Origin of the sequence: Dictyoglomus sp. (assembly GCF_049968615.1) — a bacterium.
Taxonomy (GTDB): domain Bacteria; phylum Dictyoglomota; class Dictyoglomia; order Dictyoglomales; family Dictyoglomaceae; genus Dictyoglomus; species Dictyoglomus turgidum.
On sequence record NZ_JBMFQK010000012.1, the window covers coordinates 1 to 56654 of the forward strand.

The following is a 56654-nucleotide window of genomic DNA, read 5'->3' on the forward strand; positions in this document are numbered from 1 at the left end:
CATCGGGCGCTTTAAATTCTACCACATCCCCCTCTAACTTTGCAAGAGGGTATTGGGATCTTTTTTTAATATAAATACAAATTTTTAAAACCCAGATTCTTAGCTATGCTAATAGCTTCTTGATATTCTTTATAATTTATAGTTCTGTTTATCTCAGGATATTTATAAGCCATATATAGAGGACGATATTGCTCCATTATGTTAATAAAAACTTCAGTAGATAATTCTTTTTTAATAAAAATCAACCATTCCCTTAACTCTGATATATGATTGGGCATTAAAAGATGTCTTATAATTAAACCCTTTAAGGCTATGTTTTCTTCGTTGAGAATTAAATTTCCAACTTGTCTATACATTTCCTTCAAAGCACTCTTAGTTACTTCAGGATAATCTTCTGCATTTGCAAATTTTTTAGCAGTCTCAGGATAATAAAACTTGATGTCTGGCATGTAAATATCAACTATTCCATCAAGTAATTTAAGCGTCTCTAAGCTCTCATAACCACTTGTATTGTACACAATAGGAATTTTCAAACCAAATTCAATAGCTTTTAATAAGGCTTCTATTATTTGAGAAATAAAATGGGTGGGAGTAACTAAATTGATATTATGACATCCAAGATTTTGGAGATATATCATTATGTAAGCAAGGTCTTCTGTTGACATTTCCTCTCCCACTCCTAAATGACTTATAGTGTAATTCTGACAAAAAACACATCCTAAATTACAAAAGGTAAAAAATATGGTTCCAGAACCATTTTTACCCACCAAGATCTTTTCCTCACCAAAATGAGGAAAATAACTAGATATAACCGGTTTATAAGGTGCTTTGCAATATCCAAGTTCCCCCCTCTCTCTGTTTACCATACACTTTCTAGGACAAAGAGTACAATTTTTTAGTATTTCCTTTAGAAAGTTTACTCTTTTTTTGAGTTCTCCAGATTTGTAAAGAGTAATATATGAAGGTAACATACTTACAATGATTTTACAAATTCTCTTACTTTAAACTTCACTCCCAAATCTTTAGCTATTTTTTCGCACCTTTCAATGTCAACCGTAGGTAAGTTAACTACCGAAGCTGCTACATCTTTTATGTATATCTTTGAAAGCTTAATGAATTCAATTACTGCATTGTAAGCATCACTGAAAACAGGTCGGGATATTTTATCATACTTCTCTTTATCTTCTGCATTTAGACTTATGGAGATAGCATCTATGTAAGGGGCAATTTCAGGTAGAATATTTCTCTGATTAAAAACATTACCATGTCCATTCGTATCTATTCTTATAGGGAGATGAGGGAACATATCTTTTATAAACCTTGACACACTTTTTACAACCTCTACCCTAATAAGAGGTTCTCCAAACCCACAAAACACAACTTCTTTATAAGTCCTCAAATCTATCTTATTGAGGGATCCTATTATCTCTTTTGAAGACGGTTCTCTATCAAGTACTAACCTTTTGTTTCCAACCTGATCTGTAAAATTTTTGATACAAAATACGCATCGATTAGTACATCTATTTGTTATGTTTAGGTATAAGCTACTCCCTAAACAGTAGACAATTTCACTCATATTTCTTTCCCAAATAAATTTTTTAAATTTTCTCTAAACTTAATAGATAAATCTTCCAAGCTTACATTTTTCAATTCAGAAATTTTTTCAGCAATTTCAGGTAAATAAGCTGGTTCATTCATTTTTCCTCTACAAGACTGAGGCGGTAAATATGGAGCATCAGTCTCTATAACAATGTATTCAAGGGGAATTTTTTTCAAAACCTCTCTCAAATTTTTAGCGTTAGGATAGGTTATAGGACCAGAAAAACTAAATAAGAAATTCCATTCAGAAACGAGCTTAAAAGTTTCATAACTTCCACTATAGCTGTGCATTATTCCCCCTACTTCCCATACCTTCTCAGCTTTCATTATGTCAATAAGATCTTTCCAAGCATCTCTACAGTGAATTACAATTGGTCTATTAACTTCTTTAGCAAATTGAATAAACCTCGAAAAAACTTCTTTTTGTTTTTCCTTTGGAGAATGAAGCCTATAGTAATCAAGTCCTATTTCTCCTATAGCAAGAGTTTTTTCGGTCACCAAACTTTTCCAATCTAATTCATCTACATATGGGCTTGATGATTCGTGAGGATGAACACCGATAATCGAATAAATTCCTTCAAAAATACTTAAGTGATTAGCTCTCAAACTAGACTCCCAATCATATCCTACTACAAAGAATGAAACAACTCCATTTTTCTTTGCTCTCTCTACGTATTCTCTCCATTGGGGATAAATACGCTCATCATTTAAATGTACGTGCGTATCTGTCCACATATCTTCAATCGGAGCCCAGGGCTATGCCTCCACCGTCGATATGGCCCTACGGGTAGAAAGAGATAGGTAAGCTCCAGTCAGGTACACTGCGGCACCTAAGAGCCACCTCTTACCGTTGCTTCCTTTCGGACCTGGCGGGGTTCGAGGCACCCTTAGTGCACAGTTCCTAACCTTCATAGCTTCCTTTTCTCCTCCTATTCCCACAAGACCATACCTCGGGTGGCCTTTCGGTCCTGCTATAGCGGATTGCAGGTACAGGGCACCGCTAGCTCCCCACCTAAGCATAGCCCTGGGATTCATTCTTGAATTCTTAAAAGTATAAATAAAGAACTCAAAAGAACCCAAATAAAAGACGTAATAAAGAAAAACAATATTACTTTGCCAATAAAAGCTCCTATACTTTTTTCATTTTTAAAAATTTTCGAAAAATCTACTTCTTTGATCACTGCATATGCAGCTAAAAAGCCTACAATAAAACTTATAACCACACTTGAAGTACTCAACAATTCCCTAATACTACTCATAACTCACCTTTATAAAAATATGGCGGAGAGGGTGGGATTCGAACCCACGAGACCGCTTTCGCGGTCTACTCGCTCTCCAGGCGAGCGCCTTCGTCCACTCAGCCACCTCTCCATTCCCTATTATTTTATCATAAAAATTCATGAACGTGAACTCCGCATATCTTTAAAAAACTCCTTTAGCAAAGACTCGCATACATCCTTTTTAATTCCAGAAATTATCTCTATGTCTTTCCATTTTTTATAATCCCTAATATTTACAAATTGTGTAAAGCCCTCTTCTCTGTTTTCAGTTCCATAAACTAACCTACTTATACGTGAATTCAGAATAGCACCAAAACACATTATACAAGGTTCCAAAGTCACATATAAAGTACAATTGCAAAGTCTCCAACCTTTTAGTTTTTTAGCTGCTTTCTCTATAGCAATCATTTCTGCATGTGAAATCGGATTCTTTTTGCTCTCTTTTAAATTATACCCTCTTCCTACTATCTGTCCGTTATAAACTATAACTGCTCCCACAGGAACTTCTCCTTTCCTTAGCGCTTTTTTTGCTTCTTTAATTGCTTCGTGCATAAAATATTCATCTATTGAAGAGAACTTTTTATCCATTCTAAATATTCAGGTAAACCATAGTTTATTGGAATCCCTATTATTTCAGGCAACTTGTAAGGATGTAATTCTCTTATCCTTTTAACAAGTTCTGAGAACTTACTCTTTTCAGTCTTTATCAACATGATTACTTCCATTTCAACTTTTTTTTCTCCCTGCCAAATATAAATTGATTTTGCTTCAGGAATTATGTTTACACAAGCACAAAGTTTTTCGTCCAAAAGTACATTTGCTATCTTTTCTGCATTCTCTAAACTATTAATGGTAACTACAGTAAGTATCATTGACCAATTACCTCCTTTCAAAATTAAGCACCTGTTGTATTATATAGTGAACAGACTCAGAAGGAGAAGCATCAATAACATAGTCTGCAATCTTCTTTAATCTTTCAGAAGCATTTTTCAAAGTTATGCCTAAACCTGAAAGCTTGAGCATCTCTTCATCATTATCGTAATCCCCAAGAGCTATAACTTCCTCTAATTTTATATCCAAATTTTTAAGCAGTTTTTTCAGTGCCTTTCCTTTTGAAGCCCCTTTAGGTAGAATTTCTAAGTATTTATAAGAGGAAAAAACTACATTTAAATAAATTTTTTCTAATCTATTTTTCAATTCTTTAAGAAGTTCTTTCTCTCCCTCTATAAAAATCTTGATTATTCCATTTTTATTGTCTTTCAGAAATTCTAAAGCCTCACTATCTTCATATAGTTTATCATCGTGGTAAATTCCTAATTTAACAAAACTTAAATAATAGTGTATAACCTTTAAAGCTCCAATCACCTCTTCCTTCGAAAGGTGCTGCAAATATAAAAAAGATTTTCTTAATGGATCATAAATTCCAGCCCCATTGTAAAGTATAACAGGAAGAGTTAAACTCAAAGGTTCCACAATTTTGGAGATAGATGACCATCTTCTTCCTGTTGCAATAGTTATTTCAATATTATTTTCTCTTAATATTTTTATAGCCTTAAGATTCTTAGTAGAAATAACTTCTGACCCATCTATTATACTTCCATCAAGATCTGTTATAAAAAGCTTATACATTTAATATCACTTCTCTTATTTGTTTTATTAATACGGGCTTTATATAAAAAAGCTCAAGAAATTCCTCCCCTCGAAGTATGGTGTTTTCTAATTTAATAGTTTTTAATTTAATCAAAAATATATTATCTCTTAAATTCTGATACGAAATTTCTTTAATATAGTCAAAGGGTTTTATTTCTTTAATACTATTTCCTCTCCTTGCTAATATTTTTCTATGCTCTAAAGAATCTAAATTTTTAAACTCAAGAAGAAAAGGATCCTTTAAATGAGTAAAAATATATAATTCGTAGTCAATGCCATAAGTATCCTCTATAAGAGATGATTTTTTAATTTTGTAGGCTTCATAAAATCTTATATCATTAGGAATTTGATCATTGAGCTTTTTTATCAGTTCTTTTTCCTCCATATCTTCTTGCAGAGTTAAATCAATGTATTCTCTTCTGCTTTCTACTCCTACAGGACAAGGAAAACCTAAAGATATAAGAGGTCTTGGATTATATCCTTCGGAATATTTTACAGGGATATTCGCTCTTCTTAGAGCACGTCCCAAAAAATTAAGAAAATCATTAGCTCCTACATACTTTAAAAGATTCAACTTAAAAAAAGCTAATCGATAGACTACTCTATTCTCCATGTTTTACTCCACAAAAGTCACACAAGACTTTCCACTCACATGCTCCACTTTCTAAGCCTTTATGTGCTTTTTCCCTTTCTTTTATTAAGTAATTTTTAGAGACAACAAAAATGTGATCCCATGGAAGCTTCTCATTTATGTCTATTTCTCTTGTATAAGTTGTAGGATCAATATTATTTTCACTAAAGGCTTCTTTCCAAAGAGTTAAATTTAAATACTCTTTCCATCCTTCCAACCTGCTACCTTTACTCCATGAATCAAAAATTACTTTAGCTAATCTTCTATCCCCTCGAGAAAACACTGCTTCAAGAAAACTCATATTGTAGTCATGGATATCTATGACAATATTTTTCTTTTTATTTAAATGCTTAAAAAGAACTTGTTTTCTTGCTTCTATTATACCTTTATCTTCAAATCTTTCCCATTGAAAAGGTGTATGAGGTTTAGGTATAAACACAGAAAAACTAAGATGTAGTTTTACCTTTTTATTTAACTTGAGTATCTTATAAACTAAATCTATAGTTTGGTAAATATCATCATTAGTTTCGGTGGGAAGACCAAGCATAAAGTACAGTTTTATATTATTCCAACCTTTTTGAAAAGCAATTTCAAGAGTTTTTAAAAAGTCTTCTTCTCTTAACCCTTTATTAATTACTTTCCTTAATCTTTCACTTCCAGATTCTATAGCAAAAGTAAGTCCTGATTTTCTTACTTTTGAAATTTTCTCAGCAAGAGATAAGGAAAAATTATCAGCCCTTAAAGAGGGTAAAGAAAAACTTACTAATTCTTTAGAAAATTCTTCAGTAAGCAAATTAACAAGCCTTTCTATCTCTGGATAATCACTACTACTTAAAGAGAGAAGACTTATTTCCTCATAACCAGTATTTTTAATTATTTCCCGTACATAATTTATAATCTTTTCCACACTCCTATACCTCTTAGGTCTGTATATATAACCTGCAAAACAAAATCGACAATTTCGTTGACATCCCCTCATAATTTCTACAAAACCCCTATCGTGAACTACCTGTTGAAGAGGAACAAGAGGTTTCGTTGGAAAAAATGTATTATCAAGATCATAAACAATCCTTCTTTTAATTACTTTTGGAGTCCAATCATATTTGGGGGTCAAATTAAAAAATTTACCATTTTTATATTCTACTTCATATAGAGATGGTATATATACCCCTTCAACTTTAGAAAGAGCCTTAAAAAGTTCTTCTTTAGACCTCTTTGTTTCTTCTTTCCACTTAATATAAATATCCACTATTTCATCGAGGGCTTCCTCAGCTTCCCCAATAAAAATAATGTCAAAGAAATCTGCTATAGGTTCAGGATTTAAAACTGTAGGGCCTCCTGCCACTATTAGAGGGTGACTCTCAGCTCTTTCTTTAGAAAAAACAGGAACATTAGCTAAATCAAGTATGGTAATAATTCCTGAGTATGTTAGTTCATAGGCAAGACTGAAAGCTATCCAATCAAATTCATTAATAGGTCTTTTTGTCTCTAAAGTAAATAAAGGTATTCTCTCATCTCTAAGTTTTCTTTCAAGATCAATTCCAGGAACAAATACCCTCTCACAAAGAACGTCCTCTCTTCTATTTAAAAGATAATATATTATTTGGAAACCCAAATGAGACATGCCGATTTCATACAAATCTGGAAAAGCAAGAGCAACTTTCAGTTTAATATCGCTCCAAGTTTTTATCACAATATTATGCTCGTTTCCTATGTACCTTGAAGGTTTTTCTACATCTGAAAGTAACCTGTCTACATCTATCATATTAGTTGCCTTTCTCCTCTTACATAAATGTTTACTATTAGGCCTAACATAGCATAGTTAGTGATAAGTGAAGTTCTTGCAAAACTTATAAAAGGCAAAGGGATACCCACTACAGGTGATATTCCTGAAACCATACACAAGTTTATAAAAGTTTGGAAAAACCAGCAAAAAAGTATGCCTCCTACTATATATTTGCCAAACTTATCTTTTAAACTCCCCCAAATCTCCCAAGTATATCTGAAAAGTAAATAGTAGAGGAAAACCACAAAAAGGCTTCCTATAAAACCAAATTCTTCTCCTATAGCTGAGAAGATAAAATCAGTGTGTTGTTCTGGTATTAAGTTCAAGTGAGTTTGGGTTCCTTGAAACCATCCTTTACCCCAAATACCCCCAGAACCAATAGCAATTAGCGATTGTATTACTTGATATCCACTTCCAAGAGGATCTTTCATTGGGTCTAAAAAAGTAATTATTCTTTGCTGCTGATAGGGTTTTAATATTAACCAAAAAAAAGGAAGTAATAATAAACCAAGTAGAATCAATCTCAAGAAATATTTAACAGAAATTTCTGATAAGAATATCATAAAAATCCCTGTCGCAAAAATGACAATTGCAGTACCTAAATCAGGTTGGATCATTACAACAATAAAAGGAATAATAACTAATACGAGAGTAAGAATAAATTCTCTCAAACCAAGAGTTTTCTTCTCATAATCTAAGTTAGTTAAAAATCCAGAAAGGGATATTACAAGTAGAAGTTTAGAAAGTTCGGATGGTTGAAAAGAAAAACCAAATATAGAGAACCACCTTTGTGCCCCTAAGCTTTCTTTTCCAAAAAAGATCACCATAACCAAAAGAAACAGATTGATTACATATACGTACTTCCACACCCTTTCCCATAATCGATAATAGGTAGTGGCAAAGAATGCAAAAAAAACTAAGCCTATTAAAAAAGCTATTACTTGTCTCTGTAGAAAAACATATGGGGAAAGTTCTTTTGCTATAAGACGAGTAGCAGTAGTATCATATATAAAGAGAAATCCTATAAAAGTCAACAAAACTACAACTAATATTAGTTTTATTTCTCTTCTTTTCATTTAGATCAACCATTCATTTTCCACAAAATTAATCCAGAAACAGGTTTTGGATAAAAATAAGTAGACTTTTGAGGAAGACGTTCTCTATTAATAGCAAGAGTATATACCATTTCAATAGGTATGGAAGGTAATACAAAGGCCGATCTATAGGTACCGCTATATAGTAAACTCTTAACCTCTTTTACATCATGAGAAAATCTTACTAATCCTCTCTCCTGTAATTCATTTTCCGTTTTTCCAAGAGTTCCTTCCCATATACCTTTATGTAAAAGAGTAGTAGGTAAAACCCACCAAAGTTCTGAATGCTCTTTATTTTCTTTCATGTAGTTAATCTTAGGTACTAATCTAAAAATCTTATTATTTACCACATAATATATATAGGGATTATTGGGTCTAAAAAGCAAATCCAAATTTTCAATCTTATTATCCTCTAAATATAGATCAAAATATCTTCTAAGATCATTAATTTCAATTTCTATATCTTTTAAAATCCTATGAGTTGGAAGAAGCTTAATTCCAGGATCATATAAGTCAGTCATCAAAATCATGATATATTTAGCATTAGGATCTTTAACTTCACTATAATAAAGCCATGAAGCCTCATATCTATGATGACCATCAGCAATTAGAATTTTTTTATCTACGAAAAAGTTCATAATTAGGTTAACATGCTCCGCCTTTTCTATTTTCCATATAAGATGATTCCTATTATCCCAACTGTGAGCTTTAATCATAGGTTCTTCTTTCTCAATTTCTATCCAAATACTTCGCAACATACTACTTTTGTCCTCATATATACCCCAAATTGGTTCTAAATTAGCTCTTAAATTTCTTAAAAGTTCAAGCCTATCAAGTTTAGGGCCAGAAAAAGTATGTTCATGGGGCAGTATATTCTCACCCAGAGGTTCCAATTCCAACAAAACAATTATACTGTAATTATACTCATCTCTATCTCCCCACTGAAATTCCTGTTTGTATAAATAAAAACCAGGACTCTCGCTAACTAATATATGAGAATCAATCCATTTTAAAAAAAGATTTTTTATCTCCCTATAGTCAATGGGAGATGAATCTCCCAAAGTTAAATGAGTTATGTTATATCGATGTTTCTTCAAATATTTCTCCCTATCTTCCTTAGGAATAACATCATAAGGGGGAGAGATTAGATCATTGATAGGAAGTTCTGAATTGAACCTAAATGCTGTGAAGGGATAGACATTAACCATTTTCTATTCCTTCCTTTCTTTTAGGGATTATAATCTCAAACTTTGTTCCTTTATTAACTTTGCTTTCTACTCTAATAGTCCACCCATGCCTTTCAATTAATTTTTTTACTATAGAAAGTCCCAAGCCTGTACTAAATCCATCTTCATTAGTCCTTGACTTACTAACTCTATAAAACCTGTCAAAAATTCTATTTAAGTCTTTTTCAGGTATTCCAATACCAGTATCTCTAATCCAGAGAATTACATTGTCCTCATTTTCATTGACCCCTATTTCTATTAACCCCCCTTGAGGAGTATATTTTACTGCATTCTCAACAATGTTAAAAACTATAGTATCAAGGTGTTGAGGATCAGCATTTATAACGAGCTTCTCAGGAATTTTCAAATTTACTTCTAAATTTTTCTTAGAAATATGTGGAGTTAATCTATCTATAACCTCCATTACTATTTCCGTAAGATTTACCTCTTTAAGCTGTAAGTCTATCACTCCTGCTTCAAGTCTAGACAGATTTAATAAATTACTCACAAGTTTTGACATCCTTTCCACTTCTTTTCTCAAATGTGGAAAAAACTCATTGTATATTTCATCTAGAGTAATCTTTTTTTCAGAAAACAAATCAATTAATATTTGGATCGACGTTAAAGGAGTCCTTAACTCATGAGAGGCATTTCCAAGAAACTCTTTAAAATTCTCTTCCATTCTATGAAGAGGGGTATAATCATTAATAATCAATAAAACCTCTTGATTTCCACTTAGATAAAAAGCCTCAACCTCAAGATATTTCTTTTCCTTTCCCCAAAAATTTAAACTGGTTTTATTATATGTTTTACTTTCAAGAGTTTTTTTGTAAAGATCATCAATTTCATAGTCAGGTATTAACTCTATAAGTTTTCTATTATTCTTACTATTATTTTGAATATCAAATAGCTCTTTTATCTTATTGTTGGCAAAAACTACAACACCATCCTTATCCACAATAAGGATACCAAGTTGAACATTCTCAGTAAGTACTTTCCATCTTTCTTCAACCTTGCTTATTTTCATTCCCCTCCTGGAATTTGTATCCTAAGTTCCTAACAGTAATAATATATTTAGGATGACTTGGATCATCTTCTACCTTTTCTCTCAACCATCTTATATATACATCTACTGCTCTGGGTTCACCCCAAAAGTTCTCACCCCATATGTGTTTTATTATCATATCTCTAGTCCACACTCTCCCTGGAGAAGAAAGAAGAAGCTTCAAAATCTCAAACTCTCTATAGGACAAATTAACTTCTTTTCCTTTTACTTTTACTGTCCTTTTCACAAGGTCCATCTCAAAGGGAGGGGCCACAATTTTTTGACTTTTTGATAAATCTGATTGATACCTTCTAAGTACTGCTTCTATCCTTGCCAAAAGTTCTTTTGCACCAAAAGGTTTAGTAATATAGTCATCAGCTCCCATCTTTAATCCTAATACTTTATCCACTTCTTCGTCTTTCGCGGTTAGCATAATGATAGGAACATTACTTATTTTTCTTATCTCCTTACATACCTCCCAGCCATCCTTTTCAGGCAACATAATATCTAAAAGCACAAGATCTGGATTGAATAGTTTAAATTTGTTTAAAGCCTCTACCCCATCATATGCAACTTCTACCTCGTATCCCTCTTTGTTAAGTAAGAGAGTCAAAGAATTTACAATCCCTTTATCATCTTCTACTAAAAGAATCTTTTTCATCTTCTCACCTCAAAATCTTTTTGAAATATTATTCTACCTAATCTCAAAAGATTAGATCCTTCTTCTATAGCTATTTCAAAATCCTCAGACATACCCATAGAGAGATAAGGGAGATCTAACTTTGTTAATTCTATAAGTTTTTTCCATATATTATATAGTTTTCTAAAGACCTCTCTAATTGCATCTTTGTCTTGTGTAAGCGGTCCTATAGTCATAAGTCCCTTTATGTTTAAATTTTTAAGCGCAAAGATTTTCTCATATGTTCTCCAAAACTCTTCTTCCTTAAAACCATGTTTGGTAGGTTCTTTGGAAAGATTTAATTGTAAAAGAATGTCTACTTTTTTTCCTTCCTTTCCTGCATGTTTGTTAATTTCTTCTGCAAGATCAAGAGAGTCTACAGAGTGTATCAGAAAAAACATTTTTACCGCTTTTTTCACTTTATTTCTTTGAAGATGTCCCACCATATGCCACTCGCAGGGAAGATCTGAAAGTAAAGAGATCTTTTTCTCTGCCTCTTGAACTCTATTCTCTCCTATTTTATTTATACCTATCTTAACTGCCTCTCTTATATATTCAGGAGGATATCCTTTAGCAACAGCAACTACTGAAATCTCAGAAGGATCTCTTCCACACTCTTCAGCTTTCTTTATTATCCTCTCTTGAACTCTTTTCCAGTTTTCTGCTATGAAGGAAAGATCATTCATACTAAAGAACCTTTAACACCCTTCCTTTAATTATTCTCTCTTTTAATATTATATTGTCAATCTCAATTGGTAAAGTATTTATTTTGTAAAAATTTTTTAAAACTTCTACTTCTAAAATCTTTACCTTGATTATAATCCTATCATTACAATTAATTATTAGATATTTATTTCTTTCAAAAGGGGCTTTAGAGAAAAGGACTAAATACTTAGGAGGAAAATCTCTAATAACTCCAATTATTTCACCTTTTTTTACCTTCCGGTTTAAATAATACGAATATCTTGCTTTTTTTAAATCCTCCCAAGCCAGAGTCTTCCACTTTAAGTCATTTTTAACAAGGTTATCTATATGAAAAATTGCATAGCCAGATTTTTCTGAGATAATTAAATTTTCATATTTCTTCTTAAGTTTTTGAAGTTCCTCATAAATTGTGTCTAGCTTGATGATGTACTCCTTCCTCAAAAAGGATAACCTTTTTATGTTTTCTACAATCTCATTGTACCTACTAAAATCTCCTAAAAAAGCCTCAATCCTTAGTTCATCTATAGAAAGATTTATTTTTTCTCCTATTTCATCTAAGGTTTTTAATGTGTCTTTATATTTATCTCCTAAAATGTCTTCCTCAGGAGAAGTTCTTTTATTTGTATCTTCAATATATCCAACTACCTGTCCTACTCTTACTTTTTCCATTTCTCTAACATTAGTCCTAAGAATCCCATCTAAGGGAGCTCTAAGAACTTGCTCATCAAAAACAAATATACCTATAATCTCATAGTTCTCTTTCCATCTCGTGATAAGAAAAATAACTAAAGCAAAAGTTACCAATGTTATTAATAAAATCAAAAATCTTTTAGGTCTAAATAGTCTTTTATTTTTTTGAATTTTGTAAAAATCTTCTCTATATAAGGTCATTTTAAAAAGATGTATCCTAAATTTCTATTTGAGTTTCTATCTCTACGAAAAGAGTAAAAATTTTTGTCACAAAAAGTGCATATATGAGAAATTTCTATATTTGAATCTGGAATATTCTCTTTTTTGAATTGATAGTTTACCAGCTCTACGAGGTCATAGAAAGTTTTGTGATTTCTTGTTATTATGAACTTTTTATATTCCTTAGGAAGTTGACTTATAAAGTCTTCTTTTACTTCAAAACAACAAGAATGAATACTTGGACCTACACTTATTAAAATCTCTTTAGAATCTATACTATAACTTTCTTTTATATGCTTAATAACCTTCAAAGGAAAGTCTCTTATGGTGCCTCTCCAGCCTGAATGTACTAACCCCACAAGTTTAATTTTGGGAACATATATATAAATGGGCATACAGTCAGCAAAAAACATGATTAATGGTCTTTTTCTTTCCAAACTAAGAAGGGCATCGGTTTTATACGCAATCTTAGGAAAAATTTTGTTTACCTCTTTTTTGACTAAGTATATTTTATCACCATGTACCTGATCTGCGAAAATCCAATTCCCAGAAGGCACTTTAATTAGAAAAAAGAACCTGAGATAATTATACAGGTAACGAAAACCAAATTTAAAGGGAAAAGAAAAAGGATAAGAAACAAACCCATGAGAAATTTCAGAAAACTCACTCAAAAGCTTAGATCTCCAGATCATGTGCATACTCCACAAGCATTACAATTTTTTCTACATGCCATAGTTAGCTTTCCTTCATATGCTTTTTCCCTTTCCCTCCATAAATAGTCCTTTCTCACCCCTGTATCTACCACATCCCATGGCAAAACATCATTTTTGTCTTTTTTATTAAGATAGTTCAAAAAAAGATCCTCATTATTCCTCATAAACTTTTTAAGAATTGAAACAGAAATCTCCTTGTTCTCATATATCTCTTTCCAAAGCTTATTTAAATTCCGGTCTCCTCTACTAAAAACTCCTTGCCAAAAACTCCAAAAATAATCTTCCATCTCTATTCTTACCCTTTTAATTTCCCTCAACTTCTCGGATAAAACTTTCTGCGTAGAAACAATATACTCTTCATTTTCCATTTTCTCCCATTGAAAAGGTGTGTGAGGCTTAGGTATAAAAGTAGAGAAACTAACACTTATTTCTACTTTGGGATTTAATTTTCTTATCTCTCTTACTAAGGAATAAATACCTTCTATATCTTCACTTTTTTCTGTAGGAAGTCCAAGCATAAAATATAATTTCAAGGTTTTGATCTTGTAATTTTTCAATTTATTCACAAAATTTAATATATCTTCATTGGAAAAGCCCTTATTCAAGACTATTCTCAATCTGTCTGTTCCTGTCTCAGGAGCTATGGTCACAGTTTTTTGTCCTGATTTCTCAATTAAACTAAGCAAATCTTCATTAATATCTTCAAGCCTTAAGGAAGAAAAAGAAAGGAGTACTTCCCCATTACAGAACATATTTTCAATTTCTCTCAAGTTTAAGTTAGGATCAATAGCAGGGACAATTAATCCAATTTTAGGCGAAAAATCATAAAACTCTTTTAACTTTTTATTTATCACTTCTATAGTAGAGGATCGATAGGGTCTATAAAAATAACCAGCAAGACAAAATCTGCATTGATATTTACACCCTCTAACCAATTCGCACAAGGCCATATTTGAAAATACGGCATTTTCAGATATTATAGGAGAGACCATGGGATCATTTTCAAAGTTTAAATATATTCTTCGTTTGATAGGTAATTTCTGTTCCACAGAAGGAATATAAATACCTTCGACATTCTTCAGGATTTCAAAAAATTCTTTTTTGTTTAGTTTTTTTTCTTTTTTAAAAATTAAATATTCTGAAAATTCCTTTACCAGCTCTTCTCCTTCTCCTATAAATAGGATGTCTAAAATATCTGCAAGAGGTTCAGGATTAGCACTTAAAGCTATACCTCCACCTACAATTAATGGATAAGAGTCATCCCTTTCGTAAGAGAAAAGAGGAATATTTTCTCTGCTTAGGATGTAGACAATATTAAGGAAGTCTAATTCAAAACTTACAGAAAAAGCTAAAGCGTCAAATTCAGATAAAGATTTAAAACTTTCTATAGAATAAAGTCTAAAGTCAGTTCTTTTCCTCCAATCATTAGGTATATAAGCTCTTTCACAAAGAATCCCCTGACACTTGTTAAAGATTTCATAAATACCTACATATCCTAAGTTGTTAATGCTAACAGAGTAAGCATTTGGATATATTAGTAGTATACTTACATCTCCACCCCTTTTTGTTAACTTAAATCCTTTTTCTTTTTCTCTAAGATTGATTATCTCCTTTTTTATGTTCCAGTTCAATTAATCTTTTTCTCCTTAGAATTGCTGGTATGTCTAAGTCCTCTTCAGAAATACTAGTATAATCTTTTCTTTTAGTACTATCTTCCTGACTCACTACCTCTTCTTGATGATCAAAACCAGTAGCAATTAAGGTGACTTTTATTGTATCCTTCATATTCTCATCTATAACTGCACCAAATTTTATGTTTGCCTCAGGATCTACTTTTGGGGTTATTACTTCTGCTATTTCTTCTACTTCATGAATAGAGAGATCTAAGCCTCCAGTTACATTAAATATAACACCTTTAGCTCCATTTATAGAAAAATCTAAAAGAGGACTATGAAGAGCATTTTGTGCCGCCTCCTTAGCCCTATTTTCTCCCTTTCCAATACCTATACCCATATAGGCAGTACCCGCTCTTGACATTATAGATTGAATATCTGCAAAATCTAAATTAATAAGTCCTGGAACAGTAATAAGCTCAGTAATACCTTGTACCGCTTGTTTCAGAACCTCATCTGCTTTCTTAAAAGACTCTAATATTGGAGTATTTTTATCACCAATCTTTAATAACTTATCATTAGGAATAATAAGTAAAGTATCAACCTTATTTCTTAGCTTTTCAATACCTTCCATAGCATTTACTCTTCTTTTTCTTCCTTCAAAACTAAAAGGTAAAGTGACTACTGCGATTACAAGTTTAGCTATTTCTTTGGCTATCTCAGCAATAACTGGAGAGGCACCTGTACCTGTACCCCCTCCCATTCCAGCAGTAATGAAAATCATGTCAGCATCTTGAAGAATATCTTTAATTATATCTCTACTCTCAATGGCAGCCTTCTCTCCAATCTTAGGGTCGCCACCTGCTCCAAGTCCTTGGGTAACTTGCTCTCCAATCTGAACCTTATGAGGAGCCTTATTTAAGGCAAGAACCTGAACATCAGTATTTATCGCAATAAACTCAACTCCTTGAATTCCAGCCTCAATCATCCTATTAACAGCATTTCCTCCTCCCCCACCAACACCAATAACTTTAATTTTTGCTCTCATCTCATCAAATTTATCTAAATTGTCTGACAACAGTGAGAACAATATAATACACCACCTTCCCCTATATTTACTCCTTAAAAGGACTAAATATATTTTTAAATATTTCCTTTAAATAGTCAAGGAAATTTTTACTACTTTCATCTGTAGAAACTGTCCTTGTAATCCTTTCCAAAGCGCCTACAGCTGAAGAATAAAAAACAGCATCTTTTTCTTCAAAAATATTATAAACCCGAAGACTACGACTAACCCTCACAGGTACTTTCAAATACTCCTGAGCAAACTCTTCTAATCCATCCAAAAGTGCAGTACCACCCGTAATTACTATGCCCCCTGGAATCAATTCTATTGGAGAATTTAACTCCTCTAATTTCTTCAAGACAAAATCTAAAATTTCCTCTACTCTTGGCTGAATAATTTCTCTAACCTGAGAGGTGTTAATTTTTATTCTTTTCTGTTGTAAAGACATCACTTCTAAGGATTCTTCTTTTTCTTCCTTAAGTGTACCTATGATCTTTTTTGCCCTTTCTGCCTCCTCGGTAGGTATTTTTAAAGTTATTGCAATATCTTTTGTAATTCTTTCCCCTCCCAACTTCAATATTCCAATAGCATACAGATATCCTTCCTTAAAAACAGCAAGATTTGTTAGATCTCCTCCAATATCTACTAAAACTACCCCCAAATTTTTTTCTTCTGGTGTTAATACAGCTTCCGAAGCTGCAATTTCTTGGGGAATAAAACCCTCTATATTTATTTCTGCTTTTTGAAAAGCATTTATAATATTTCTTAGCTGAACCTTATCATGGGTTACCAATAACAAGTCTGACTCAAGCCGTGTCCCTATCATTCCTATAGGATTCATAATACCATTTTGTCCGTCAAGCCTAAAACCTCGTACTACATGATATATGACTTCTCTATCTTCTGGAATTGACGTAGCTTTTGCAGCTTCAATTGCTCTTCTAACATCAGACTCTGTTACCTCTTGCTCCCGGCTTTTAACAATAATCATACCCCTACTTGGTATAGCTGTGATTTTTTCCCCACTTATAGTAGCTATCATTTTAGGAATACTTCTTATTCCTGCCATTCTTACTGCCCTTTGTACTGCCTCTTTTATACAAGCGCTTGCCTCCTGAATGTCATTAATAACCCCATAGCTGATACCCTTTGATGGTATCATAGAAAATCCAATTAATTCTAATTCCTCATTTTTTTCACTTAAATTGGCAATTACTACTGCAACTTTTGTAGATCCAAGATCAATAGCCCCTATAAAATCTGACATCTAAGTTCCTCCAATGAAAGGAATACGAAATCTAAAATCTAAGGTTTTTCCTTTCAAATTAAAATTCTTTACAATATCCATGATATATCTCTTTTTTTCCTGATAATCTTCAAGACTAATTTTTAAAATACAGTCTTCTCCGTATATTTCAAAATATTTATCATAAAACTTAATTCTATGGATTCTAAAAAATCCAAAATTTCTGAGTATGTCCTGTATAAGTCCTATATCATTTGTTCCTTCTATTTTTATTGTACCATCAAAAGGTGCATATTTTTTCATTATTGCAAATTTCTGATTGTAGTAGTAGTTTTTTTTATTAAATTCAACATAGAGTAAAGTTTTTGCTTCATCATACTTCACATATATTCCCCATGGTATATAGCTTATCTTAGTAATAATGAGATTATATTTTTGCTCTATCTTAGGAACTAATAAGCTTACAAATAAAATATTCCTAAACTTTAAATCCTTTCTTATTACATTTAAAAGCTCATCAACTTTTGGATCTATTCTTATATAGAGGATCCAAGTAGAGGATATGACTATTAAAAGTATAAAAAAAACAAGTAAAAATTTTTTCATGTTACCAAATAATAATCTCTGGCTCCAAATCTATACCATAGGCCTCCTTCACTTTGTCTTTTATAATATTTATAATCTCTAAAACATCCTTACTTCTTGCCCTGCCAACATTTATTATAGTGTTTGCATGCTCATAAGAAACCATAGCATCTCCAATACTAAAGCCTCTAAAACCTAAGTTATCAATAAAATATCCTGCAGGTCCTTCCTTAGGATTTTTAAATACACTCCCAGCAGACGGATATTTAGGAAGCTTTTTACTTCTTTCCTTTATAAAAAACTTAATCTCTTTTAAAGATTCTTCCTTAGGTTTTTCCTCTAATCTTAACAGCACTTTTTTAATAATCCAGTCTTTTGGAATGTTTGAGCTTCTATAATTAAAATTAAGTTCTTTTTTGCCCAAAAACATTTCCTCAAAATGTTCATTTAAAACATAGACTCCCTCTACAAAATCACCTATAGCTTTTCTAAAGGCTCCAGCATTGCCCATCACCGCTCCTCCTATAGTTCCAGGAATACCTATCATAAATTCAAGCCCACCCATATTTTTTTCAACCATAAAAGAGATTAATTTAGAGATTAAGCATCCCGATTCTACTTCCAGATGGCTATTATCTACAAAATTGATTTTCCCCAGGTTCTGATTCAATCTAATTACTGCTCCTTTAATCCCTTCATCAGGTGCAAGAATATTAGTACCTTGTCCCATTACTTTTGTTGGGATATTATTCTCTTTAAGAATTTGAAGAATTAAGATAAGTTCTTCCCAAGAATATGGAATAATGAATAAGTCTACTTTTCCCCCAATCTTAAAAGAGGTATAATGAGATAAATTCACATCTTTATAGATTTTGGATTTAAAATTATATTTATTGAGAATATTCCAAATTAGCATCTTTTCTACCCCGAGCAAGTAAAGCTTCCCCCACTTTCCATACATTTCCAGCCCCAAGAGTAAGTAATAAATCACCTTTTTTCAAAATACTTTTTGCTTTAGATGCTGCCTCAATAATATTATCCACAAGATACACCTCGAGGTTAGGATATTTTTCTCTTATCTCATCATAAATATTTTTACTACTAACACCAGGAATAGGTTTTTCTCCTGCAGAATATATCTCAGTCAAAATAATCACATCACCTAAGGATAAAGCCTCAGCAATCTCTTTGCTTAAGAAATACGTCCTTGTATATCTATGAGGCTGAAAAACTACCACTAACCTTCTATTATAAAGTCGCAATGTTTCTAAGGTAGCCTTTATTTCTGTAGGATGATGTCCATAATCATCAAAGACTAAAATATCATCTTCAATAATCCCCTTAAGCTGAATTCTCCTTTGCACTCCTTGAAATCTTTCAAGAGCTTTGGTGGTTGTCTCAAAATCTAAACCCAAAATCTTTGATACCGCAATAGCAGAAAGAGAATTTAATATGTTATGCTTTCCTGGCACTCTTAACTTTACCCTTCCTAATTTCTCATTTCTAAAATAAACATCAAATTCTGACCCGGAGAGGTTGAGGACTATATTATCTGCTTTAAAATCAGCGTTAGAAAAACCATAAGTGTAATATTCTTTATTTTTAATTTTTCTAATTATATCTCTGACATTTTCACAGTCTAAATTTAAAACTGCAAAACCACCCTTAGGCACCTTTTCTATTACTTTCAAGAATGTATCTTTGATTTTTTCCAAGCTCTTATAATAGTCAAGATGGTCATTATCTATATTGGTAATTACAAGGATATAAGGATCTAATTTTAAAATAGAGCCATCACTTTCGTCTCCTTCAGCCACTAAATATTCTCCATTTCCAAGTTTTGCATTACCTCCTATATCTTCAAGTTCCCCACCTACCAATATAGTAGGGTCTATTTTATTATTCTCAAGTACTAAAGCAATCATAGAGGTTGTTGTAGTCTTTCCATGAGCTCCCCCTACAATTATTGATTTCTTCTCTTTTGTCAAGTCGGCAAGAAGATCACTCCTATGAAGTATAGGAATATTTCTCTCCTTAGCATAAACATATTCCTCATTATCGGGAGGAATAGCAGAAGATATAACTACTAAATCCACATTATTCACATTTTCAGGATTATGCCCTTTATAGATCTTTACCCCTTTAGATTTAAGTCTTATAGTAGAAATATTTTCTTGAATATCAGACCCAGAAACTTCATACCCTCTTTCTACGCATATATATGCTAAAGCACTCATTCCAGTTCCCGCAATACCAATAAAATGGATCCTTTTAGCATTTAACAAATCAATTCCTCCCTTCTAACTTCTCCAAAATAAGATTCCAAAAATTTTCTCTTCCATTAGCAATAGATATTTTTCTACATGCTTCAGATGCTTTAGCAAGTCTATCCTTATTATCCCATTTATCCAAAAGATTAATTAATTTCTCAGAATTTAATTGATTTTCTAAGAGTAACTCCCCTCCACCTACTTTAACTACCACCTCAGCATTATATATCTGATGGTTATCCTTAGCATAAGGATAGGGAATATATATAGCAGGAAGTCCGGCTATCAAGAATTGAGCAATAGTAGTTGCTCCCGCTCTACTTATGGCAAAATCTGACCCACATATAGCAAGTTCCATATTTTTAATAAAAGGCACAGGATTATAACCCTCTTTCGCCCATTCCTCTATGGGTATTCCTTCTATATAACTTACATAGTTTTTTTCTCCTATCTGATGGAGAATTTGCCACCCATTATTTAATAAATAAGGTATAATTTTTTTAACCTCGTAATTTATCTTCATTGACCCCTGACTTCCTCCAGTTATAAGAAGAAGCTTGCGATTTTCATCAAAGCCTAATTCCTTTTTACACCTTGCTTTATCCATTGTCAATAATTCTGTCCTTACAAAATTCCCAGTAAGATAAATTTTATCTTTATCTTTAAAATACTCCCTTGTTTCAGGAAAAGAAACAGCAACCCCTTGAGAAAATCTGTAGAAGAGTTTTGTTACCCTTCCTGGAATCACATTTTGTTCGTGTAAAAAGAAAGGAAGTTTTTTAATAATAGAAGCAACAATTATAGGAACTGTAATGTAACTTCCAAACACAACTAAAATATCAGGTTCTAATTCTCCTAATATCTTTAAAGCATCTTTTATACTCAGGTAATAACTTAGTTTTTTAATATCTGAACTCTTTATAATGTCTAATCCGTAGAAATCATATTTTCCTGCTATTAACTTTTCTTCAAAACTGTTTTTCCTACCTATAAAACTTATTTTCCAATGAGGAGCCCTCTCAGATATATAGTCAGCCATGTTTAAAGCAGGGATCACATGCCCCCCAGTACCACCTGCTACAAACAAAATATTTATCATTTTTTATCACCCAAAATTGCAATTTTCATGAGAAGTCCAACCTGTGCCCAATTAACCATCATGGAAGATCCTCCAAAACTTAAAAAAGGTAATGGAAGTCCCATTACAGGTAGAAAACCCAAGTTCATTAATATATTCAAGATTATCTCTACACACCAATAAACTAAAACCCCCATGCTTAAAAGTCCAGAAAAAACATCGGTCTTTGATGCTTTTATTGATAAATTGAATAAGGTTAACATAAGAAAAAAATACAGCATCAAGATCACTGTACCCGCCATTAAACCTCCTTCTTCATAAATCACAGGCAATAGAAAATCATTATAAGCCTCGGGGATATAAAATTTCAATACACCCCTTCCCCATCCTTTGCCGAAAATTCCGCCATCTTTTATGGCTTTTAGAGCTTGCTCCTGTTGAAAAGTTTTGAAAAAGGGAATGCCTTTATTTAACACTAATCTTTCCTTCCTATATTCTCCTGTTAATATTCCAAAGCTAAATACCAAGGATATTATTAACAACATAACTAAAGCCTGTTTAAAATTCATTTTTGAAACAAATAGTATTACAAAGGTGGATAGGAAGAAAAGAACTATCATGCTCATGTTAGGTTGAAAGTAAAGGACAATGGATATTAAAAGAAGAAAGAGAATAATCCATAAAAATCTTGCACCATCAATTCTCTTTTTTTCACTATTTGAAGATAAAAAGCTTGCTAGAAATATTATCCATGAAAATCTCAAGACTTCTACAGGTTGTATTTGAATAGGACCTATTTCAATCCACCTTGCCACATTTCTTGAAACTTTTCCAAAAGGAGGTATAAAAACTAATATGAGTAAAAAGAGAGAAATAAGCAAAAGTAAAAGAGAGTTTTTGCGCCAAAAATCTAAAGAAAAAGCACTTACAATAAAAGATATTCCAATAGCAAGAGGTAGATAAATAAGTTGATGTTGGAAAAAATAAGAAGAATTATTTAAAGTTAAACTTGCCCATCTCCAACTCGCAGTGTGAATAATGGGAAGACTAAGTAATGATAAAATCAAAGCTAAAATAAATATTAACTTATCATACTTTTTCATTTTTCATTCTCTCAAAAACATCATTAAAAATTTTTCCTCTTTCTTTATAATTTCTAAACATATCAAAACTAGCACAAGCTGGAGAGAGCAGTATTACGTCTCCAGGCTCCGACACTTCGTAAGCTCTCCTTACAGCATCCTCAAGAGAATCTGCAATCACATAAGGAATTTCATACTCCTCAGAAAGCTCCCTCATGATTTCTTTCGTCTCTCCAATTAACACTACTCTCCTTACTTTACTCTTTTTTATATTCTCAAAAAGTTCATGAAAATCAAAATTTTTATTTCTTCCTCCAAGAATAAGTATGATAGGAGAATTTATACTATTAATTGCTGAACTTGTAGACACAGGATTTGTTGCCTTTGAATCATTTACGAAAACTCTTCCGTTGAGCTCTCCAATTCTCTGAAGAGCAAAAGGTATACCTTGAAAATCTTCTCCTGTTTTCTCAATAACCCTTTCTTCTACTCCTAATAATAGTCCTACTAAGGCAGAAGCCATAAAGTTGCTAATCAGTATTCTGTTCCAAATACCTTTTGGAATAGTTAATGAACCATATCTTTCAGATAATTTATAAAACACTTTATTTCTACTCTCATCATAAAATATTCCATCATTTTCATGCTTTTTAAATCCAAAAAATAATTTTTTAACTTTGTAAGGTTTTGCTAAATTAATTATTTCTTCCTGATCATAACTCAGAATTGCATAGTCTTCTTCTTTTTGATTCATAAAAATTCTTGATTTTGCTAACATATACTCATCCATGCTTGAATACCTGTCTAAGTGATCAGGATAAATATTAATAAATAAAGATATAAAAGGTCTAAATTTTTCAATATCCTCCAATTGAAAACTACTTACCTCAAGAACAAAATATCCTTCCTTTAAGTCTTTTACAACACTAATAAAAGGTAAACCAATGTTCCCAGCTACTATATTAGGTATTCCTGCATTCTTTAAAATCTCACCAATTAAAGTGGTAGTAGTGGATTTTCCCTTAGTCCCTGTTATAGCTATTATGGGCACTTTAGCATACCAATATGCAAGTTCAATTTCACTTATAACTTTTATATCCCTTTTTTTAGCCTCGATATATATGGGATTTGTTTTAGGAATTCCTGGACTTATTACAACAAGGTCTATATTCCTTAGTATTTCTATAGGATGCCCTCCAAATATATATAATATATCATTATTTCTGAAGAAATCTAATAAGTTCTTAAAGTCTTCCTCTTCTTTATAATCATTTACTATAACTTTTGCTCCTTCTTCTTTTAGAAATTTTGTTGTACTTATCCCGCTTTCTCCAAGTCCAAGCACCAATACCCTTTTTCCTTTTAAGTCAAATTCCATAAGATTATTCCCCCAATCATCATAATTAGATGAATAATATAAAATCTCCAAACAACTTTTGTTTCTTTCCAACCCTTTAGCTCAAAATGATGATGAAGAGGGCTCATCAAGAAAACTCTCCTTTTCTTCCATTTGTAAAAAAAGACTTGGATAAAAACAGATAATGATTCAATTAAAAATATACCCCCCAAAAACACAAGCAATAACTCAACCTTATTAATGATCGATAGAGACGCAATAAATCCTCCTAAAGCAAAGGCACCTACATCTCCCATAAATATCTCTGCAGGATGAGAATTAAACCACAAAAAGGCAATAAGTGCTGTTATCATTAAAGATATTTCAAGAGTAAGCTCATTATTAAATTGAAAATTATAAATAAGAAAGAAAAACAGAGTTATAAGAGAAGTACCTCCCGCAAGTCCATCAAGACCATCGGTTAAGTTAATAGCATTAGGTACTGCGATGAAAACAACAAAAAAGAGAATTACATAAAAAATCCTTGAGCTTATAATAAGCTTAGATCCCCAATAAATCTTATAATCGTGGAATGAAAATATGTAAAGAAGAAGAGTTATTATGAACGAGAGAAAGATCTTTCTTAAAGGTCTTATACCATAATCTTTATTTACCATAAGTTTAAAATCATCAAGAAGTCCTAATAGTCCAAATAAGATAGTAGAAAGAGACGGAAAAAAAGTCTCTTTAAAAAATAGAAAAGGAATAGAAACTATCAAAAATATTATTCCTCCCATAACAGGAGTTCCTGATTTTTGAAAATGAGATGATGGTCCCTCTTTTCTAATGTATTTACCAATGCCTTTACTTTTTTGAAAATTAATCCAATACTTGAGAATTAATAAAAAAACAAAAAATGCTACAAGACTAGTAAAAAGTATGATATTCATAACTCATCCTCCAAAAATTTGACAAAATTTTCCATATACATTGCTCGAGACCCCTTTACAAGAATAGTATCCCCAGAAAAAAGAGAATTTTTAAGAATACTTTTAATTTCCTCAGGATCTTTAGACCAATATATCCTTTTCTTGTCAAGATTCTGATATGTGTCTAAAGCTTTTCTCATTTCTGGACCATAAAATATAGCCATATCTATATTTCTCTTCAAAACCTCCTCTATTACCTCTCTATGCCCATCAATGCTATGATCTCCAAGCTCCAGCATGTCTCCAAGAAGTACAATCTTTCTTCCTGAACTCTTTAGAAGATCAAGATACTCAATAGCAGTTCTCATAGAGTCAGGGTTAGCGTTATAGGTGTCATCAATAATTACTAAACCATTTTCTTTTCTTTTCAAATTAAGCCTTTGCTTAGGTAAATCAAAATAAAAATCTTTTTCTAAACTATACACACTTTCTGGAGAAATAACCCACAGAACTAATAAGCTCAAAAGGAGATTTCTATATATGTTAAGAGGATAAATCGGCAAGGAAAGTTTTATATCCTTTCCATCCGGAAAGTTAATTTTCAAGAGATAATTTTCTTCATTTTTTTCCACTATCTCCCCTCTAAGATCACTTCTTTCATCAAAACCAAAAGTATATTTCTTAATCTTCAATTTTTCGTAAATCCTCATGGAAAAAGGATCGTCGTTATTCAAAATAGCAACACCATCCTGCTTTATATGCTCAAAAATTTCTGCCTTTGCTTCCATAATTGCTTCCCTTGACCCAAGTCTTCCTATATGAGCCCATCCAATGTTAGTTATTACACCAATATCAGGCTCCGCGATCTTACTCAGTAGACTTATCTCTCCTTTATTCCTCATCGCCATTTCCAATACTAAAAAATCTACATCTTCTTCTGCGTCTAAAATGCTTAAAGGAACACCAATTTCATTATTGAAATTCTCTCTACTCACATAAGTTTTGCCAACTATACTTAAAAGCTTTCCAATTAAATTCTTAGTAGTAGTTTTTCCTGAGCTACCTGTAACGCCAATAACTTTAGTCTTCAATTTTCTTCTATAATAGTTAGCAATATCCTGCAATGCTTTTAAAGTATCCTGAACTCTAATTACAAAAATGTTCCCTTCTACAGCGATTTCACGACTTATTATTATGCCCTTTACACCCTTTAATATGGCATCTTTCACAAAATCATGACCATCGAATTTCTCACCTTTTAATGCAATAAACACTTCATCTTCATTAATATTACGCGTATCAGTACTTATAGAATCTACCTTTTCTCTAATATCCCCTTTTATCAAAACCCCATTAGTAGCTTCTAATATATCTTCTACTGTCAGATCAAGCTTCATTATTTAATCTCTCCAATATATATTTTCTTGCTATTTCCTGATCACTGAAAGGAATCTTTATAGTTCCAATTATTTGATAATCTTCATGCCCTTTACCCGCTATTAAAACCGAGTCATCTTCTTTTGCTATCTCGATAGCCTTTTTGATTGCTTCTTCTCTATTTTCAATCACAAAGTAATCTAATCTTCCTACTCTCTTAATGCCTTTTTCAATTTCTCTTATGATTTTCATAGGATCTTCAGTTCTTGGATTATCAGAGGTAACTATAACCACATCTGCAAGCTTTGCAGATATTTCTCCCATTTTATCTCTTTTTGTAGGATCTCTATCTCCACCACACCCAAAAACTACTATTACCCTCCCCTTAGTAAATTCTTTTATCGTTTGTAAGACATTATAAAGTCCATCGGGGGTATGAGCATAATCTACAATAACATTGAAATTTTGTCCTTCTCTTATAAACTCAAGTCTTCCTTTTACTCCTTTAAAAGTAGAAAGAATCTTAGAAATGTCTTCTAAAGGTTCCCCTAAGCCAATTAGTACTCCCACAGCAAAAAGAATGTTATAAATATTAAACTTCCCTCTCAACTTGGTGTCAATTACAGTGTCCCCCAAAGGAGTCGCTATCTCAAGTATCATACCACTGTTAGTATTTTCATATTTTTTTAAATATATGTCCCCTTCTTCTAGTGATGCCCATAGAACTCTCTTATCGGTTAAATTTATCCTTTTAGTCCATTCATTATCCCTATTTATTACAGCAAAACCCTCATCTTCAAGGTGATCAAATATCTTTAATTTGGCTTGAAAATAATCTTCCATGGTCTTGTGAAAATCAAGATGATCTTGAGTTAAATTAGTAAAAACAACAGCCTTTAAAGACACCCCATCAATTCTCTTTAGAGAAAGAGCATGAGAAGAAACTTCCATAGCTAAAAATTTTACCCCTTTATTTACCATTTTACTTAAAATTTCTTGAAGCTCTTGAGGTTGAGGAGTGGTGAAGTTAGAAGGATAAGATTCTTCATCTATTCTATAATCAATAGTCCCAATTAAGCCTGATTTTAAACCCTTACCTTTCCAATAATGGTATAGTAAGCTTGTGGTAGTAGTTTTTCCATTAGTACCTGTAACTCCCACAATATTTAGGTGTTTAGAAGGAAAATTATAAAAGTACAAAGAGACCTTACTTAACACGTCAAATATTTCTTTTACTCTTATTAAGGCTACGTCTCTTTCAAAATTATCAACCTCTCCCTCAAAAAATACTGCTCTTGCTCCTTTTGATATAGCATCACCTATGTACCTTCTTCCATCGTCTCTCGTGCCAGGAAGAGCAAAAAAGATATTCCCTTCTTTTACCTTCCTTGAGTCCGTAGCTATTCCTGTAATATTCCCATCTAAATATCCCTTAGTTTCAATCACATACTCTCTCACATATTCAACTATTTCTTTTAATTTTCTCAATTTATCATCCTCCCATATATTGCTAATCTTTTAATTATTTCTCTAAAAAGTGGTACTACCGTTTCTGCGGCAAATCTTCCTTTTTTAGGCTCTTCCAACATAATTAGAATACTATATTTTTTATCTTCTAAAAAGATATAGCCTATAAAAAAATGATTGTATATATCTATATATCCCTGAGATGTAGAGACTTGAGCAGTACCAGTTTTACCTGCAATATAATATTTTAAACTTGAAAGATTATTAGCTGTACCTTTCTTTACAACCTCCCTCATCATTTTTAGTACCTCTTCAGAGGTTTCTTTTGAAAAAACCTGTCGGAAAATTTCTCTATGACTTTCTTCCGAAGGTTTTCCAATACCCTTTATTAATCTTAGTTTTAATAAAATTCCATCATTGCCAAAAACGCTTAGAATCCACAACATCTTTAGAGGATTCATAGCAATACCATGACCAAATCCAATAGTTCCCCTATTTACTAAGCTTTTTTCAATATCCGCAACTGTAGCATCCCTATCCACAAATTTAGCATCAATAGGAACAGGATTATTTATACCGAGCAAATCAAAATACTTATTCCAAATCGAATAAGGAATTTTTTTTGCAAGGTGATAAAAGTATATATTACAAGATTTAACAACAGCCTCTTCTAAATTAACTATCCCATGGGGTTCTGTGCATTTAACTTTATATCCGTCACTTATTTCTTCACCTTTACAATAAACAGTCTCTAATGGATCTACCAATTTCTCTTCTAAAGCAATTCCCGCAGTTATGATCTTAAATAAAGATCCAGGCTCATAAAGAGAATATATGGGACACTTTATATTCTGAGAACTATTTATTATTTCTGTTAAGCTTCCATTTGTGTCTATATCGGGAAGAGAGGCTAAGACCAAAATCTCTCCTGTATTAAGATCCATTATTCCAACAAAGCCCCCTTTTGCCTCATATTCTTTAACATAATCCCTAAGATAAAGAGAAACAATTTCTTGAAGATTTTTATCTATAGTAAGATAGATATTTTTACCTTTGTTTAAATAATTATCAAGAAAAGCCTCTAACCCATATAATCCCTGAGAATCTACTCCCACAAAACCCAGTAAATTTGAAGTCCCTATTTTTAAGGGATAGGATCTATAATTTTCTTCTACTACAAAAATCTTTCTTCCATCCACATACTTCTTTATCCTATCATATTCCTTCTCCGAAAGAATTCTTTTAATCCAAATAAAGCTTACCTTTAAATTTAATTTACTAAGAACATCTTTTTTATCTAAATTTAACTCCTTACTCAATAAAGTAGCGATTCTATTCCTTTCTGCATTATTAAGGATAGATGGATTTACTGCCAAGGATTTTCTCTTTATATTAAAGGTTAGTTCATACCCATTTCTATCAAAGATAAGTCCTCTTTCCGAATTTGGAGGAATAAATACTATATTCTCAGGTTTAGAAACCTGAGAATAAATAATAAACCCTTCAACAAAAAACAAGATTAAGATCCAAAATGTGAAAAATATTCTTGCCCTTAATATACTCATTCAATCCATTTCTATTTCTCTAAACTCAAAGCATAATATTTTTCTTTATTTATTTCAGATATTCTTCCATTATAAATTCTAAATTCTACCACATTTTTAGGATAAACAAGTCCCATTTCTAAAGCCTTCTTTTCTATTTTCTTTAGATCTAAATTAGATTGAATATAGTTTTCTAAATATGTTTTCTCTTTCTCTAAAATATCAATCTCGTTAATAACTTTCTTAATTTCACTTCGTAGTGCAGAGACCTTGATATTTAAAAAAACAGTACTTAAAAAAAGGAGAAAAAAGAACAAGATACTTAAAAACTGCTTCAAATTTATTCCCTCCTTTCTCCCACCCTTAATTTGGCACTTCTTGCTCTCCTGTTCTCTCTTATCTCATTAACAGATGGTCTTATTACCTTTTTGTTTACAGGAAAAATCTTATCTGAATGACTTTTAAAAAAGTTTTTAACTACCCTATCCTCTATGGAATGGTAAGTTAGCACCACGATTCTTCCCCTTGGTGCTAAAATAAAGGGAATCTGATCTAAAGCCCTTTTAAGAATATTTACCTCGTCATTCACTACAATTCTTAATGCTTGAAAAACCTTTGTTGCTTCATGCTTTTTTCTTTTAGGTATGACCTCCTCAACTACTTCTAAGAGATCCTTAACGTATACAAATTTTTTCTCTTTTCTTCTCTCAACTATTTTCTTTGCAAGTTTTCTTGAAAGAGGTTCCTCCCCATATTCCCAAAAGAGGTTTGAAAGCTCTAATTCATTGAAACTGTTTAATATGTCTGCTGCAGTTAGAGTAGTATCCTTAGAATATCTCATATCTAAGGGCTCCTCAGGTCGCATAAAGGAAAAGCCCCTTTCACTTTTTTCTATATGAAAGGAGGAAAAACCTAAATCAAACAAAATTGCATCTATGAACGACAATTTCAATTCCTTTAATATCTCCTGAACTTTGTCATATGTGGTATTAAATAATACGAAATTATTTGCTATTTTTCTTAGCCTTTCTCTTGCTAAATTAAGAACTTCCTCGTCTCTGTCTATACCTATAAGAAGTCCTTCTCCTTTTAACTCTCTTAAAATCTCACTACTGTGTCCACCAAGTCCTAAAGTAGCATCTACCACTATTTTTCCTGGAGAAAGTTTCAAATAATGAATAACTTCTTTTAACATTACAGGTTTATGAATGATTTCTATCTCTTCCATAATTCAGACACCTTTTCGTTTATTTCTTTCATACTCTCAAGAATATTCTCTTCCTTATTAAACTCTTCCCATCTCTCTTTAGCCCAGATTTCTATATGTCTTCCAGCCCCTATAATTACTACATCCTTATAAAGCTCAGCATAATCAATTAAAAAAGATGGAATAAGTATTCTGCCTAATTTGTCAGTAGTAACCTGTACCGATCCAGAAAACCAAAACCTACAGAGTCTCCTCATTAAATCATCTGTGGGAGAAAAACTACTAATAATTTCAGAAAAATTATTCCAATCAGTAATAGTATAGATATTCAAACACCTCTCAAAACCCCGGGTAAGATAAAAAGTTTCCCCCAAAAGTTGCCTAAAATTATTTGGAACAATTAGTCTTCCTTTTTCATCAAGTGAGTGATAATACTCCCCAACAAACAATTAATTTTCCCCCATCTTTTACCACTTTTTACCACTTTTTACCACAAGTATAGCATAAGACTTAACAAATAAAAAAAAGAGATTTATAAGGATTAGTCTATATTTGGAGTTAGAGAAATTAATATGATTTAACTTTTGTTTAATTTTTGTTTAATAAAAAAGAGGAGGAAGAAGCAGATCATAAGCCGAATTCTGTTCCCCATATATATGGGGCGGCAACCATCTATCTAGGGCAAGAATTACTTCTTGCCTCAAGCGGCCAACCCGAGGGTCGGCGGGCCACCTCAACCCCTCCTATTTGGCCTTGCACCAGGTGGGGTTTGCCAAGCCAGGAAGGTCACCCTTCCTGCTGGTGAGCTCTTACCTCACCTTTTCACCCTTACCCAAGGCAAAAACCTTGGGCGGTTTATTTTCTGTGGCACTTTCCTTCAGGTCACCCTGACTGGGTATTACCCAGCACCCTGCCCTTTGGTGTTCGGACTTTCCTCGGAATCTCTCGATTCCGCGGTTGCCTGATCTACTTCTTCCTCCTCATATAATTTAGTCCAAGGTACAACCTCAAATCCTCTTAAACCCTCTTTTCTAATGATCTTCCAATAAGGAACATTATAGGTAACTCTTTTCTCATATCCACATTCACAATACATAATTTTCTCTTCAACTCCATCTTCAAAAGGTGTAGGAGCTTTTAATAGTCTATACCTTGTGAGCAAAATTTTCCCGCATTTAGGACATTTAGGCGTTGTAAAGTATTTTATCAGCCTATCTCCAAGGTACAGTATTAACAAAGCCCCTACTATAAGAAGAATTGCTTCCATGTTATATCATTCCACCCATAAAATTCTACCACAATTTGGGCAATTTACAATTTCATTTCTCTTTACCCTTTCAAGAACTACCTTAGGAATGGCTATCTTACATCCTTCACATACATCTCTATTTACCCTTGCTATAGGTTTATAATTTTTTTGTTTTGACAATTTATCAAATTCCTCTAAATCATCAGTAGGAATCTCCTTTCTTTTATCCTCAATTTCTATATGTAAAAGCTCTATCTCATTCTCTACATTTTTTATCTTTTCTTCATATTCCTTCACTTTATTATCAAAGGTTATTTTAGACTCATTAAAAGCTTTCTCCAATTCTTTCTCGGTCTTTGTTTTCTCTTCTAACTCAATCATTAGATTCAAAATTTCGTCCTCAATTTTTGAGATTAAACTCTTTAAATTTTCTATCTCCTTTTCCATATGCATTACTTCCTTAGGGTTTTTTAAAATTAATATTCTCCTTTCTTCATTAGTAAGCTTCTCTTTTAATAAAACCAACTGATCTTCTTTTTCCCTTTGTTGATCTCTTAGCTTTTTAATCTGATCTCTAATATTGATTAGATTTTCTTCTTTCAATTTTATTTCTCCTAATTTTTCATTCTTAAAGATATCAAATTCTGCTTGAAGCCCCTTTAAATTTTTTTCAGATTCTCGGTATTTTAATTGTAAATCTTGTATTTCTAATAATTTTGGAATTAACTCTCTTTTCATACTAACTCCCTTCCTAAAAGAACATAAAGATCCTCGTTTATTTTAGACTATAAAGGAGGAAAAGAAAAGAGTAAAAAAATTGGTGGGCGGAGCAGGATTTGAACCTGCGACCTCCTGCGTGTGAAGCAGGCGCTCTAACCTCTGAGCCATCCGCCCACCACAATAGTTCTTTATATAAAAAAATTGGTGGGCCCGCCAGGATTCGAACCTAGAACCAACCGGTTATGAGCCGGCTGCTCTGCCGTTGAGCTACGGGCCCAACCATCGAAGAAAATTATAATATATTCTTCCCTAAAATTCAAGTGCCCTCTAAATAAAACTCATCGGGGAATGGGCTTTTAGCTTCCATTCCCCGACTTTGGATTTTAGATCTTAGGTAGTTCTTTCAATGCCTCTTCAACCTTATCTTTTGGATAGAAATAGTCTTCAAGTTTTCCAGAAAGATATTGATCATAAGCAGACAAATCAAAGAATCCATGTCCACTCAAATTAAATAATATTACTTTCTTTTCTCCTTTTTCTTTTGCATCTAAAGCCTCATCGATGACAGCTCTAATAGCGTGAGTGGATTCTGGAGCAGGTACAATACCCTCAGTCTTTGCAAAGATCACTCCTGCTTCAAATACTTTTGTCTGGGGATAAGCTACAGCTTCTATGTACCCATGGTGATATAAAGCACTAACCAAAGGAGCCATACCATGATAACGAAGTCCTCCAGCATGTATAGCAGGAGGTATAAAATTATGCCCCAAGGTATACATTTTGAGAAGAGGAGTCATCTTAGCTACATCTCCATAATCATAGGTATAAACTCCCTTAGTCAAACTTGGACATGATTCTGGTTCAACTGCAATAATTCTTATTTTTTTACCTTTAAATTTTTCTCTTATAAAAGGAAAAGAAATACCTGCAAAATTGCTTCCTCCTCCTACACAACCTATAACTACATCAGGAAACTCTCCTGCTATCTCCATTTGTAATAAAGCCTCTTCTCCTATCACAGTTTGATGAAGTAAGACATGATTTAATACACTACCAAGGGAATATTTTGTATCATCCCTTTTAACTGCATCTTCCACTGCCTCACTTATAGCAACTCCTAAGGATCCCGGAGAGTCAGGATCTTGTTCTAATATCCTTCTCCCTGACTCAGTATCAGGACTTGGACTTGGTACTACTTTAGCTCCCCAGATCTCCATCAAGGATCTTCTATATGGCTTTTGATAATAACTTACTTTAACCATATAGACTTTACATTCTAACCCAAAGAAATTACAAGCCATAGCAAGAGCTGAGCCCCATTGTCCTGCTCCAGTCTCTGTAGTTAATCTCTTAACCCCTTCAAGCTTGTTATAAAAGGCCTGAGCTACAGCAGTATTTGGCTTATGGCTTCCAGGAGGGCTTACTCCCTCGTATTTATAATATATATGAGCTGGAGTATCCAAATATTTCTCTAAATTAAGAGCCCTATACAAAGGAGTTGGTCTCCATAACTTGTATATTTTCCTTACTTCTTCGGGAATTTCAATATATCTCTCTGTACTCACCTCCTGCTTTATAAGCTCCACAGGAAAAATAGGTGCAAGATCCTCAGGTTTTACTGGTTGCAGGGTCACAGGATGATAGACCGGGGGAAGAGGAAAAGGCAGATCAGGAATAATGTTGTACCAATCCTTAGGTATTTTAGACTCGTCAAGAATAAATTTGACCTTTGACATCATTGTACCTCCCCTATAAAAATTTAAGCCTTCTCATCCTGAAAAGGACGAGAAGGCTTACTCTCGCGGTACCACCTTAATGGAGTCTAAAAAGACTCCACTCTTTGCTCTATAACGGGAGCAATACCGTCTTTGGCTACTCAAACCTTTCGCCTCGAAGCTCCGGGGCCCATTCACTATAAACAGGATAGTTAGCTTTCAGCCTCAGACTAACCTCTCTGTAATCCTGTTTTATAGTTACTCTTCCCCTTCACAGCTTTTGCTAATTTCAAATTGCTTTTTTTATTATTATACAACAAAGATTTAAAATTGGATATACTATTGATAATTTTAAAACTATATGTTATTTTTATACCAAAGAAGTATAAATTAGGGTGAAAAAGTAATGAAAAAAATTATTGAAACTATAATTGCGGATTACAAAGCTGTCTTTGAAAAAGACCCAGCAGCAAGAAATTTCTTAGAGGTAATCTTATGCTATCATGGATTTCATGCCATTCTTTTGCATCGTATTGCTCATTTCTTATGGAAATTGAAAATACCTATAATTCCGAGGCTCATATCCAACATAAATAGATTTTTAACAGGAATAGAGATACATCCAGGAGCCAAAATAGGCAAAGGATTTTTTATAGATCACGGTATGGGCGTAGTAATTGGCGAAACCACTGAGATAGGTGACAACGTACTAATTTACCAAGGAGTTACCCTTGGAGGTACAGGTAAAGAAAAAGGAAAAAGGCATCCTACTATAGGAAATAACGTGGTTATAGGAGCTGGAGCAAAGGTTTTAGGCCCTATAACCATAGGAGACAATACCCGAATAGGAGCAGGTTCTGTAGTATTAAAATCTGTACCACCTAATTGTACTGTGGTTGGGGTACCAGGAAGAATTGTAACCCAGGAAGGAAAAAAATTAACCCCTAAGGAGATGTTAGAACATGGTAATATACCTGATCCGGAACTAAGGTTAATAGAAGAATTGAATGCTAAAATAGAAAATCTTGAAAAAAGAATAAATTATTTGGAAAATCTCATCAGAGAAAAAATAAAAGAGATGTGATATAATACACAAAAATTGAAGATGGTTCCCGGGGGAGTCTCTGATCCGAGGCTGAGAGGGTAGCAGGAGCTACCGACCCTTTGAACCTGATCTGGGTAATGCCAGCGTAGGGAAGGGATAAAAAATTTAAGGTTCCCTCCTTATGGCTGGCAGGGAGCCTTAAATTTTTTATGGGAGGTGCTCACATGGAAAGAAAATCTATAAGGATGCTTACTGAAGGTGCCTTAAGTATTGCATTATCTCTTTTACTCTGGTACTTAAGGATAGGAGCTATGCCTCAAGGAGGAAGTATAAGCCTGCAAATGCTTCCTTTATTTATTTTTGCCCTAAGATGGGGATTCGTTCCTGGTTTACTCGTGGGAGTTACTTATGGATTGATTCATTCCTTGCAAGATATGTATGTGGTACATTGGCTCCAATATCTCCTCGACTATCCTATAGCCTTTGGCTTAATTGGACTTTCTGGCATAGTAAAAAACTTAAAAATTTCGAAATTTATTACTTATATAATTGCTGTACTCTTTCTCCTGGGAACAATCTTTTTTGTAGTAAATATATCTTCGGAACTTCCACAAACTCAAACAACTTTAGAAGAGCTAAAAGCGAAACTACAAACTGCTACAGGGGAAGAAAAGTCAAAAATAGAAGAAGATATTAAGGATTTAGAGTTTAAAATCAAATGGTATCCAGTTTCAAGGATTGTATTAATAATAGCAGGAATCTTAGGAACTTTACTCCTTCTTTATGGAGGTTATATAAGAAAAACTCAAGAACCTATAGAACTTGGTGTTTTCATTGGAGGCTTAGGAAGACTTTTTGCTCATTTTCTTTCGGGAATAATTTTCTTTTCCGAATACGCTCCTCCAGGAACTCCAGCATGGATATATTCTCTCATCTACAATCTTTTTGTAGTGGTACCCTCTACCTTTGTATGTTTACCTTTTGTTTTAATAATTATGCAGAGGCTAAGAGAAAATGAATAAAGAAGTTAAAAAAATCTTGATTTTTGTAAACGGAGAAACTAAGATAACTACTTTTGATCTTGATGAAATCCTACCAGTAGATAAAGTAATATGTGCCAATGGAGGAACTAAGATTGCATTAAGGCTTGGAATCTTTCCAAATATTATAGTTGGAGATTTAGATTCAATCACTGAAGATATTGAAAAAAGGCTTGCCAAACACCAAGTTGAGTGGAAAATTTATCCCACTGAAAAAGATGAAACTGATTTAGAACTTGCTATAAGGGAAGCAGTAAAATTTAATCCAAATTCCATATACATCGTAGGGCTTCTAGGAGGACGTATAGATCATACACTTGCCAATATATTTTTCCTTGAAAGAATAAAAGATTTGAATATAGAGCCACATGTTATTGATAGAAAACTTAGGATTTACATTATGAAAGGAGAGGAAGAGAAAACCATCTGGGGGAATAAGGGGGACATTCTCTCCCTTATTCCCCTATCAGAAATAGTAGAAGGGATTTATTTAGAAGGACTTAAATATAGTTTGAATTATGAACCTCTCTACAGAAATCTTACTCGTGGTATAAGTAATGTGTTTACTGATTACCAAGCTAAGATCAGCATACAAAAAGGAACTTTATTGGTTATACATCTATACCAAACCTGAAATTTATGCTAAAATTAAAAGACGTTAGCTTATTTTTTAACCAAGATTAAACAAGAAGGAAAAATATGGCTGAGAAAAGTAAAGTTATCTTAGTTGGTTTAGAAAGAGAAATGGAAAACTCTTACCTTGATTACGCCATGAGCGTAATCGTAGGTAGAGCTCTACCCGATGCAAGAGACGGCTTAAAACCAGTTCAAAGAAGAATCATCTATTCCATGTATGAATCGGGAATACTTCATAATCGACCTTACAGAAAAAGTGCTCATGTAGTAGGTAATGTACTAGGCAGATATCATCCTCATGGAGATGCAGCAGTTTATGAAGCTCTCGTAAGAATGGCACAAGACTTCTCTTTTAGATATCCCCTTATAGATGGTCATGGCAACTTTGGCTCTATAGATGGAGATGAGCCTGCCGCAATGAGATATACAGAGGTTAGACTATCTCCTATAGCCTCTGAGCTGATAGCAGATATCGAAAAAGATGTAGTTGATTTTGTACCTAATTATGATAATTCCTTAAGAGAACCGGTAGTGTTACCTACTAAAATCCCTCAACTTCTTATGAATGGTTCATCGGGAATTGCTGTAGGAATGGCAACAAACATTCCTCCCCACAATTTAGGAGAATTAATTGATGCCCTTTTATATCTTATTGAAAAACCTACAGCTGAAATAGAAGAGCTTCTCAATTTTATAAAAGGGCCTGATTTTCCTACCGGGGGAATAATAATTGGTACTAAGGGAATTAGAGAAAGTTATTTAACAGGTAAAGGAAAATTAACGGTAAGAGGAAAATTAGTCATTGAGGAAACTAAAAAAGGCGATAAAAACATAATAATCAAAGAAATACCGTACATGGTGAACAAATCAAATCTCCTCACTCAGATAGCCGAATTAGTTCAAGAGAAAAAAATAACTGGAATAAAAGATTTAAGAGACGAATCCGACAGGCACGGAATAAGAGTCGTTATTGAGCTTAAAAAAGATGCTGATCCTAAAATCGTTATAAATCAACTATACAAGCATACTCAACTTCAAACAACCTTTGGAGTTATAATGCTTGCCATATTGGACGGACAACCAAAGATTTTTAATTTAAAAGAGCTACTAACTATATTCCTTGAACATAGAAAAGATGTAGTTATAAGAAGAACTAAATATGATTTAGAAAAAGCAAAGGCAAGAGCTCACATATTAGAAGGTTTACTCATAGCCCTTGATCATCTTGACGAGGTAATCTCAATTATTCGGCAAGCAGAGAACTCAGAAAAGGCGAAAGAGAAGTTAATGTTGAGATTTAAGTTGACCCAAAATCAAGCCCAAGCAATCCTTGACATGAGATTACATCAACTTACAAGACTCGAAAAAGAAAGATTAATGGAAGAGATGAAGCAAATAAAGGAAAATATATCAATTCTTGAAAGAATATTAAAAGACGAAAAAGAACTTTGGCGCGTTATTTCTGAAGAGTTAAAGGAGATAAAGAAAAAATATGCTGATGAGAGAAAAACTTCTATAGAGGAAGAAGAAAAAAGCGATATTACTATTGAAGATATTCTGCCTGACAATCCTGAAGTGATATGTATAACTCAAGACGGTTATATTAAAAGACTTCCTTTATCTACATATCAGCTTCAAAGAAGAGGAGGAAAAGGTCTAAATACTCTTGCTAATAATAATGATGATGTAATAACGTCTTTCGTGGTAACTTCTACAAGAAGTACATTATTCCTATTTAGTAATAAAGGTAAAGTCTATTCTATAAAAACCTATGAATTAGATGAAACCTCAAGACAGAGTAAAGGAATAGCCATAAAAGAATATCTTAATATAGAGAACGAAGAAAGAATAACAGAAATAATCTCCCTTAGTGAACTTCCAAAAAATCTCTACTTCTTTTTTATTACATCAAAAGGAATCGTCAAGAAAACTCCTGTAGAAGAATTTGAAAATGTAAGAAAATCAGGAATATATGCTATAAAAATTGGAGAGGGAGATTTTCTTGTAAATGTATTCCTTACCTCAGGAAATAACGAAATAATTATATTTACACGAAAGGGCAATGCCATAAGGTTCCATGAAAAAGACACAAGACCCATGGGTAGAGTAGCCCAAGGAGTTATAGGCATAAAGTTGAGAAAAGACGACTCTGTAATAGGAGGAGTCATACTTCAAGAATCTAAACAGATAGTACTCGTAACCAAATATGGAATTGGAAAAAGGGTTAATCCACAGGAATTTTCAACCCAAAAAAGAGGTGGCATTGGAATAAGAGCAATTAAAATTACATCAAAAACTGGAGATCTTATAGGAGTAAAAAATGTCTCAGAAAATGATGAGATACTAATAAGCACGAAAAAAGGACAGATTATAAGAATTCCAGTAAACAACATTCCTATTCTTTCAAGAAATTCACAAGGAGTTAAGTTGGTAAAACTCAACGAGGATGATAGTGTAGTTAGTATGGATCTGGTGGAAAACGAAACATGAAAAATTATGAACTTTTAGATCATACTGCAGATATAGGAATTATAGTATATGGAGAAACAAAGGAAAAAGCCTTTGAATCAGCTGCTGAAGCAATGTTTGACCTTATGTGCCCCTTAGAAAAAATTCAAGAAAAGGAATGCTTTGATATTGAGGTTGACGGAGAAGATTTAGAATCTCTTTTAGTCACTTGGCTTAACGAACTTCTCTATGTATTTGAAGTACAAAAACTCTTATTTAGAAGGTTTGATGTAACCCTTATTGGACACAATCAACTTATAAGTCATTGTTATGGAGAAAGATTTGACCCTAAAAAACATGAGATAACAAGAGAGATAAAAGCAGTTACCTATAATCTTTTAAAAATAGAACAAAGAGAAGATAAATGGATGATACAGGTGGTATTTGATATATAACTATGGCAAACCTAATTATAGGAGAGTCCCAGTCTGGAAAAACCACATTTTTAAAAGTACTCTCAAAGGGAAGAGCCCATCTTAAATTTTCCGATATTAATGTATGTGCTGTTCCTAAGGAAGACTATAGATTGATTCAACTTTGGAAAACCTTTAATAGTAAATCTATTAATTTCATAAATATGGACTTTATTGATCTTCCTGGAAATGCTAAGCTTTCCTCTCTTACTCCTCAGTTTTATGAAAGAATTCAAAAATCTGAGATACTCTTTTATATAATACCTCTCTTTAGAGAAGATTTGGATATAAAAAATTATACGAATAATGAACAAAATGAAATTATATTGAGAGATTTAGAAATATGTGAAAGACTGTTAAAAAATAGAAAACTTAACATGGCAGAAAAAAGCGTATTAGAAAAAATACAGAAAAATCTTTTAGAGGAAAAACCCTTAAACGAAATTGAACTTAGAGAAGACGAATTAAAAATAATATCTTCTTGGAACTTTATCTCCATAAAACCCATTTTTTATGTAATAAATGTCTCTAACAATCAATTAGAGGATAGTAAATTTATAGAAGAAATTAAAAACAAACTTAAAAACAAAATTTATTTTATATTTCCTGCCCAATTAGAGGAAGAAATAATGGAGCTTTCTGAAGATGAAGTAAAAGAGTATTTATCTATTTATAACCTTAAAGACCCCATAAGGAACCAAGTTCTTGATAAGATTTTTGAATATAATGACCTGATCTCCTTTTTTACAGCTGGAGAAAAGGAAGCCAGAGCATGGAAACTCAAGAAAGGAAGTACCGCATTAGAGGCTGCAGGGACTATCCATTCAGATATAGCTAGAGGTTTTATAAGAGCTGAAGTGATAAGATGGGATGAACTTGTCCAAATAGGAGATTGGAAAAAAGCCTATCAAGAAGGAAAAGTAAGAATTGAAAAGAAAGATTACATAGTGCAGGATGGAGACGTGATTTACATCAGATTCCACGTATAGTTCTTATTTAATCTTTTCTTCTTCCCTTAAGAAGTCAGCAAGGGTGTATTTTGCTAAGGTTTCTTTTAAACTTTTTGTCATCTCCATCCATAAAGGTCTTGTAGGGCAATAAGCCATTTTTTTGCATTTTATCCCATGAAGACAATCTACAAGATTAATCCTACCCTCAAGAGCTTCTACCACGTCAAGAATCTTAATATTTTCAGGGAGCATGTTCAAATAATATCCTCCTTCAGCTCCTACCTCTGCTCTAACATAACCCCTCTGAGAAAGGATCCTCATGATCCTTTCTAAATACCTTAATGGTATCTCCTCAGCTTCTGCTATCTTTCTAACACTTACAGGATTTTCTTCTTTTTGATTTTTAGCAATATAAATCAAAGCTCTTAATCCATATCTTGACCTCGTTGATAATTTCATTTTCTCTACACCTCATAATTCATACTTTTTTAGACATATTTTAACCTTCTATACTAAAAAAGTCAAATTATTATTTACCTTGTAAAATCCTTTTAAGCCAAAAAATAGACTTATTAGCATAAATCTCATGTCCACCATCAAAGAATTCACAATCTATATTTTCAGAAACCCCTAAAAAATCATATACCTCCTTAATTTTTTTAAAAGCAAAAACAGTGCTTTCTATGGGAAAAATAGGATCCTTTTTTCCATGCTCAATAAATAGGAATCTTGGAGCAATAAGAGAAGCTATATCATACATTTCTCCATATTCTAAAATCCCTGGAATATAATTGCATTCACAGTGAGACATTGACAAAATACTATCTCTAAAGGTATTAAGATACCCACTAATCACTGTAGCTTTTATTCTATCGTCAATAGCTGAGGTAAAAAGTGCAGTGGTTCCTCCTCCCGAGATTCCATAAATTCCAATAGCATCGCTTTTTATCTCAAAATTTTCCAAAAAAAGATCAATAGTCCTTATAATATCCCAAACCCTTAATCCTATTAGAGTCTTGCCTTGCATTAAAGCCCAAAAAGCATAAGTTCTACAGGAGCTTTTATCTTCTCTTTCTTCTATATCTTTTTCCTCTCTTCTTTCTCCAAATCCAAGCTGCTCTATAACAAAAGTTAAAAAACCACTTTGAGCAAGTAGAACTCCAAAATTCTTCATATATCCTGAAGAATCCCCAAAAACTGCATCTTTTGCTCCAACTCCATGTCCAGGAACAGCTATTACAAAAGGAGCAGGAAGATTTATTTCAGGAGTTAAAACATAACCTATAACTTCTATATCTTTTGAGGAGTTAAACTTAATTTTTTCCACACAGATATTTCTAAGCTTACTTTTTTCAAGAATCTCTAATTTAAAATCTGAACTTTCAGGAAATTCTCCTAAAATCCTGATCAAGTCCTTCCTAAAATTTGTTTTCCAATCTTCCCATTCTCTAACATTTTTTGCTTTAAATTCATACTTCCTTTCCCTTCCATAAAGCCTCAGAAAGTATTCAAAGTTCATAGTTCCCTCCCTTGAGAAAATATTAACAATCTAACCAATTTATTATAAACTAATGAGAATAAAAGAGGTGATTTCTTTGAGATTCATAGCAGATTTTCATATTCATTCCAAATATAGTAGAGCCACAAGCAAAGATATGAATTTAGAAGGGATTTCAAAATGGGCAAAGATAAAAGGTGTAGCCCTTTTAGGAACAGGAGATTTCACTCATCCTTTATGGTTTGAAGAATTGAAGGAAAAATTAAAAGAAGAAAACTATGGCATTTACTCTTATAATAGTACAAACTTTATATTAACCTCTGAAGTAAGTTTGGTATATTCTCAGAATAAAAAATTGAGAAGAATTCACCTGATTATTTTCTCACCCACGTTAGAAATTGCCTCCAAGATTAACAAAACCTTAAGTAAATTTTGCGACCTTTCTGTTGATGGAAGGCCTACTATTGGAAAATCAATATTAGAAATCTTACCTCTTCTTTGGGAGATATCTGAGGATGTTCACATAATTCCTGCCCATGCTTGGACACCGTGGTTTTCTCTATTTGGATCTAACTCAGGGTTTGATTCTATAGAAGAAGCTTTTGATAGATATAGTAGTAAAATCTTTGCCCTTGAGACAGGATTGAGTAGTGATCCTCCTATGAATTGGAGATTAAGCTCTCTTGATAAAATATGTCTGATTTCTAACTCTGATGCCCACTCGCCAGGGAAAATTGGAAGAGAAGCTAATGTATTTAACTGTGATATGAATTATAGAGAGATTTTTAACGCTATAAAGACCCAAGACAAAAATAAGTTTTTGTTTACCATTGAATTTTTCCCAGAAGAGGGGAAATATCATTATGATGGACATAGGAACTGCAATGTGTCTTTACATCCTAAAGAAAGCCAAAGATTAGAAAATTTATGTCCTGTATGTAAAAAACCTCTTACCATAGGGGTACTCCACAGAGTAGAAGCTCTTGCAGATAGAGAAGAGGGATTTATACCTCAGAATAAAATCCCTTATGTAAACTTAGTTCCTTTAGAGGAGATTATAGCTCAAGCCATGGATAAAGATGTATCTTCTCCTTATGTTCAAAGAGAATACATGAGGTTTATAGAGAACCTTGGTGATGAACTAAGTATTCTTCTTTATAGAGACATCTCTGAAATTGCTAAAGTATCTGAAAAAGTAGCTATAGGTATAAGACTCATGAGAGAAGGAAAAATTTCTATTAAACCAGGGTACGATGGGGTCTATGGAAAAATTGAAATATTTGGAAATGAAGACAAAAGACAAATATCCTTTTTCTAAAATTGAAATTTGAAAAGATCAAAAATTTTTTCCTTAAGGGAGGTCTCTGGAACAAAATTTTTAAAATCCTCTATTGCTTTGTCAAAGCCTATATCATATCCTCTTTTTTGGCTTTCAAGCCATTTATGATCGGATATGTATACATATAAATCTGCTTCGGTTCTTCCAGGAAAAGCATCAAGAAGCTTTTCTTTCCTAATCTTCTCTACAATAGGTAGGTATATATTTTTATACCAATCTCTTGCTGCTTCTTTTATGCTAACTTCCTCTCCCCTTCTCTCACTCATATAATATTTATGTTCTAAAATCTGGCTTAGAAGCTTTCTATACTGCCCTATCTCTGTAAGAATTATATCTCTTAAACCCGTTATTAGTTCAAAATCTGATCTTTCCCGAGCTAATATATTTTCCATACTAGTCTCTGCAGGAATATACTCTATTATATGAGCATCAATTTCCTTTTGTCCTAATTTCTTTGCTACCGCCACTCTATGATTTCCATCTACAACATAATATTCATCTTTTATCTTATAAACTTCAATGGGAGGTAAGATCTTCCCTCTTAATATGGCATTCTCAAGCTCTTGTAATCTGCTTTTTGAGCTTCCCTTTAATGGTCTGAACTCTTCATCAAAATCTCTATACCTTCCTACACTTCCCACAATTTTATCAACCTCAATGGTTTGATAGCCTAAATCTCTCCATCCAATAAAATCTTCCTCTTTTAATTTTTCGTCAAAACTTTTTAGATGTCTTTTTTTAAATAAGCCTCTAAAAAACCTCATCTTCAAAGCTCCAATATCACTATCCCAGAACAATTTATAACCTTAGTTTTTCCAATTTCAGCAATTCTCTGAGAGTTATAAACATAGTTCATATGAGTATGCCCATGTAAAAAATACTTAGGCTGGTACTTTATAATTAATTTAAGAAAAGATTCAAAGCCCTTGTGAGCAAAATCACCCGTTTCATGAACCCCTGCTGGGGGAGAATGGGCAACCACAATATCTATACCCTTTCTTAATTTAAAATAAAGTCTCCTTATTCTTCCTTCCATCTCTTTCTCTGTAAATTGAAATTTCCCATCACTGTACTTAATAGATCCTCCAAGTCCTAATATTTTTTTTCCTTTAAATTCAATTATCCTACCATCAATGTTTTCACAGCCTTCAGGAGGACGTTTCAAATATATCTCATCGTGATTTCCATATACATAAAAAACAGGTACATTTAACATGGTAGCAACGTAGGTTAAAAGTTCGGGCATAACATCACCACAAGATATTACCCCCTCCACCCCTCTATATGGGCTAATATCAAATCTTTCGTAAAAATTGGGAGACTCTATATCTGCAAGGGCTAATATCTTCAACTTAAAGCCTGTCCAATCCTTAATTTAAGCTCATTTATATAGCCTATGGAGAAGGGATCCTTATCTGCAAGATAAGCAAGGTAGACAGTAGCAAAATCCCCAAGATAAGTTAGGGAGAAAAATTGAGTCAATGGATTATTACCTTCTGCTTGCCAAAGAAATACTGGAACTCCTCTTGCCGAGATCTTCTCTTGCATAAACTCAACTCTTATCTTCATCTCTCCCTCAAGAGATGTGTAAAGGAAAATTAAAGTTAATGGCTTTATAACATCGTCTATAGCTTCCCACGCCATAATTTCGTTATGATTTAATTCGGGAAAGAAATGATAAAAAGCAGGATATTTCGAATTCTCATTTATTTGACATTTCCATCTATAAGCAGCTACCTTCCATTTTTCTTCCACAGCATAAATAACAGGAATATGTTTGAACATCATTTTTGCAACTTTTTTTGCCACATTTTGTTCAGTGGGAACCTCAATCTTAAATTCTTCTCTCTTATTTCTCAAATATGCTACTGTCTCTTCAATATCCTTCTTTTTAGAAGAAATAAGTCCTAATCTTTCCAAAATTACAAAAGATGGTATAGTCACATAACCTATGGCTGCCCTTGGAGCCATTCCACTCGGTATCTCCACAAGGGTAAGATTGTTTTCTTGAGCAAATTCTTTCAATACTCCGCCACTAGTTACAGCAACCACTGATGCACCCCTACTATAGGATAGTTTTGCCGAATTTATAGTTTCTACTGTATGCCCCGAATAACTAACAGCAAAAACTAAGGTGCTTTCATCAACCCAATTTGGTAAATCATAATCCCTATTTACAAAAACTGGAAATTTAGCTTCTTTAAAGAGTACACTTTGTAAGACATCTCCACCTATGGCAGAGCCACCCATTCCAAGTACAAGAACTTTGTCAATTTTATCGGATATGTTCTTAATTTCAGCATTGTATGCAACTTCTGCTGCTCTTTCAATCTGTTCAGGTAGATTATAAACCGCAGAGTACATATCTTTGGGATCTAATTTTTTAAGTTCTTCAATCTGATCTAACTTTTCTACCATCTCTGATCCTCCCTAAAATTATTTTGTTTATCAAGATATTTTATCTTATAATTAAAGCATTGACAATAATTTACCACTCTGTATACTTTTAAAAGTATTAAAAAATAAAAAACTAAGGAGGGATTTAAGGATGGAAACAAAAGTAGTATGGGATGGAAAAATGCAATTTACAGGTACTACACCATCAAATTTTAATATTGTAATGGACGCAGTTCCTGAGCACGGTGGAGAAAACAAAGGACCAGCCCCAATGGAGCTTATTCCCGTAGCTCTTGGTGGGTGTACTGGTATGGATGTTATTTCCATTTTAAACAAAATGAAGGAAAAAGTAGAGCATTTTGAGATGAGAATTACCACAGAAAGAGCTACAGAACATCCTAAGGTATACACTAAGGTTCACATTGAGTATATTTTTAAAGGCGAAAATCTCAATGAGGAAAATATTAAAAAGGCAATAGAACTATCCCAAAATAAATACTGCTCAGTCTCTGTTATTTTAAGGGGAACAGCAGAGGTAACTTATTCATACAAGATTTTATAGGACCCCAAAGAAGGGAGTGGTGTCACTTAATGGATAGTGTAAGAGTAAGAATTGCTCCAAGTCCAACAGGTTATCTTCATGTAGGTACGGCGCATACCGCTTTGTTTAATTGGCTTTTTGCAAGACACAATAAGGGAACTTTTATTTTAAGAATAGAAGATACTGACCTTGCTAGATCTACAAAAGAATATGAAGAAAATATAATTGAAGGACTGAAATGGTTAGGACTTTATTGGGATGAGGGACCATACTATCAAACCCAAAGATTAGACCTATATAGAAAGTATGCTGATGAACTATTAAGAAAGGGACTTGCTTATTATTGCTATTGTACCCCTGAAGAATTAGAAGAAAGAAGAAAAGAAGCTCTTGCTCAGAAGAAACCACCTAAATACGACAGAAAATGTTTATATCTATCGGATGAAGAAAGGGCAAGATATGAAAGAGAAGGAAGAAAACCTGCCATAAGGCTTCTTGTTCCAGAAGGTAAAACAGTATTTAACGATATTATTCGAGGAGAAATAGAATTTAATAACGAAGATATTGGAGATTTTGTCATTATGAAATCGGACGGAATACCCACCTACAACTTTGCAGTAGTGATCGATGACTACACTATGGGAATAACCCACGTAATAAGAGGAGAAGACCACATATCCAATACTCCAAAACAGTTATTTATATACCAAGCTTTTGGATGGAGTCCCCCTGAGTTTGCTCATCTTCCACTTCTTCTTGGCCCTGACCGATCAAAACTCTCTAAAAGACATGGCGTGACATCGGTTACGGAATATAAGAATATGGGTTATCTTCCTCAAGCATTAGTGAATTATCTTGCTCTTTTAGGATGGACTCCCGAAGAGAACAAGGAAATTTATACTGTAGAAGAATTAATTGAGCTTTTTGATCTAAGAAGAGTTACTAAAAATCCAGGCATATTTGATGTGACAAAGCTTGAATGGATAAACACCCAACATATAAGAAGATTATCCTTAGAAGAGCTTGCAGATCTTACATATCCTTTTTTAAAAGAAGCAGAATGGTTCAAAGAGGAAAATTTCAAAAGAGAATACTATCTTAAAGTGCTTACTCTTCTCCAGGAGAGACTGAAAACTCTTGCTCAAATTAGAGAATACGCTGATTACTTCTTTGTAGATGATTTAGATTATGATGTGGAAATAGCTAAAAAGGTATGCAAGCATCCTGATACTCCACTTTATTTAGAGAAAATAAAAGAGGTATGGAGCCAAATACAAGAATTTACTGCTGAAAATTTAGAAAACTCATTAAGAAACTTAGCTGAAGAAAATCAAATTCCTACCAAAAACCTTGTTCATCCAATTCGAGTTGCTCTAACTAACAAAACAGTAGGACCAGGACTTTACGAGATTGCAGAGGTGCTTGGAAAAGATAAGACTTTGAAAAGATTAGAAAAGTTTATTGAATTTTTGAGAAGTCTTTAAAGATTTAACTATGATAAGGCGCTCTCCCTATAAAAACCTTTTAAAATATGAGAAAAAATTATCTACTAATTTAGGAGAGGGAGAGCGTTTCTTTCTTCACTATACATTAATACAAGCAAAAAGTAATTTAGAAATAGGAGAGAAATCCGATTATTTTGTTTCCCCCTTACTATTTTTTTATGGATTAGTAGCTCTTTCCAAAATAATAATTTTAATGAAGTCAAAAACTATCCCACGAGAAGTTCTCCATGGACTTACCGTAAGAGTAGCAGGAGATAAATCTGTAGATTGGACAAAAGATTATGATCCAAGAGTTGAGACTGTACTCATAAAAGAAAAGGGACTTTTTCCTACTTTTTACAAAGCCATTTCTCCCTATTCCCTTCCAGAAGGAGAAAAATATACCTTAGGTGATTTATTTTTATTCCTTAATAGAAAAACATCTCTTGATAACTTAGCTATTCATTACTTAATACTTTTTCTTCTGAGCATGCTTGCAAGATATGAACCTCAGAAATGGGGATGGGCTTATGAAAGATCTTCTTTCTCAAGAGAATTACAGACTTATTTAAAAATTGTGGGAAGAGACATTTATGATCTCTGGAGAGAAAAAATCAAATTATAATAGTCTTCAAAGAGTTTTCTTAGGAGGGAAATATTGTACAAGTCTTGAAAAGACAAAAGTTTTTTATACCCCTCATCAAAATATTTTTCAGCAAGATTGAAGGTCGCCTCTTTAACTCTTTTCCTTTCTAAATGGTCTAAAAGATATTCGATATCCTTCTCTGTAACAATCTCTCTCCCCCATATCTCTTCTATTCTTAATTTTTCTTTTTCAGAAGATTCGGAATATAAATATAGAATAGGATAAGTTTTCTTTTTTCTCCAAAGATCTACAAAAGCATTTTTTCCCGTTTTCTCAGGATCACCCCATATACCTATAGCATCATCAGCAATTTGGAAAAATAAACCAAAATCTCTCCCTATTTCTTGAAATATCTTTGAAAGATCTTCTTTATAGGTAGCCGAGAAAGCACCAAGATAAAAACTTGTAGAAAATAATTTGGCAGTTTTTTTATCTATCATCATTAAATATTCCTTAAGACTAATATCCTTTCTCTTTTCAAAAGAAATATCAAGATATTGCCCTTCGATAAGTTCTCTTATAGTCTCTGTCAGTTCTTTTAAGGATTTGGAAAGCAAAACAGGAGATTTTAAGTTTGTAAGTACCTGAAAAACCATGTTAAAAAGTAGATCTCCCACATTTATCGCTTGAGCCTCTCCCCATATCTTCCAAACAGTCCATCTACCATGCCTTTTCTCATCTCTATCCTGAATATCATCATGAACTAAAGAAAAATTATGTAAAAATTCAATAGCAGAACCTATCTCTAATGCATCATCTAAGAAACCACCTAAGGTTTGATTTACTAAAACACAAAATAGGGGTCTTAATCTCTTTCCCCGCCTAATATTAGCAAGAGGAGTTAAGTCTTCACCGACCCACCCCATATGATAGGCTGTGATTAAATGAATTGATATATTAGAAGAGAATTTATTCCAATTCTCTTGAAGTTTATTTTCTATAATTAACAAAAACTTTTGAATTTCATTCACATCCATAATATTAAATCCCTTAGTAATTTCCTTAAATTCTCATTAGCTAAAGCCTCATTATGGGCAGGAGTAAGACACAATATTTTCCCTTTTCCATACTCATGATACCATCCTGCAACAGACTCTCCATCAAGGGAGGTAGAATACAAGAAAATATTTGTACTTTCTTTATCCACCTCTACAAAATAATGTTCATCAAAAATCTCGAAATATATATCTTTATCCTTATCAGGATACCTACCATAGTATTTTACCATTTTTCTCTCAGGATGATACTTAAAATATCCTCTTGTAAGTTCTCTCACATATTTTCCACTTACGTCATAGGAGGCTAAGCCTGAATGCATCACCAGAAGTCTCCCTCCATTAGACACATAATCTACCAAAAGATTTTCAATTTCGTCATCCATCCAAATAAGAGAATTTTTGTCTTGAGGGTTTAACTTATTTTCTCTTCCTATAATAACTAAATAGGGATCTTCTCTTATTAGCATAGAAAAATTATTAATTGAAGCATAATCAACCCAATAAGTGTTCTTTAAAACAAACTCTAAGGTCTCTTTGATTTTCTCTTCAGGATGATAATAATCTCCAACAATTGCAAGGACCCTTTCCATTTTTAAAAATTCTCAAGAAGCTCAATTATAAATTTTAACTTTTCAAAGGAGTCAAGATAAGTATACTTTCCTCCTGTGTAATCCCCTTTTTGAGCCACTTCAATTCCATAATTTTTAAATCTTCTCACAATTTCGTCTGTTCCTTTAACCAAAAAAGCCAAATGATGAACTCCTTCTCCGTGCTTATCTAAAAATTCTCTCCACGTAGAGGGATTTTCGTCAGGTTCTATAAATTCTATCTCCACATTTTTAAAATTCTTAAAAAACGCAAGCTTCGCTCTTGCAGATGTAGGTTTCCCTTTATACTCTGTATGAGCTTTCTCGTAAACATCAGTAATTATTATTTCTGGTTTTTCTACATTAAAAATCCTTGAAAATTCCTCCACAGCTTTCTCTATATCCTTTACAATAATACCAATCTGAACCACCATATCGGTGCCTAAAATTTCATTTGACATCCTTTTGATCCTCCTCACAATATACACTATTTTTAATAATATACTCTTCCACATTCTCAGGAACAAGATATTTTATAGACAAGCCTTTCTTTACCCTATCTCTTATCTCTTTTGCGGATATTGGGTAGTAAGGAAAGTCTAAAAAGAATATCTTATTTTCAAAAGTTTTAATAAAGTCTTTCAAATCATTAGTATAATATTCTTCTCCTCTACTTCCAATTATAATACTGACTTTTTCAACAATTTTGTAAGGATCTTTCCATTTCAAAAAATCTCGAAAAGCATCATTTCCTAATAAAAGATAAAGCTCTGCATTAGAGAAATATGTAGAAAGATCTCTAATAGTATCTACCATGTAAGAAACCCCTTCTCTCTCAAGTTCAATAGGAAGAACCTCAAAATAAGGATTATTAAGAGTGGCCAAAAGGACCATTTCATATCTCTGTTTTGAGGTTGCAATAGGGATTTCCCTATGAGGAGGTACTCTATTAGGTATAAAAAATACCTTGTCAAGTTTAAATTTCTCTCTGGCGTATTCTGCAAACCAGAGATGCCCATAATGTATTGGATCAAAAGTTCCACCTAAAATACCTATCTTCATTCTATAAGCTCCAGAGAATTATTTTTCGAATTGTATTTAAACACATAATTTCCTATCTTTATTTCTTCATCGTCCTTTATTTTTGCTCTATTTATCAATTTTATTATACCTCGTCTTTTAGCATAGTTTAAGAAGTATGAAAAAGCCTGAGGATTGTATAAATCAAGTTTATTAGCAAGACTTTCCGTCTTTTTATCTTTTAATATCCAAAGATCTCCCTCTTTAATTATCTCTGGAATCTCCTGCTTTTTATTCTCTTGTTTTAGTTCCTCTATTTCTTTCTCTATTTCAACCACTGGAATACTTTCTTTTTTTTCTTTCACATATTTTTCCATGAGCTCTAAAAGTTTGTCTATATTAATACCTTCTTTTGCTGATATAAATACATAGGGAACACCTTCATTTTTTAGCCATTCTTCTATCTCAGGAATTCTTTCCTGAGCTTCAGGAAGATCTATTTTATTAATAGCTATAATCCTTGGTTTTTCTAAAAGTTTTGGACTATAAAGATATAGTTCCTTCTTCAATATCTCATAAGCCCTCTGAGGAGGATTTACCATATCTGCAGCATCGAGCACAAATACTAACACTAAGGTCCTTTCTATGTGCCTAAGAAACTCATCTCCCATTCCTTTATTTTCATGAGCACCTTCTATAAGCCCAGGTATGTCAGCAACAGTAAAAGTAATATCTTCTCTTTCTACCACGCCTAAGTTAGGAGTTTTTGTAGTAAAGGGATAAGGAGCTATCTCTGGGGTTGCATTTGAAATTCTTGAAAGGAGAGTTGATTTTCCAGCATTCGGAAGGCCTAAAAGTCCCACATCTGCAAGAAGTTTTAACTCAAGATAAAGCCATCTTTCTTCGCCTTTTTCTCCTTTCTCAGCAAAATACGGAGTTTGCCTTGTAGAAGTAGCAAAGTGTGCATTGCCTCTACCCCCTTTACCTCCTTTTGCTACTACAACTCTCTGTCCATGGCTTACTAAATCCGCAAGAAGCTCTCCAGTCTCAACATCAAATATCAATGTCCCTACTGGTACCTTTATCACAAGATCCTTACCATCTTTACCTTTTTGATTCTTCCCCTTACCGTGCTCTCCTCTTTCCGCATAATAGTGCCTCTTATAATGAAAATCAAGAAGAGTATCTAAATTTTCATCTGCCTCAATTATTACATCTCCACCTTTACCACCATCACCTCCAGCGGGTCCACCCTTGGGTACAAACTTCTCCCTACGGAATGCTATACACCCGTTTCCACCATCTCCAGCTTTTACATATATTTTTGCCCTATCAATAAACATTCATCTATTGAATAGAAAGTACATTTACATACTTTTTGCCATGCTTTATGGAGAATTTAACAATTCCAGGCTGCAAGGCATAAAGGGTAAAATCTCTACCCATCCCCACATTCATCCCAGGATAGATTTTCGTACCTCTTTGTCTTACAAGTATATTGCCTGCTTCTACCAATTGTCCCTCAAATCTTTTAACTCCCAAATATTTAGGATTACTATCTCTTCCGTTTCTGCTTGCACCACCTGATTTTTTGTGAGCCATTTAAATTCACCTCCTCTTGCCTAATGAGGTAGAACTATTTCTTTAATGGATAGTTGAGTATAAGGTTGTCTGTGTCCGTATTTTCTTCTGTAATGCTTTTTTCTTTTAAACTTAAATACAATTACCTTGGGATACTTATCCTGTCTAACCACCTTTGCTATGACCTTTGCTCCCTCCACATAGGGTTGACCAATAATTACCTCATCTTCTTTTCCCACCAATAGTACTTTATCTAAAACTACCTCATCACCTACATTTGCTTTTAGTTTCTCCACATTCACCATACTTCCAACACTTACTTTGTATTGTTTTCCTCCTGTCTCTACTACCACAAACATTTCCTAACAACCTCCTATATATAATGAATAATTTTTAAAATATCCTAATCGACATTACAATTTATCACTTTATTATTACTCTTGTCAAGCATTAAGGGAGAGTAAGAATATTTTTCCTTAACAAAATTGACACTTTAATAATTAAAGCATTATATTTTATTGTTTATTTAATATAGTACATAATCTTTGCATAATATTAAAATATTAAGACTAGGAGGTTCTCCATGAACAAGGTTGCTATAACAAGGACAAAGGATGATATATACAAATCAGTTGGAGATGCTATAGACCTAATTGGTGGAATAGAAAAATACGTAAAAAGAGGAGACATAGTCTTGATAAAGCCTAATGCATTTATTAGCAAGGAAGAAAAAGGATTCATTTCTGACTCTCAAGTAGTATTATCTCTTGCTAAACTTTGTAAAGAGCAAGGAGCAAAAGAAGTATATATTGGAGAAAGAACTCCTACCGTTTTTAAATGGTACAAGAAAGAAGAGATAAATTTTGCAAAAGTTATATGTTTCGACGATCCTCCTCATAATTTAAAAACTTTACCTGAGGCAGAAGTAATTAAATCTGCAGTTCCTATTCCTCCAATTGTGGAAGAATGCGATGTGTTTATAAATGTTCCTGGACTAAGATTTCATGCTTTAACAATAATTTCTAATGGAATGAAAAATATAATGGGAATTATGCCTAAAGAAACTACTTTGCTAATTCATGTATCAGGTTTAGAAGACGCCATAGTAGATCTAAATAGATTTAGAAAGAGTGACCTTGTAATAACTACTGCAATAAACACCCTTGTAGGAAATTTCCCTGTGGGTGGCTATGGCATAGAAAGCAATACACTAATCGTAGGAGACAACGTGGTAGCGGTAGATTCTATAGCTGCAAGAGTATTAAAAGTAGATCCTTATAAGATAAGACATCTAACTCTTGCAAAGAAATTTAGCCTTGGTCCTATAGATCTTTCCGAGATTGAGCTCTTGGGTGTACCTATAGAATCTCTTGAGTGGAGAGAGAAAATTGTAGAGCCAACATTAGAATATGAAGAATTTAGAGATAAAATTAACATTATTGACCCATCAAAAAGTTGTCCTAGTTGTAAAAGAGCAATGGCAAGTGGAATTGCTGGTATCTTTGAAGAAGATCCAAACGCTGATTTGAAGGATATAACTGTGGTAATTGGACCTGTAGAGGATTTAAACAAATATAAACTCACAAAAAAATTAATCCTTTTTGGAAATTGTACTTTTCCCTATAAAGATCAAGGATTATATGTACAAGGATGTCCACCAAGAGCAAATATGGCAAAACAGGCCATAAAAAAGCTCATGGAAGGTAAATAATCTTATTTTTGTCTGCTGATTGCCTAGCTAAAAGAGCTACTTCTGTAGCATAAAAAGACTCTTCTGCTGTTACCATACAGCTCCCATTACCTTTTATTTCTTTCAAAAAATCCACAAATATATTTCCTCTACCTTCAAGGGGAAGATCTTGATTTTTATAGTCTTTGTTAGTCAAAAACACCTTATTAAATATAACTTCTATTACTCCATCAGTACCTACAATTCTCATACGATCATCATCGTGAGATAAAGCATCAGGACGAAGATAATCTATGCTCAAAGAAGCAAAAATTTCGTCCTCCAACGTAAAATGACAAAGAGCTGTAACTTCAAGATCTCCATGATCTTTATTGTATTTCCTTGAATGGGTTGCATATATAGTCTTAAACCTTTTATGAGTAAACCAATGAATCCAATCTATAGCATGAATTCCCACCCATGGAATAGTTCCACCATAAGTCTCTCTTTTTTATAAAATTCATCTCTTCTACCCAACTTATAAGACTTTTGAGTATTTATTAATCTTATCTCTCCTATGGCTCCTTCTCTTACGAATTTATAAGCAGTAAAAAACCATGGTTTATACCTTATTCCAAACATAGCACAAAGTCTTTTACCAGACTGATAATAAACTCTTTTTAATGCTTTAAGATCTTCCATTGTAGTAGCTAAGGGTTTCTCTGTAAAAACATGGCAACCATAACTTAAAGCTTTGATATTAACCTTAGCTATATCTCCAAAATGACAGGCAACCACTGCAACATCAGGAGAAAGCTCTTCTAACATTACCTCATAATCACCATAAACCTTTCCCTTAAAATTTTCACCAAGCATATTTAAAACTTTATCTATGCTCTCTCCTTTGGAACCGGGGGCTACCCCAACAACTTCGCATTCTTTATCAAGCCCTATACCTTCGATAGCATAATTTATGTGTCCTGAAGAGCCAATTATAACTATCTTCATAATCTTAAAGTCCTCCTACTTCGGTATTATAAGGTATTATAACAAAAGACGGGTTATTGAAAATTATGTATTTTTTTGGTAGAATACTTGTCGGAGAAGTTAAGGAAAATTTTGTACCTTGGAATTATTGACAAAATAAGACAAATATAGTATATAAAAATACTCGTGTGAGCCGCTAGCTCAGTCGGTAGAGCACCTGACTTTTAATCAGGGGGTCACAGGTTCGATTCCTGTGCGGCTCACCAAGATAAAGCCCTCATCGTCTAGCCCGGCCTAGGACACCGCTCTTTCAAGGCGGTGACGGGGGTTCGAATCCCCCTGAGGGCGCCATAAAGTGGGCGGATAGCTCAGTGGTTAGAGCGCCTGCCTTACAAGCAGGAGGTCGTAGGTTCAAGTCCTGCTCCGCCCACCATCTTTTTTAAACTTAGTTTTCATCTCTATTTTCTCTTTTTTAATCTTATTCTTAAATCTTCATCTCTGCCCCTCTTTTTGAAGGAGGCAGGCGTACTATGAAAAACCAAGTTAAATCCTGGAAATCCCTCCTTGATAATTTTTTCTTTGTCTCCCAAGTGAATGGTAAAAGACCTAAAACCCTTCAGTGGTACAAAGAAACTTTAATTCCCTTCACTAAGTCTGTCCCCTTAGAAGAGCTTTCTGTTTACTCTATCCAGAAATATATTTCATCCCTTAGAGAAAGGGGACTAAAGCCTGCCTCTATTGACACTCACATTAGAGCTATAAAATCTTTTCTTCACTTCCTATATGATGAAGGATATTTAGAAGAAAATATTTCAGCAAAAATTAAAAGATATAAACTTCCAAAAAGTTATCCTCATATTTTAAACGATGAACAAATACTTAATTTACTCAAGGTTTGCGATAAAAAATCATGGGATGGTTTTAGAAATTATGTAATTGTTCTTACCTTTTTAGATACTGGGATAAGGCTATCTGAACTTTTAAACCTCACTGTAAATGATGTAAATTTACCCAAAAGGAGTATTTTCATTAGAAGTGGAAAGGGAGAAAAAGATAGAGAAGTTTACATGGGAAAGACTCTTGTAAGGGAGATGGCAAAGTGGCTAAAAATGAGAGGATATTTTCCATATGAAGAAAGAGTATTTATTACAAAACAAGGATATCCTCTAAATAAAAGAGGAGTAGAAAGGATATTTACAAAGATACCTAAATAAAAAAGGGAGCAAGGATTCTCTCCCTGCTCCCCAACTTATCACTTATCACTGAGTAGGATATGGTCCTGTATTTCCTTCTGAATCTGTTTTTATTATGTAAAAATCACCATATCCTGCACCAAAAGAATTTGTATATCCTGCAACTATATATCCTCCATCAGTTGTCTGCTGTATGGAATAAGCCCCATCATTCTTGCTTCCTCCATAGGTTTTCTCCCAAACCTTATCCCCATTACTATCAAGCTTTATTATGTAAAAATCATAATATCCTGCACCAAAAGAATTTGTATATCCTGCAAC

General features: G+C 33.1%; 60 protein-coding genes, 6 tRNA genes, 2 other RNA genes, 1 pseudogene, 1 riboswitch and 1 other annotated feature. Of the genes and pseudogenes, 15 read left to right on the top strand and 54 right to left on the bottom strand.

The features are described from left to right. Window positions 1-65: 65 nt before the first annotated feature. From ACP5QL_RS07985 to ACP5QL_RS08175, 39 genes are all read right to left on the bottom strand, one after another. Window positions 66-767 carry a radical SAM protein gene (locus ACP5QL_RS07985; protein WP_242603770.1) on the bottom strand — a complete coding sequence of 234 codons (702 nt, stop codon included), beginning with the start codon at window positions 765-767 and terminating at the stop codon, window positions 66-68. Window positions 768-973: 206 nt separating this feature from the next. Then, window positions 974-1576, bottom strand: a complete 603-nt coding sequence (locus ACP5QL_RS07990) for a TatD family nuclease-associated radical SAM protein (RefSeq protein ID WP_012583586.1) — start codon at window positions 1574-1576, stop codon at window positions 974-976. Further along, complete coding sequence (locus ACP5QL_RS07995; RefSeq protein WP_012583587.1) at window positions 1573-2334, bottom strand: TatD family hydrolase; 762 nt, start codon at window positions 2332-2334, stop codon at window positions 1573-1575. Before ACP5QL_RS07995 ends, ACP5QL_RS07990 begins: the two co-directional genes overlap by 4 nt. 21 nt (window positions 2335-2355) lie before the next feature. Next, window positions 2356-2621, bottom strand: an RNA gene (gene ffs / locus ACP5QL_RS08000) — signal recognition particle sRNA large type. Between the two features lie 9 nt (window positions 2622-2630). Beyond that, on the bottom strand, window positions 2631-2858 hold the full coding sequence (locus tag ACP5QL_RS08005; protein ID WP_012583588.1) for an ABC transporter permease: 228 nt from the start codon (window positions 2856-2858) through the stop codon (window positions 2631-2633). A 20-nt stretch (window positions 2859-2878) separates the two neighbouring features. Further along, window positions 2879-2970: transfer RNA gene (locus ACP5QL_RS08010), tRNA-Ser, on the bottom strand. Between the two features lie 26 nt (window positions 2971-2996). Next, on the bottom strand, window positions 2997-3431 hold the full coding sequence (locus tag ACP5QL_RS08015) for a nucleoside deaminase (protein ID WP_272995615.1): 435 nt from the start codon (window positions 3429-3431) through the stop codon (window positions 2997-2999). An 11-nt stretch (window positions 3432-3442) separates the two neighbouring features. Then, a complete protein-coding gene (gene cutA / locus ACP5QL_RS08020) occupies window positions 3443-3751 on the bottom strand; it encodes a divalent-cation tolerance protein CutA (protein ID WP_012583590.1) in 309 nt (102 codons plus the stop codon). Window positions 3752-3758: 7 nt separating this feature from the next. After that, complete coding sequence (locus tag ACP5QL_RS08025; RefSeq protein ID WP_272995613.1) at window positions 3759-4508, bottom strand: Cof-type HAD-IIB family hydrolase; 750 nt, start codon at window positions 4506-4508, stop codon at window positions 3759-3761. After that, the gene (locus tag ACP5QL_RS08030) at window positions 4501-5142 is read right to left on the bottom strand and encodes a TIGR03936 family radical SAM-associated protein (protein ID WP_012583592.1); all 642 of its coding nucleotides are present in this window, start codon (window positions 5140-5142) and stop codon (window positions 4501-4503) included. Before ACP5QL_RS08030 ends, ACP5QL_RS08025 begins: the two co-directional genes overlap by 8 nt. After that, window positions 5132-6925, bottom strand: a complete 1794-nt coding sequence (locus tag ACP5QL_RS08035) for a TIGR03960 family B12-binding radical SAM protein (protein WP_272995612.1) — start codon at window positions 6923-6925, stop codon at window positions 5132-5134. Before ACP5QL_RS08035 ends, ACP5QL_RS08030 begins: the two co-directional genes overlap by 11 nt. Further along, window positions 6922-8022, bottom strand: coding sequence for a rod shape-determining protein RodA (gene rodA, locus ACP5QL_RS08040; RefSeq protein ID WP_273334497.1), 1101 nt, complete (start codon window positions 8020-8022; stop codon window positions 6922-6924). The genes ACP5QL_RS08035 and rodA overlap by 4 nt, the downstream gene beginning before the upstream one ends. 5 nt (window positions 8023-8027) lie before the next feature. Further along, complete coding sequence (locus ACP5QL_RS08045; protein ID WP_273334495.1) at window positions 8028-9248, bottom strand: DUF1015 domain-containing protein; 1221 nt, start codon at window positions 9246-9248, stop codon at window positions 8028-8030. Beyond that, window positions 9241-10293 carry an ATP-binding protein gene (locus tag ACP5QL_RS08050; RefSeq protein ID WP_428126794.1) on the bottom strand — a complete coding sequence of 351 codons (1053 nt, stop codon included), beginning with the start codon at window positions 10291-10293 and terminating at the stop codon, window positions 9241-9243. The genes ACP5QL_RS08045 and ACP5QL_RS08050 overlap by 8 nt, the downstream gene beginning before the upstream one ends. Next, window positions 10274-10972: a response regulator transcription factor gene (locus ACP5QL_RS08055; RefSeq protein WP_428126798.1), complete on the bottom strand. Its 699-nt coding sequence runs from the start codon at window positions 10970-10972 to the stop codon at window positions 10274-10276. Before ACP5QL_RS08055 ends, ACP5QL_RS08050 begins: the two co-directional genes overlap by 20 nt. Beyond that, complete coding sequence (locus ACP5QL_RS08060) at window positions 10969-11676, bottom strand: YggS family pyridoxal phosphate-dependent enzyme (protein WP_272995606.1); 708 nt, start codon at window positions 11674-11676, stop codon at window positions 10969-10971. The genes ACP5QL_RS08055 and ACP5QL_RS08060 overlap by 4 nt, the downstream gene beginning before the upstream one ends. 1 nt (window position 11677) lies before the next feature. Continuing rightward, window positions 11678-12586 carry a hypothetical protein gene (locus ACP5QL_RS08065; RefSeq protein WP_428126803.1) on the bottom strand — a complete coding sequence of 303 codons (909 nt, stop codon included), beginning with the start codon at window positions 12584-12586 and terminating at the stop codon, window positions 11678-11680. After that, complete coding sequence (locus ACP5QL_RS08070; protein WP_428126806.1) at window positions 12583-13296, bottom strand: polyphenol oxidase family protein; 714 nt, start codon at window positions 13294-13296, stop codon at window positions 12583-12585. Before ACP5QL_RS08070 ends, ACP5QL_RS08065 begins: the two co-directional genes overlap by 4 nt. Continuing rightward, complete coding sequence (locus ACP5QL_RS08075; RefSeq protein WP_428126810.1) at window positions 13293-14948, bottom strand: radical SAM protein; 1656 nt, start codon at window positions 14946-14948, stop codon at window positions 13293-13295. Before ACP5QL_RS08075 ends, ACP5QL_RS08070 begins: the two co-directional genes overlap by 4 nt. After that, entirely contained in the window at window positions 14911-16020 is a 1110-nt protein-coding gene (gene ftsZ / locus ACP5QL_RS08080) for a cell division protein FtsZ (protein ID WP_012583602.1), read from the bottom strand. Before ftsZ ends, ACP5QL_RS08075 begins: the two co-directional genes overlap by 38 nt. 25 nt (window positions 16021-16045) lie before the next feature. Further along, a complete protein-coding gene (gene ftsA, locus ACP5QL_RS08085) occupies window positions 16046-17263 on the bottom strand; it encodes a cell division protein FtsA (RefSeq protein ID WP_012583603.1) in 1218 nt (405 codons plus the stop codon). Continuing rightward, window positions 17264-17848, bottom strand: coding sequence for a hypothetical protein (locus tag ACP5QL_RS08090; RefSeq protein ID WP_273334488.1), 585 nt, complete (start codon window positions 17846-17848; stop codon window positions 17264-17266). A 1-nt stretch (window position 17849) separates the two neighbouring features. After that, entirely contained in the window at window positions 17850-18743 is an 894-nt protein-coding gene (murB, locus tag ACP5QL_RS08095; RefSeq protein WP_428126816.1) for a UDP-N-acetylmuramate dehydrogenase, read from the bottom strand. Further along, on the bottom strand, window positions 18718-20112 hold the full coding sequence (gene murC, locus ACP5QL_RS08100) for a UDP-N-acetylmuramate--L-alanine ligase (RefSeq protein WP_012583606.1): 1395 nt from the start codon (window positions 20110-20112) through the stop codon (window positions 18718-18720). The genes murB and murC overlap by 26 nt, the downstream gene beginning before the upstream one ends. A gap of 1 nt (window position 20113) precedes the next feature. Next, entirely contained in the window at window positions 20114-21196 is a 1083-nt protein-coding gene (locus tag ACP5QL_RS08105; RefSeq protein ID WP_428126822.1) for a UDP-N-acetylglucosamine--N-acetylmuramyl-(pentapeptide) pyrophosphoryl-undecaprenol N-acetylglucosamine transferase, read from the bottom strand. Then, window positions 21193-22278 (bottom strand): FtsW/RodA/SpoVE family cell cycle protein, encoded by a 1086-nt coding sequence (locus ACP5QL_RS08110; protein ID WP_272995597.1) that lies wholly within the window; start codon window positions 22276-22278, stop codon window positions 21193-21195. Before ACP5QL_RS08110 ends, ACP5QL_RS08105 begins: the two co-directional genes overlap by 4 nt. Beyond that, window positions 22265-23635, bottom strand: coding sequence for a UDP-N-acetylmuramoyl-L-alanine--D-glutamate ligase (gene murD, locus ACP5QL_RS08115; RefSeq protein WP_012583609.1), 1371 nt, complete (start codon window positions 23633-23635; stop codon window positions 22265-22267). Before murD ends, ACP5QL_RS08110 begins: the two co-directional genes overlap by 14 nt. Beyond that, entirely contained in the window at window positions 23620-24543 is a 924-nt protein-coding gene (gene mraY / locus ACP5QL_RS08120) for a phospho-N-acetylmuramoyl-pentapeptide-transferase (RefSeq protein ID WP_012583610.1), read from the bottom strand. Before mraY ends, murD begins: the two co-directional genes overlap by 16 nt. After that, window positions 24540-25919 carry a UDP-N-acetylmuramoyl-tripeptide--D-alanyl-D-alanine ligase gene (locus ACP5QL_RS08125; protein WP_428126832.1) on the bottom strand — a complete coding sequence of 460 codons (1380 nt, stop codon included), beginning with the start codon at window positions 25917-25919 and terminating at the stop codon, window positions 24540-24542. Before ACP5QL_RS08125 ends, mraY begins: the two co-directional genes overlap by 4 nt. After that, window positions 25909-27387 (bottom strand): UDP-N-acetylmuramoyl-L-alanyl-D-glutamate--2,6-diaminopimelate ligase, encoded by a 1479-nt coding sequence (locus tag ACP5QL_RS08130; RefSeq protein WP_428126835.1) that lies wholly within the window; start codon window positions 27385-27387, stop codon window positions 25909-25911. Before ACP5QL_RS08130 ends, ACP5QL_RS08125 begins: the two co-directional genes overlap by 11 nt. After that, on the bottom strand, window positions 27384-28931 hold the full coding sequence (locus ACP5QL_RS08135; RefSeq protein ID WP_428126841.1) for a peptidoglycan D,D-transpeptidase FtsI family protein: 1548 nt from the start codon (window positions 28929-28931) through the stop codon (window positions 27384-27386). The genes ACP5QL_RS08130 and ACP5QL_RS08135 overlap by 4 nt, the downstream gene beginning before the upstream one ends. Before the next feature lie 11 nt (window positions 28932-28942). Beyond that, window positions 28943-29248, bottom strand: a complete 306-nt coding sequence (locus ACP5QL_RS08140; RefSeq protein ID WP_012583614.1) for a hypothetical protein — start codon at window positions 29246-29248, stop codon at window positions 28943-28945. A gap of 2 nt (window positions 29249-29250) precedes the next feature. Next, on the bottom strand, window positions 29251-30138 hold the full coding sequence (gene rsmH / locus ACP5QL_RS08145) for a 16S rRNA (cytosine(1402)-N(4))-methyltransferase RsmH (protein WP_272995590.1): 888 nt from the start codon (window positions 30136-30138) through the stop codon (window positions 29251-29253). Continuing rightward, window positions 30126-30566 (bottom strand): division/cell wall cluster transcriptional repressor MraZ, encoded by a 441-nt coding sequence (mraZ, locus tag ACP5QL_RS08150; RefSeq protein ID WP_012583616.1) that lies wholly within the window; start codon window positions 30564-30566, stop codon window positions 30126-30128. The genes rsmH and mraZ overlap by 13 nt, the downstream gene beginning before the upstream one ends. Window positions 30567-30732: 166 nt before the next feature. Then, an RNA gene (rnpB, locus tag ACP5QL_RS08155) (RNase P RNA component class A) lies at window positions 30733-31090 on the bottom strand. Window positions 31091-31390: 300 nt separating this feature from the next. Further along, complete coding sequence (locus ACP5QL_RS08160; protein WP_428126854.1) at window positions 31391-32104, bottom strand: zinc ribbon domain-containing protein; 714 nt, start codon at window positions 32102-32104, stop codon at window positions 31391-31393. An 80-nt stretch (window positions 32105-32184) separates the two neighbouring features. After that, window positions 32185-32260: transfer RNA gene (locus tag ACP5QL_RS08165), tRNA-Val, on the bottom strand. Window positions 32261-32288: 28 nt separating this feature from the next. Continuing rightward, a tRNA-Ile gene (locus ACP5QL_RS08170) sits at window positions 32289-32363 on the bottom strand. 106 nt (window positions 32364-32469) lie between these two features. Then, complete coding sequence (locus ACP5QL_RS08175) at window positions 32470-33822, bottom strand: TrpB-like pyridoxal phosphate-dependent enzyme (RefSeq protein WP_012583619.1); 1353 nt, start codon at window positions 33820-33822, stop codon at window positions 32470-32472. Between the two features lie 40 nt (window positions 33823-33862). Continuing rightward, window positions 33863-34085: a binding site (T-box leader), on the bottom strand. A gap of 122 nt (window positions 34086-34207) precedes the next feature. Here ACP5QL_RS08175 and cysE point away from each other — a divergent pair. From cysE to ACP5QL_RS08205, 6 genes are all read left to right on the top strand, one after another. Further along, window positions 34208-34885 carry a serine O-acetyltransferase gene (cysE, locus tag ACP5QL_RS08180; RefSeq protein ID WP_428126858.1) on the top strand — a complete coding sequence of 226 codons (678 nt, stop codon included), beginning with the start codon at window positions 34208-34210 and terminating at the stop codon, window positions 34883-34885. A gap of 20 nt (window positions 34886-34905) precedes the next feature. Further along, window positions 34906-35015, top strand: a riboswitch (TPP riboswitch). Between the two features lie 55 nt (window positions 35016-35070). Then, window positions 35071-35868 (top strand): energy-coupled thiamine transporter ThiT, encoded by a 798-nt coding sequence (locus ACP5QL_RS08185; protein ID WP_012583621.1) that lies wholly within the window; start codon window positions 35071-35073, stop codon window positions 35866-35868. Next, window positions 35861-36520 carry a thiamine diphosphokinase gene (locus ACP5QL_RS08190; RefSeq protein ID WP_012583622.1) on the top strand — a complete coding sequence of 220 codons (660 nt, stop codon included), beginning with the start codon at window positions 35861-35863 and terminating at the stop codon, window positions 36518-36520. The genes ACP5QL_RS08185 and ACP5QL_RS08190 overlap by 8 nt, the downstream gene beginning before the upstream one ends. Before the next feature lie 65 nt (window positions 36521-36585). Next, complete coding sequence (gene gyrA / locus ACP5QL_RS08195) at window positions 36586-39012, top strand: DNA gyrase subunit A (RefSeq protein ID WP_012583623.1); 2427 nt, start codon at window positions 36586-36588, stop codon at window positions 39010-39012. Continuing rightward, entirely contained in the window at window positions 39009-39425 is a 417-nt protein-coding gene (locus tag ACP5QL_RS08200) for an archease (RefSeq protein ID WP_012583624.1), read from the top strand. Before gyrA ends, ACP5QL_RS08200 begins: the two co-directional genes overlap by 4 nt. A 2-nt stretch (window positions 39426-39427) precedes the next feature. Next, window positions 39428-40432 (top strand): DUF933 domain-containing protein, encoded by a 1005-nt coding sequence (locus ACP5QL_RS08205; RefSeq protein WP_012583625.1) that lies wholly within the window; start codon window positions 39428-39430, stop codon window positions 40430-40432. Window positions 40433-40435: 3 nt separating this feature from the next. Here ACP5QL_RS08205 and ACP5QL_RS08210 read toward each other — a convergent pair whose 3' ends face one another. Beyond that, on the bottom strand, window positions 40436-40852 hold the full coding sequence (locus tag ACP5QL_RS08210; RefSeq protein ID WP_428126874.1) for an RrF2 family transcriptional regulator: 417 nt from the start codon (window positions 40850-40852) through the stop codon (window positions 40436-40438). A 70-nt stretch (window positions 40853-40922) separates the two neighbouring features. Next, a complete protein-coding gene (locus ACP5QL_RS08215) occupies window positions 40923-41912 on the bottom strand; it encodes an alpha/beta hydrolase family protein (RefSeq protein ID WP_012583627.1) in 990 nt (329 codons plus the stop codon). A 76-nt stretch (window positions 41913-41988) separates the two neighbouring features. Between ACP5QL_RS08215 and ACP5QL_RS08220 the strand changes: the two genes are divergently transcribed. Further along, window positions 41989-43209 carry an endonuclease Q family protein gene (locus ACP5QL_RS08220; RefSeq protein WP_420536169.1) on the top strand — a complete coding sequence of 407 codons (1221 nt, stop codon included), beginning with the start codon at window positions 41989-41991 and terminating at the stop codon, window positions 43207-43209. Here ACP5QL_RS08220 and ACP5QL_RS08225 read toward each other — a convergent pair. The 3 genes from ACP5QL_RS08225 to ACP5QL_RS08235 are packed head-to-tail and all read right to left on the bottom strand — an operon-like array spanning window position 43206 to window position 45648. After that, window positions 43206-43994, bottom strand: a complete 789-nt coding sequence (locus ACP5QL_RS08225; RefSeq protein ID WP_272995774.1) for a DUF4032 domain-containing protein — start codon at window positions 43992-43994, stop codon at window positions 43206-43208. The genes ACP5QL_RS08220 and ACP5QL_RS08225 overlap by 4 nt on opposite strands. A gap of 2 nt (window positions 43995-43996) precedes the next feature. Next, entirely contained in the window at window positions 43997-44581 is a 585-nt protein-coding gene (locus tag ACP5QL_RS08230; RefSeq protein WP_428126879.1) for a metallophosphoesterase family protein, read from the bottom strand. Further along, complete coding sequence (locus ACP5QL_RS08235; RefSeq protein WP_272995773.1) at window positions 44578-45648, bottom strand: bifunctional phosphoglucose/phosphomannose isomerase; 1071 nt, start codon at window positions 45646-45648, stop codon at window positions 44578-44580. Before ACP5QL_RS08235 ends, ACP5QL_RS08230 begins: the two co-directional genes overlap by 4 nt. A 130-nt stretch (window positions 45649-45778) precedes the next feature. Here ACP5QL_RS08235 and ACP5QL_RS08240 point away from each other — a divergent pair, with 130 nt between their 5' ends. Genes ACP5QL_RS08240 through ACP5QL_RS08250 form a run of 3 tightly spaced genes read left to right on the top strand, consistent with a single transcriptional unit; the run spans window position 45779 to window position 48277 of the window. Next, on the top strand, window positions 45779-46189 hold the full coding sequence (locus ACP5QL_RS08240) for an OsmC family protein (RefSeq protein WP_428126883.1): 411 nt from the start codon (window positions 45779-45781) through the stop codon (window positions 46187-46189). Window positions 46190-46218: 29 nt separating this feature from the next. Beyond that, window positions 46219-47652, top strand: coding sequence for a glutamate--tRNA ligase (gene gltX / locus ACP5QL_RS08245; protein WP_012583633.1), 1434 nt, complete (start codon window positions 46219-46221; stop codon window positions 47650-47652). A gap of 10 nt (window positions 47653-47662) precedes the next feature. Next, the gene (locus ACP5QL_RS08250; RefSeq protein WP_012583634.1) at window positions 47663-48277 is read left to right on the top strand and encodes a YaaC family protein; all 615 of its coding nucleotides are present in this window, start codon (window positions 47663-47665) and stop codon (window positions 48275-48277) included. Here ACP5QL_RS08250 and ACP5QL_RS08255 read toward each other — a convergent pair. The 7 genes from ACP5QL_RS08255 to rplU are packed head-to-tail and all read right to left on the bottom strand — an operon-like array spanning window position 48244 to window position 52843. Next, complete coding sequence (locus ACP5QL_RS08255; RefSeq protein ID WP_012583635.1) at window positions 48244-49275, bottom strand: polyprenyl synthetase family protein; 1032 nt, start codon at window positions 49273-49275, stop codon at window positions 48244-48246. The genes ACP5QL_RS08250 and ACP5QL_RS08255 overlap by 34 nt on opposite strands. Continuing rightward, the gene (locus tag ACP5QL_RS08260) at window positions 49266-49886 is read right to left on the bottom strand and encodes a ThuA domain-containing protein (RefSeq protein ID WP_012583636.1); all 621 of its coding nucleotides are present in this window, start codon (window positions 49884-49886) and stop codon (window positions 49266-49268) included. The genes ACP5QL_RS08255 and ACP5QL_RS08260 overlap by 10 nt, the downstream gene beginning before the upstream one ends. Window positions 49887-49888: 2 nt before the next feature. Beyond that, window positions 49889-50344, bottom strand: coding sequence for a VOC family protein (locus ACP5QL_RS08265; protein WP_272995768.1), 456 nt, complete (start codon window positions 50342-50344; stop codon window positions 49889-49891). Beyond that, a complete protein-coding gene (gene nadD, locus ACP5QL_RS08270) occupies window positions 50334-50945 on the bottom strand; it encodes a nicotinate-nucleotide adenylyltransferase (protein ID WP_272995766.1) in 612 nt (203 codons plus the stop codon). Before nadD ends, ACP5QL_RS08265 begins: the two co-directional genes overlap by 11 nt. Further along, entirely contained in the window at window positions 50942-52246 is a 1305-nt protein-coding gene (gene obgE / locus ACP5QL_RS08275; RefSeq protein ID WP_272995764.1) for a GTPase ObgE, read from the bottom strand. Before obgE ends, nadD begins: the two co-directional genes overlap by 4 nt. Window positions 52247-52250: 4 nt before the next feature. Then, entirely contained in the window at window positions 52251-52505 is a 255-nt protein-coding gene (gene rpmA, locus ACP5QL_RS08280) for a 50S ribosomal protein L27 (RefSeq protein ID WP_012583640.1), read from the bottom strand. Between the two features lie 20 nt (window positions 52506-52525). Further along, entirely contained in the window at window positions 52526-52843 is a 318-nt protein-coding gene (gene rplU, locus ACP5QL_RS08285) for a 50S ribosomal protein L21 (RefSeq protein ID WP_012583641.1), read from the bottom strand. A 224-nt stretch (window positions 52844-53067) separates the two neighbouring features. Between rplU and ACP5QL_RS08290 the strand changes: the two genes are divergently transcribed. Then, on the top strand, window positions 53068-54195 hold the full coding sequence (locus tag ACP5QL_RS08290; protein ID WP_424662503.1) for a DUF362 domain-containing protein: 1128 nt from the start codon (window positions 53068-53070) through the stop codon (window positions 54193-54195). On the opposite strand, the gene ACP5QL_RS08295 is transcribed toward ACP5QL_RS08290, so the two are convergent. Then, a complete protein-coding gene (locus ACP5QL_RS08295; protein ID WP_428126897.1) occupies window positions 54179-54631 on the bottom strand; it encodes a Gfo/Idh/MocA family protein in 453 nt (150 codons plus the stop codon). The genes ACP5QL_RS08290 and ACP5QL_RS08295 overlap by 17 nt on opposite strands. Continuing rightward, window positions 54613-55161 (bottom strand): Gfo/Idh/MocA family oxidoreductase, encoded by a 549-nt coding sequence (locus ACP5QL_RS08300; RefSeq protein ID WP_272995757.1) that lies wholly within the window; start codon window positions 55159-55161, stop codon window positions 54613-54615. The genes ACP5QL_RS08295 and ACP5QL_RS08300 overlap by 19 nt, the downstream gene beginning before the upstream one ends. Window positions 55162-55330: 169 nt before the next feature. Here ACP5QL_RS08300 and ACP5QL_RS08305 point away from each other — a divergent pair. From ACP5QL_RS08305 to ACP5QL_RS08320, 4 genes are all read left to right on the top strand, one after another. Further along, window positions 55331-55406: transfer RNA gene (locus ACP5QL_RS08305), tRNA-Lys, on the top strand. A gap of 7 nt (window positions 55407-55413) precedes the next feature. Beyond that, window positions 55414-55491 (top strand) — tRNA-Glu (locus ACP5QL_RS08310). A 6-nt stretch (window positions 55492-55497) separates the two neighbouring features. Continuing rightward, a tRNA-Val gene (locus ACP5QL_RS08315) sits at window positions 55498-55573 on the top strand. 97 nt (window positions 55574-55670) lie between these two features. Then, window positions 55671-56354, top strand: coding sequence for a tyrosine-type recombinase/integrase (locus ACP5QL_RS08320; protein ID WP_428126902.1), 684 nt, complete (start codon window positions 55671-55673; stop codon window positions 56352-56354). Window positions 56355-56399: 45 nt separating this feature from the next. Here the strand turns inward: ACP5QL_RS08320 and ACP5QL_RS08325 are convergent. Next, a pseudogene (locus ACP5QL_RS08325) lies at window positions 56400-56654 on the bottom strand (hypothetical protein); the annotation flags it as partial.

What these genes read in the sequence shown, in the direction of transcription:
- ACP5QL_RS08210 (WP_428126874.1), bottom strand. Translation starts at nt 40,852, where the DNA reads ATGAAATTATCAACGAGGTCAAGATATGGATTAAGAGCTTTGATTTAT.
- murB (WP_428126816.1), bottom strand. Translation starts at nt 18,743, where the DNA reads ATGCTAATTTGGAATATTCTCAATAAATATAATTTTAAATCCAAAATC.
- ACP5QL_RS08055 (WP_428126798.1), bottom strand. Translation starts at nt 10,972, where the DNA reads ATGAAAAAGATTCTTTTAGTAGAAGATGATAAAGGGATTGTAAATTCT.
- ACP5QL_RS07995 (WP_012583587.1), bottom strand. Translation starts at nt 2,334, where the DNA reads ATGTGGACAGATACGCACGTACATTTAAATGATGAGCGTATTTATCCC.
- ACP5QL_RS08030 (WP_012583592.1), bottom strand. Translation starts at nt 5,142, where the DNA reads ATGGAGAATAGAGTAGTCTATCGATTAGCTTTTTTTAAGTTGAATCTT.
- ACP5QL_RS08260 (WP_012583636.1), bottom strand. Translation starts at nt 49,886, where the DNA reads ATGGAAAGGGTCCTTGCAATTGTTGGAGATTATTATCATCCTGAAGAG.
- ACP5QL_RS08015 (WP_272995615.1), bottom strand. Translation starts at nt 3,431, where the DNA reads ATGCACGAAGCAATTAAAGAAGCAAAAAAAGCGCTAAGGAAAGGAGAA.
- ACP5QL_RS08290 (WP_424662503.1), top strand. Translation starts at nt 53,068, where the DNA reads ATGAACAAGGTTGCTATAACAAGGACAAAGGATGATATATACAAATCA.
- ACP5QL_RS08240 (WP_428126883.1), top strand. Translation starts at nt 45,779, where the DNA reads ATGGAAACAAAAGTAGTATGGGATGGAAAAATGCAATTTACAGGTACT.
- ftsA (WP_012583603.1), bottom strand. Translation starts at nt 17,263, where the DNA reads ATGTCAGATTTTATAGGGGCTATTGATCTTGGATCTACAAAAGTTGCA.
- ACP5QL_RS08320 (WP_428126902.1), top strand. Translation starts at nt 55,671, where the DNA reads ATGAAAAACCAAGTTAAATCCTGGAAATCCCTCCTTGATAATTTTTTC.
- ACP5QL_RS08105 (WP_428126822.1), bottom strand. Translation starts at nt 21,196, where the DNA reads ATGATAAATATTTTGTTTGTAGCAGGTGGTACTGGGGGGCATGTGATC.
- ACP5QL_RS08160 (WP_428126854.1), bottom strand. Translation starts at nt 32,104, where the DNA reads ATGAAAAGAGAGTTAATTCCAAAATTATTAGAAATACAAGATTTACAA.
- ACP5QL_RS08025 (WP_272995613.1), bottom strand. Translation starts at nt 4,508, where the DNA reads ATGTATAAGCTTTTTATAACAGATCTTGATGGAAGTATAATAGATGGG.
- ACP5QL_RS07990 (WP_012583586.1), bottom strand. Translation starts at nt 1,576, where the DNA reads ATGAGTGAAATTGTCTACTGTTTAGGGAGTAGCTTATACCTAAACATA.
- ACP5QL_RS08300 (WP_272995757.1), bottom strand. Translation starts at nt 55,161, where the DNA reads ATGAAGATAGTTATAATTGGCTCTTCAGGACACATAAATTATGCTATC.
- ACP5QL_RS08090 (WP_273334488.1), bottom strand. Translation starts at nt 17,848, where the DNA reads ATGAAAAAATTTTTACTTGTTTTTTTTATACTTTTAATAGTCATATCC.
- ACP5QL_RS08185 (WP_012583621.1), top strand. Translation starts at nt 35,071, where the DNA reads ATGGAAAGAAAATCTATAAGGATGCTTACTGAAGGTGCCTTAAGTATT.
- rodA (WP_273334497.1), bottom strand. Translation starts at nt 8,022, where the DNA reads ATGAAAAGAAGAGAAATAAAACTAATATTAGTTGTAGTTTTGTTGACT.
- gyrA (WP_012583623.1), top strand. Translation starts at nt 36,586, where the DNA reads ATGGCTGAGAAAAGTAAAGTTATCTTAGTTGGTTTAGAAAGAGAAATG.
- ACP5QL_RS08175 (WP_012583619.1), bottom strand. Translation starts at nt 33,822, where the DNA reads ATGTCAAAGGTCAAATTTATTCTTGACGAGTCTAAAATACCTAAGGAT.
- nadD (WP_272995766.1), bottom strand. Translation starts at nt 50,945, where the DNA reads ATGAAGATAGGTATTTTAGGTGGAACTTTTGATCCAATACATTATGGG.
- ACP5QL_RS08200 (WP_012583624.1), top strand. Translation starts at nt 39,009, where the DNA reads ATGAAAAATTATGAACTTTTAGATCATACTGCAGATATAGGAATTATA.
- ACP5QL_RS08035 (WP_272995612.1), bottom strand. Translation starts at nt 6,925, where the DNA reads ATGATAGATGTAGACAGGTTACTTTCAGATGTAGAAAAACCTTCAAGG.
- ACP5QL_RS08070 (WP_428126806.1), bottom strand. Translation starts at nt 13,296, where the DNA reads ATGATCTGGAGATCTAAGCTTTTGAGTGAGTTTTCTGAAATTTCTCAT.
- obgE (WP_272995764.1), bottom strand. Translation starts at nt 52,246, where the DNA reads ATGTTTATTGATAGGGCAAAAATATATGTAAAAGCTGGAGATGGTGGA.
- ACP5QL_RS08235 (WP_272995773.1), bottom strand. Translation starts at nt 45,648, where the DNA reads ATGGTAGAAAAGTTAGATCAGATTGAAGAACTTAAAAAATTAGATCCC.
- ACP5QL_RS08050 (WP_428126794.1), bottom strand. Translation starts at nt 10,293, where the DNA reads ATGAAAATAAGCAAGGTTGAAGAAAGATGGAAAGTACTTACTGAGAAT.
- gltX (WP_012583633.1), top strand. Translation starts at nt 46,219, where the DNA reads ATGGATAGTGTAAGAGTAAGAATTGCTCCAAGTCCAACAGGTTATCTT.
- ACP5QL_RS08255 (WP_012583635.1), bottom strand. Translation starts at nt 49,275, where the DNA reads ATGGATGTGAATGAAATTCAAAAGTTTTTGTTAATTATAGAAAATAAA.
- ACP5QL_RS08250 (WP_012583634.1), top strand. Translation starts at nt 47,663, where the DNA reads ATGATAAGGCGCTCTCCCTATAAAAACCTTTTAAAATATGAGAAAAAA.
- mraY (WP_012583610.1), bottom strand. Translation starts at nt 24,543, where the DNA reads ATGAATATCATACTTTTTACTAGTCTTGTAGCATTTTTTGTTTTTTTA.
- ACP5QL_RS08190 (WP_012583622.1), top strand. Translation starts at nt 35,861, where the DNA reads ATGAATAAAGAAGTTAAAAAAATCTTGATTTTTGTAAACGGAGAAACT.
- rsmH (WP_272995590.1), bottom strand. Translation starts at nt 30,138, where the DNA reads ATGGAAGAGATAGAAATCATTCATAAACCTGTAATGTTAAAAGAAGTT.
- cutA (WP_012583590.1), bottom strand. Translation starts at nt 3,751, where the DNA reads ATGATACTTACTGTAGTTACCATTAATAGTTTAGAGAATGCAGAAAAG.
- ACP5QL_RS08205 (WP_012583625.1), top strand. Translation starts at nt 39,428, where the DNA reads ATGGCAAACCTAATTATAGGAGAGTCCCAGTCTGGAAAAACCACATTT.
- ACP5QL_RS08110 (WP_272995597.1), bottom strand. Translation starts at nt 22,278, where the DNA reads ATGAAAAAGTATGATAAGTTAATATTTATTTTAGCTTTGATTTTATCA.
- ACP5QL_RS08045 (WP_273334495.1), bottom strand. Translation starts at nt 9,248, where the DNA reads ATGGTTAATGTCTATCCCTTCACAGCATTTAGGTTCAATTCAGAACTT.
- ACP5QL_RS08225 (WP_272995774.1), bottom strand. Translation starts at nt 43,994, where the DNA reads ATGAGGTTTTTTAGAGGCTTATTTAAAAAAAGACATCTAAAAAGTTTT.
- ACP5QL_RS08060 (WP_272995606.1), bottom strand. Translation starts at nt 11,676, where the DNA reads ATGAATGATCTTTCCTTCATAGCAGAAAACTGGAAAAGAGTTCAAGAG.
- ACP5QL_RS08215 (WP_012583627.1), bottom strand. Translation starts at nt 41,912, where the DNA reads ATGAACTTTGAATACTTTCTGAGGCTTTATGGAAGGGAAAGGAAGTAT.
- ACP5QL_RS08005 (WP_012583588.1), bottom strand. Translation starts at nt 2,858, where the DNA reads ATGAGTAGTATTAGGGAATTGTTGAGTACTTCAAGTGTGGTTATAAGT.
- rpmA (WP_012583640.1), bottom strand. Translation starts at nt 52,505, where the DNA reads ATGGCTCACAAAAAATCAGGTGGTGCAAGCAGAAACGGAAGAGATAGT.
- ACP5QL_RS08135 (WP_428126841.1), bottom strand. Translation starts at nt 28,931, where the DNA reads ATGAGTATATTAAGGGCAAGAATATTTTTCACATTTTGGATCTTAATC.
- cysE (WP_428126858.1), top strand. Translation starts at nt 34,208, where the DNA reads ATGAAAAAAATTATTGAAACTATAATTGCGGATTACAAAGCTGTCTTT.
- ACP5QL_RS08065 (WP_428126803.1), bottom strand. Translation starts at nt 12,586, where the DNA reads ATGACCTTATATAGAGAAGATTTTTACAAAATTCAAAAAAATAAAAGA.
- ACP5QL_RS08125 (WP_428126832.1), bottom strand. Translation starts at nt 25,919, where the DNA reads ATGAAGCTTGATCTGACAGTAGAAGATATATTAGAAGCTACTAATGGG.
- rplU (WP_012583641.1), bottom strand. Translation starts at nt 52,843, where the DNA reads ATGTTTGTGGTAGTAGAGACAGGAGGAAAACAATACAAAGTAAGTGTT.
- murD (WP_012583609.1), bottom strand. Translation starts at nt 23,635, where the DNA reads ATGGAATTTGACTTAAAAGGAAAAAGGGTATTGGTGCTTGGACTTGGA.
- ACP5QL_RS08265 (WP_272995768.1), bottom strand. Translation starts at nt 50,344, where the DNA reads ATGTCAAATGAAATTTTAGGCACCGATATGGTGGTTCAGATTGGTATT.